Origin of the sequence: Acinetobacter sp. 5862 (genome assembly GCF_024494585.1) — a bacterium.
In the GTDB taxonomy this organism is placed as follows: domain Bacteria; phylum Pseudomonadota; class Gammaproteobacteria; order Pseudomonadales; family Moraxellaceae; genus Acinetobacter.
Map to the genome: position 1 here is coordinate 1 of NZ_JANHGP010000024.1, position 50,459 is coordinate 50,459.

Below are 50,459 nucleotides of genomic sequence, written 5' to 3' on the forward strand. Positions count from 1 at the left end.
CGCTCATAGCTCAGCTGGATAGAGCACTTGGCTACGAACTAAGGGGTCGGGAGTTCGAATCTCTCTGAGCGCACCAAGTAAAGATTTAAAGTAACACATGCCTAAATTGGCGATATAAGTAATGCGCTCATAGCTCAGCTGGATAGAGCACTTGGCTACGAACTAAGGGGTCGGGAGTTCGAATCTCTCTGAGCGCACCAACTTAATAGAAAAAACCGCTTAATTGCGGTTTTTTTGTGCCTGTAAGTTGGAGTAGTTAAACTATAAAATATCTATTTGATGTTCAAATTAAGGCTCTTCATTTTTTATTAACAATAAAATCAGTTGTTTATGTTGTTTTTAAATATAATAACTCTTGCGTTGTAAACTTGTAACGATCAATCTATCACCATTTGATTTCTATTTTATTAAAAAACACTTATCAATAGGGGAAAAATGCGTATAATGCGCTCCATCAAATATGCGCTCATAGCTCAGCTGGATAGAGCACTTGGCTACGAACTAAGGGGTCGGGAGTTCGAATCTCTCTGAGCGCACCAATTTGAATTTATCGAAAGATAAAGTGAAAAAAACCGCTTAAATGCGGTTTTTTTGTGCCTTACATTTTTGCTTTAATTTTCTGAACAAACACAGTATTACCACCAACTGCGGGGAGTACATCATGATAGGGTAAACTTCGCATAGCCCTTAATAAAAAGGGTGCTTTTTCATCAATTTTCATTGAACTGGTTATTTTAAATAAACTTCCGTGATTCAATTCTGTAGCAACCATTTTTCCTTTAATCAATCGTAAATCACCACCATTGGCATAAAAGTTATTTTCAACAGTATTTGGATAGTTGAAATGCAGCTTAAATGCAAAAGGAATATTAATCACACCTAAACCCACATTCACTTGAATATCCGCATCTTGACCCTGATTTTGGATTGGAGAGGTGATGATTTTCTTGATTTGTCTTGGAAATAATTCTTGATAGGCTAAAGGGTTTAACCATTTATTTAATTGCTGTGTTGGCTGTTGATAAAATTGATAGGTGGTGGTGAAGCGCATGGCTTCACGTCCATGGGTGTACATGATGCTGGTTGGAGCATGCAGAAAGCTAATGGGTTGCTGTGCATTTTGACTCAGTTGTGCAATCTTAGCCAATTGAGCTTCATTTAATTGAGGGCTTGCTATTTGTCCTGAATTTAAGGCAACGATATTCTGTTTAATAAAGCGTGTTCGAAGTGATTCTAGGATAAAAGCATTGGTTGAGCTCGGAATCCCTAATTTGACCTCTGGAATCGCATTCAGAATTTTTTTAAAAATAAAACCTTTAGGTTGATTTAAATCTCCCCACTGGGTGAGCGTAATTAAAGTTCGATGATCATCTAAGGCAAACCATTCAAACTTTCCTAAACCGTATGGAATAGGAGAATCAATCACTAAACTGGAAATACTGTTCGATTTAATCTGATGCTGTAAGGTAACGTCTTCATTAAAATTGAGCACTGGAATAGGCGTTGGAATGGAGACACGATATTTCATTTTTACAGTATTGCCAGATTGTTCTAGTATTTTGGCCGATTTAAGTGTTGGAAATAGACCGACATAGTGATTAAAGTCAGTCAGGGTCTTACTAACCTGTTGTACATTGGTAGGAACAATAAGTGCTGCGGATGTAAAACTGGCGTTTTGTTGTGAATTGGATTTGAGAGTGGGGAGGTTAGTTTTAGTTGTTGGATGCGCATAAATGAAAATATTATTTTGCGTGTAGCTTGCCAAAAGCTGGGGGTTATTTTGAAAAGGTTGTAAAGCGCTTGGGATATTGTCATTCCAAGTCAGCATTTGTGCAAAGCAAGTTTGCGTTATGCTAAAAACAAGAGTCGTTAATATAAATCCATTCAAATAAAACATCACATTCCTTTGATTTTTCTTAGTGATATAGTCAGTGGCATTCATCAGTAAATCATAGAGCCTTGCTATTAATAAAAGTTTTTTTGTTTAAAAAACAGTCGTATTGTGTAAAACTTTCTTGAGCATCGAAACCTTAGACAAAGCGTTATCTATGCAAGTAAATACTTATAGCGGTTAATGTTGATCAGTTAAGTGTAATTTGATTATTACTGAATTAGAAATTCCATCTCTTTGTTAAAAAGCAACTTAGAGTAGTGCTACGCCGTATTTGAATTTTGTATAAAATCGCTATAAATCTGATTTACGCTCAAGTCATTTATGTTCTAATAGATGAGTTTTTTCAAATCTTAGAAATCAAAAATGTCTGAACAACGTCCAACTGTATCTGTGCGCTATTATCTTAATTTAGAAGAATCACAAGATGGTTTTGCTCTTGTCACTTTTGGTAAAAAGACCTTTAGTCGTTTTCTAACACCTGTTATTAGTATTGCAATTATTGGTTGGGGAATCTATTTAGGTTTCTCAGACGTTGGTCGTTATTACGTTGCATTAGGTGCTTTTTTTCTGATTATGCAAGGATTGATGCGCTATTGGTTGTTACCGATGTTGTTTAAACGTCAATTTGTTCGCTACCAATTTGGAAAAAGTGAGCAGGGAATTGACCTCTATCAAGATCATTTTGAACTTTATTCAACAGGTAAAAAGCAAATAGCGCAGTATGCTGAGGTGCAATCTTTTGCAGTTGGAAAGCTCACGTATATGTTAGAGCTGAAGAATCATACCGTCATTATTGTTCCAAAGCGTTCATTCAATGATCCAGCAGATCAAACCAAATTTGAAAATAGTTTTAAAAAATAACTTCATTCGCGATTTAAGGAACAAGGAGCTTTTATGAGCACACGTCCGTCAAAAATTGTTTGTGTAGGCAGGAATTATGCTGAACATGCGAAAGAACTAGGTAATGCAATTCCTGATCGCCCAATTTTATTTATCAAACCACCAAGTAGTTTGAGTAGCTTAGCCCAAGGTGCCCGTTGGAATCAGGCTTTGGGTGAATGTCATTTTGAATGTGAAATTTGTTTGCAGATCGCACACCCATTGTCGCAGGAAACCAATCCAAGCAAAGCTTTAGAAGCGATTGGTGCTGTGACATTAGGATTGGATTTAACTTTACGTGATTTGCAGAATGACTTAAAAGCGAAAGGGCAGCCTTGGGAGCGAGCAAAAGCTTTTGACGGTGCATGTATCTTGGCAGACTGGGTTGAAGCGGATGAAATTGGCGATTTACAAGAGTTAGAGCTTGTTTTAATGATTAATGGCGTTGAACGCCAACATGGTTTTAGCCAAGACATGATTTTTGATATTGGTGCATTATTGGTTGAAATTAATCAGTCATTTAGTTTGGAAGCGGGTGATGTCATTATGACGGGTACGCCTGCTGGCGTCGGGGCATTACACCCAAATGATCAATTAACCATGAAACTAATAACCCAATCAGGAGAATATGATTGGGATACATTTGTTCAAGCATAATGATTAAAAACACGTGCTGTTAATAAATAGCGTCTACCTAATTTCGTATAAGCGAGATAGTAAAAGAAAGACCTCAGTTGAGGTCTTTTCTTTTACTTCTGTTCAAAGATCGTCGAAAGAGGAATCGAAAGTTTTGCAGCTAAATAATCATTACTCTCGATGAGGGCTGGGCCAAGTCGTTCCATCCATTCATCATCTTGATGGATATTGGCGACATCATGACGTAATGGCAGGGGATAAGGGAGTGCTGTAAAAAAGCTCCAGAAATCGACTTGCGCAAGATTTCTAGCCAATACATACTCATCGTTGTCTGTACGTTTGACTAAATTCTGTTTTTCTAACTGTAAGATATATGCAGGTAAACGTCCTAATTCACCACGTCCAATAATCCCGAGAAGTTCTTGTTCACTGACACTTTCTCCAATTTGTTGCTTTTTATAAAATAACTCCAATATGTCTAATAACATTAAGATAGGATGACGCTTTTGTTCTTTATCTGAATGAAAAGCAGTCAGTGCATAACTGATTTCTACGCCTAATAAGATAATGTTCCAAGACAAATAAATCCACAGAAGGAAGATTGGAACAGCAGCAAAAGCACCATACACAATTTCATAACTGGTGAAATTACTCATAATCCAGCCAAAGAAATTTTTTAAAATTTCAAATACTGTTGCGCTAAAACATGCAGCAATAACAGCGGAAAGAATAGGGACGCTACGATTAGGAATGGTCCAGTAAAGAATGAAAAAGCCAACAATTGTAAGTAGGAATGAAATAAGCCATAAAAGGAAGGAGCCATCTAATTGATAGCCCGCAAAATTATTGCTCAGAATATTCATTGAGGCGACAGTAGATGAAAGTACAAAAGCACTGCCTAGAATGATTGGACCTAAAGAGATTATTGTCCAATAACGCATAAAACCAACAAGACCTGTTCGAGTTTCTTTGACACGCCAAATACGATTAAAGACATTTTCGATTGAGGTGAGCATAAGTACGGTGGTCACAAACAGAAATAGCACCCCAATAATTGTGAGATTACTGGATTTATCTGTAAATGCGTTCAATGCTTTGTCAAAGGCAATGGTACTTTTTGGTAAAAAATTACTGTAAATCAATTGCTGTAGTTGTTGTCGAGCAGGCTCTAAAGCTTTAATTGAGGAGATAATGACTAAGAAAACGGTCAGCATCGGAACAACTGCAAACAAAGTAGTGTAGGTGAGCCCTCCAGCTTGTTCTCTACAGCGATCAGCTTCGAAACGCCGTAACACAAATACAATAAATTGAAACCATGTTTTTTCTAAAAAAGGCAGATTTTTTAGATAACGATTTAAGATCATGGGTTCTATCCTAGTTATTTTTAATAAAATCCTGTGTTAGCACAGCATTGACTACAGCTAAAAAGAGGAAAAATGTCGTATAGTGTTCTTTTTAACAAAATTTATTAAAGTGATGCAACCTTACGTTCTTGTTCTTTATTACAGTAAATATGGTTCAACTCGAGAAATGGCCCATCTAATTGCCGATGGAATTGAGTCTTCTGGTATCACAGCTCGTATTCGAACCGTTCCTAATCTCGCAACTGTTGTTACCCAAGCAGAACCGAGCATTCCTGCAGAGGGGGATGTTTATTGTACTTTAGATGATTTGACGTATTGCTCAGGTTTGGCACTTGGTTCACCTACTCGCTTTGGTAATATGGCGAGCGAGATGAAATACTTTTGGGATCAAACCACGAGTTTATGGTTGAATGGCGCTTTGCATAATAAACCAGCATGTGTTTTTACTTCCTCTGGCTCGATGCATGGTGGGCAGGAAAGTACTTTGCTTAGCATGTTGCCGCCATTATTTCATCATGGCATGGTGATACTGGGCTTACCCAACTCAATCCCTGCATTATCCAATACAAAAACAGGCGGTACACCTTATGGGGCAAGTCATGTCAGTGGCCCTCGTCATGATCAAAGTTTGAGTGCAGATGAAAAAGTATTATGCGAAGCGCAAGGTAAACGTTTAGGTGATGTCGTAAAAGCGTTGTTAGGAAAAGTTTAGATCTAAAAATGGGAGCATCTGCTCCCATTATTTTATTTTTTAATTTGCCAATCGTAGATTTTTTTCTGATAGGCATACCACATCATCCACAGTCCAATCAGTAACATTGGTACAGTGAGAATCTGACCTTTGGTCATCCAACCGAATAGAATAAAACCTTGATCTGCATCGGGCTGACGGAAGAACTCCATAAAGAAACGTGCAACTCCGTAGCCCATTAGGAATAATGCTGAAACCGCCATACGGGGACGTGGTTTAGCACTAAACCACCAAAGTATGATAAATAGAATCAGACCTTCACAGAGCGCTTGATAAATTTGCGACGGATGGCGAACTAAACCTAAAGGATCAGTTGGAAAAATCATACCAAATGGATAGCTAAGGTCTTGAACTTGACGACCATACAATTCACCACCAATAAAATTACCGATACGACCAAACATCAAACCTGTCGGTACACAGGGTGCAATAAAGTCCAAGGTTTGAAACCATGTTTTCTGATATTTCTTACACCAGAATAGCATGGCGATCATGACACCCAAGAAACCGCCGTGAAAGCTCATTCCACCTGTCCAGACTTGGAATAACCAAAGCGGGTTTTCTAAGAATTTGCCAAACTCATAAAACAAGACATAGCCAATACGACCACCAAGTACGACGCTTAGAGCGCCATAAAACACCAGATCGGAGACCATATCGGCAGTCCAACCATCACGTTGTTTAGCACGATAAGAGGCTAAGCCCCAAGCGCATAAAAATGCCAAGAGATACATCAATCCGTACCAGTGTACCTTGACTGGCCCTAAACTCAGTGCCACTGGATCAATATTTGGATAGGTCAGCATTGCTGTTCCTCAATTTAGAATTTGAAATTAAGTTTTGAGCAGATTGTAGCGGAATGATGTGAAAAATGTTGTACATTCAATGTGAAAGTCAACAGACGCTAAATGAGTGAAAACAGGATCAATGTGTATTGTCGCTTTTGCATGGTATGTTCTTGATGATATGCCCTTGTGTTTAATTTCAAATCGTGATGAATTTTATCATCGACCAAGTACTGTTTTACATCGATGGGATCACAGTTCGATAATTGCTGGGCAAGATTTACAGTCAGGTGGGGCATGGATGGGGGTCACTGAGTCTGGGCGTTGGGCAATCGTGACTAATTTTCGCAATGGACGAGATAAGAACCAATATTCAACTTCACGTGGACATTTAATCCAGTCTTTTTTAGAAAGTGATTTAGCCCCCTTTCGTTTTGCACAACAATTAGAACAGCAACAACAGGACTACGCTGGTTTTAATTTGTTTATCGGTGATCGAGAGCAAGCGGTTTATATGAGTAATCGGGGGGAAGCACCACAAGTCTTAGCGAATGGTGTTTATGTTGTTTCCAACGGTTTAATGTCAGAAGATTGGGAGAAAACCAAACATTTACGTAAACGCTATACGCAAGAATTTTTACCAATGTTGCAACAATCAACGATTACAGAATCTGATTTGCAATATTCAGTCTGGGATATTTTGGAAGATGAACGAAAAATTATTCCAGATTTGTTACCTGATACAGGGATTAGTGTGGAGATGGAAGCGTTGCTGTCCTCGACTTTTATCCAAAGCCCAATTTATGGCACACGCTGTTCAAACTTCTTAAGGCTTGATTCAAAACAATGGCATTGGCTAGAGAAAACACAGCAAGGTGAGCAGCAGGGGCGTATTATCGAAATGAAAGCAGATCTATGGAAATAAAAATACCGACAAGGCTGTCGGTATTTTTTATCAACCAAATTTATTTAGCAGAGGTTGTCTTTTCAACCGATGGCAAAACATCCGCCGTGATATAGCCCACGCATGCGCTAAAGCCATTGCTATAGTTTTTTAGCACTGCTGTTTTTACATCTGCTGGAATCTTTGAGCTGTCGCCTGGATGCTGGAAATTGCTCATGATATAAGTCCAGCCGTTGACCGAATCCACCGCATGTAAGCCTGTTGATTCAGCACCTGCTGGAGTAGAGAGGATACGATCTAAAGACTTAGTATCAACATTATATGCCCATAGGAAGTTATTGGTATGGTTACCACTGTCTTCACCAATGAATAATGTGCGTAAAGTTTCAGAGAATTTTAAATTGTCTGGGCTTGCAATATTATTTGGATCTGCCGTGTTACCTAAGCTATCCACAGTAATATCTTTACCCATAAGAACCATATGGCTTTGGTAAGGTGTCCATTCACTATTGATCACATTGTTAAGATGATCAACTTGGCTACCTTTGAGGTCATGTCCAAGGATACCACCTGCTTTTAGCGTGCTCTTAAACTTAACATTATGTGATTCAACCCAAGCTGCATTTCCACCAATCATTGATTCTTGAATATTGGCAAGTGCAGAGTAAGCAACTTTATCTTTAATATTTACGGTAGTACCTTCCATTTTTGTGAAAGCCATACTACCGCCTTTTAGGGCAGCATATCGATGTGTTTCTAGGAATGCAGCAGCAAGCTCAATCTCAGCTTTGCTAAAGCCATTGTTGGCTTCTTTCAGTTTAACCCACAGCGATTTTCCATCTAACACAATCTTGGTATAACCTGTTAAATCAGCTGGTGCTGTTTTCAAGCTTTCCATAATGTTTTCAGATTTGATTCCTCGAACATTCACGAGGTCTTCGATGGTCTTACTATCAGTATGACCTAACTTGATCCATTTGATTGCGGCGGTAGAGGTCTCATTCAATTCTGATGTGTATTTCGCAACATATAATGTTCCAGCAGATAAGTCTTTTTCTTTGTCTGCAATAAACATGAAGAAACCACCGTTAGTGTAATCGTCACCCATGATTACAGTGCGGTTATCTGGCATGACTTGAATCAGTTCATGTGAAATACGACCTAAGCAGTAGTGTTTAACTGCCTTAGCACGACCTTTACCATCAAGAATAATTTCTGGCAAATGACCATAGTTATAGGCATTTGCAGTATTTTCATTGCCATATAGATTTTTACTATATGCTTTGAGCATTGCCAGATCTGAACCGATTTGGTCAAATGCATCAGGCTCATATTCTTCACTGGAAAGGTGAGTATTCCACGGAGAAAGGCTAGCACCACAGGTGATCCATAGACCATGAACTTTAGACATATCGACATTGTGGTATTTCTTCAATGCCAGATGACCCGTCTTTTGATCCTGATCCAGCGTAAGCACCGCAATTGGTGATGGCAACTTGCCGTACATACTTTGATTTGCCAGATTTTTAGTCGTGTATTCAAATTGAACAACGTGGAATACAGGGTTAGCCACACCAGATACAGAAGCGCCATTGATGTGGATTAAAGATGAACCATCAGGAGAGTCAGAGAAAAACTGGCGTTCTTGACCGATTACAGAAGTATCTTTAATCGGTTGATTATTAATATCATAATAACTACCTGCAATGATTTTTCCACCATCAATGTTATCAACTTCCGCACCTGTACGGAAAAACTCCTGATAACCCAGTTTGTACTCGGTGGTTGTATTGTCATCCCACGTAATCGTCAAAGCAGATTTAACTGAAGTTGTAGCCATCTCTGGTACAGTTGAAGGTGCCGCCATAGGTGTAAATTTTGCATTTTTAAATTTTGCAGCAGGTACGGTTGGGGTAACGGTAGTATCGTTATTATCATTGCAACCTGCTAAAGCTGCTGCTGTGCCCATTGCCCCGAGTGGTAAAAACGGAACACCCGCGAACCACTTTAAAATATCACGACGACTTGGCTGATTTGTATTGGTTGTCATAATAAATCCATATCTTTAATAAATGGTAAATAAATCTAGATTGATTTTATGCTTGATAGATGACATTTTTTTGACACTTTTAAGGCAGTTTGAAGACAATTTAATTTTTATAAATCTATGAAAAATATAATTTTAAAATAAAAAAATCCCTGAGATTATTCAGGGATTCAACAGAGATATTATTATTCTGAAACTGCTTTACGCTTTTCTAATATTTTTCCAAAAAGTAAACCGATTTCAAAGAGCATCCACATCGGAACAGCCAGCATAATCATGGATAAAGCATCAGGTGGGGTAACAAACATCGCCACGAAAAAGCATCCAACAACAATAAAACGGCGTTTTTCAATGAGGCTTTGTGTACTCACGACACCAATCAAAATCAGCACTAGAGTAATAATTGGAATTTCAAAGGTAAAACCAAAAACCAAGAATAGTTTTAAGCAGAAGCTCAGATAACTATTAATATCTGTCATAGGTGCAACAGTTTCAGGAGACACACTAATAAAGAAATGCAAAATAGCAGGTAGGGTAATGAAATAGGCGAATGCGACACCTAAGTAGAATAAAAGAATGCTGCCAAATAGCAAAGGAATCGCTAAATGTTGTTCTTTTTCATATAGCGCAGGTTTTATAAATGACCAAATTTGATAAATGATATAGGGCATTGCCAGCATAAATGCAACGAATAAATTGAGTTTAAACGGTGCCATAAATGTCGCCGTGACATCTGTGGCGATCATGCTTGAAGTGGCTGGCAATTGCTGCCTTAGCGGTTCAGACAGCCATTGATAGGTCTGGTTTCTAAAGGGCAATAAACAGAAAAATAGAAAAATCGTCACGCCAACGATCTTAAACAGGTATTGGCGCAACACAATCAAATGTTGCATCACAGGCATTTGTTCAAGGCTTTCAGCACTGACTGAAGTTGATGGTAATTGGCTCATACGGCAATCTTTAATTCGTTATCAAACTGATTCAACGATGGGTATGCTTCCATACCAATCACAGATGATTTTTGGTATTGAACACAAAAAGGAATAATAGAACTTGAGTGATATGGCACATAGCGAATCGAATTTTGAGGTTTAGTTACTGATGGCGCAGTCTCTACCTCATGATTTTGAGTTTTTAATTCATCTAATTGTTTTTGTAGCCGACGTTCAAGCTCAGTAATCTTTTCAATTTCTTTTTGCATTTCTTCGCGGAACTCAGAAAGTTTTAGCTCACGATCAATCTCATTCTGAACGTTGTTGATAAACTTCTTGATTTTTCCATACCACTTCGCCACAAAACGCGCAGCTTCAGGGAGCTTTTCAGGACCGAGCACCAGCAATGCAATAACTGCAAAGCAAAAAATCTCAGTCATTCCCAAGTTCAGCATAATTCCGCTCGCTTAGCTTTTTACTGAGCTTTCAGCATTTTTAACTTGAGCATCAATGGTACGAGGCTCATTGAGTGGCGCAGTAACTTCATCTTCTTTAATAGACTTTTTGAAATCTTTAACAGCACCACCAACATCTTTGCCTAAATTTTTAAGCTTTGATGTACCGAATAGTAAAATCACCACAATTGCAAAAATAACGACGTGCCAAATTGATAAACCAGCCATAATTCTATTCCTATATAACTTTGGTTATATCTGAACAGTTTGGCATGACAAAGATGTGACACTTATATTGCAATTTTGCGACAAAACATTAAGAGATTAAGTATGTTGGTAGATAATTTTTTACTTTTTGGTTTGTAATCAATGTTTCGTTGAAGTGAGTTTTTACTCATTATTCAGTATTTTTATTCAATCTAGATTTAAATAATTTGCCCTAGGTTTTAGCTAGGGCAAATGATCTTTAAATCAAACTTGCTTTAAACAGCTGCATTGCTTGACCACGATGACTGATTTTATTTTTGTCAGCTTTGCTAAGTTCAGCACTTGAAAGATTGAGTTCTGGTAGCCAGAACAATGGATCATAGCCAAACCCATTCTCACCGCGCGCTGCTTCTAGGATTTCACCTTTCCAAATGCCTTGAAAGATTTGTGGCAATGGATCTTCGGCATGTGTGACCAGTGCTAATACGCAAACAAACATGCCCTCAATCACTTCGCCGTCTTTACGGAAAGGTGCGAGATCAGCCAATAATTTTTGGTTATTAGCTGCGTCATTACCATGTTCACCTGCATAGCGTGCAGAGTAGATGCCTGGTGCACCATCTAAGACTGGCACACATAAACCCGAGTCATCTGCAATAGCAGGTTTGCCTGAAAGTTTAGATGCATGGCGAGCTTTAATAATTGCATTTTCAACAAAGCTTAAACCATCTTCAATCGCATCTTCGATATTGAGTTTGCCTTGAGGAATGATTTCGACGGGTAGATTGAGTTGTTGAAATAGATGATCAAATTCAGCAATTTTACCTTTGTTATTGCTTGCAAGCACAAGGCTGCCTTGATTAAGCCATAATGGAGTAGACATATATATTTTAGATCAGCTCAGATTGAGTGGGATTTTAATATGTTATTTTAAGATAGAATAGAAAATTGTTTAAATAAGATAAATTAGTTCAAGTATTAAGATCGAATAATATTGGTAAGTGGTCACTATATTGAAGCCATTCATCTTTATCAAAAATTTTAAAATGTGAGTTTCTTCCAGAGAATAAACTAGTATGACTAAATAAATAATCGATATGATAATTTTTTTCTTGGTTTCGATTCATAAAAAAAGTTGAATTCTTTTCCTTGCCTTGTTCTTCATTTGTTAGTTCATGGTAAAGACTATGGATATTCATTGTTTTTAGCTGATTGACCACATCACTGTGATTCCACCAACGATCCCATACATCCCATTGAGCGTTGCTATTTAAATCTCCACAAATAATAGTTGCTTTTGTTGCAATAGCTGTATTATGTAATTGTAAATATTTCCATAGTTGTCCGATGTATTGGAATGTTGGAGAGTTAGCATATTTTGTCCAAACAGCTAACAATTGAAAGTCATCATTGATTTTAAGTGGTAAGAATAGTTCTAGGTTTGAATCTTCCCAATATAACTGTTCTAATTTAAATTGCTCTTTAGCAAAAACTCCTAATCCTTTGTTTTTATTATGGCCTTTCCATATTCGATTAGGTAGCCAACTATCATAAGTTCCTTGAGACTTTTCTTCACTTTCACATTCTTGAATTATGTATATGTCTGCATCAATCTCTTTTAATAATTCAATTTTCTTTCTGAAAGCACCATTACAGTTCCAAGTTAAAATTTTCAATTTTATTCCTTTATTAATAAAAAACCGACTCTCAACAGTCGGTTTTTTTAAATAAATCAGGTGATCTAAACTAGTTTACTGCGCTTGAATCCATTTATCAGCACGGTCTCGTGCGGTACGGATTTGCTCTTGAGTTAAGTTTGCAGCCAAAGCTGTTTTCTTACCTTCAGAAAGACTAATCACTTTAGTATCGAGCATGCCATCACGTGTTGAAAGCTCATACCACTGATACGCACCTACGTAGTTTTTCTTTTGCTCTTCCATCATGGCAAGATTGAAGCTTGCACGATTGTCGCCGTTACTTGCCGCTTTTTCGAAATATTTGCGAGCCAATACTTCATCTTTCTTTGTGCCAATGCCATCTGCATACATACGACCAACATTCAGTTGAGCCGCAGAGATACCTTGATCGGCAGCAGCCTTAAACAATGCAAAAGCTTGTTTCTCGTCTTTAGCGACATCTTTACCATATTGATAGCGAGTAGCTAGATAAAACTGCGCACCAGCTTGACCAGCTTTTGCAGCGCTTTGTAACTCACCAATACTCATCACAGAGTATCTAGCTGCTTGTGTTGCTACTGACTGTGGTTGAGCAACATAGTCTGCATGCGCTTGAAAGCTGACTATGCCAAATAAAAACGTGCTGATTAATGTCTTTTTCATAGAGCGCTCACTCGATAAATTGCGACTTCACCAAATAGGTTCGGCATATGCTTACTCAGCACACTACCTTGTTGGTCACCATTAACGGCAAGTCGATTAATAATTTTAATTCCGTTTTCTGCACATAAGGCTTCGAAATCACGGAAAGTACATAAATGAATATTTGGGGTGTTATACCACATATAGGGTAAAGCTTCAGAAACAGGCATTTTTCCTTTCAAAGCAAGAAAAGAACGAGTCTTCCAATACGCAAAGTTTGGAAAAGTAATAATTGCCTGTTTTCCGACACGCACCATATCACGAAGTAATACATCGGGCGCATCTACAGCTTGCAAAGCTTGTGCCATAACCACAGAGTCAAACGACTGGTCGGCAAAACGGCTTAAACCCAAGTTTAAATCCTGTTGGATAATATTTAACCCTCGACTGATGGCAATTGCAATCTTTTCTTGATCAATTTCTAAGCCATAAGCACGAATATTGTGCTGTTTGCTCATATGAGCCAACAGTTCGCCATCACCACAACCCAAGTCTAGTACGCTAGAATTAGGGCTAATCCATTTTTCGGCGAGTCGTTGATCTATACGCATTAGTGAAGCTCCTGCGGTGTCGATTGCAACTGTTGTTCTCCACCTAAAAATGCTCGAAGTGTTTTGACATAAAGCGGGATTGGGAATAAGAACGAGTCATGCCCTTGTTCAGCATCGATATCTAAATAGCTGACAGGTTTATGATTATCAATCAAAGCATCAACCAATTCTTGTGAGCGACTCGGGCTAAAACGCCAATCTGTAGTAAATGAAATCACCAAAAATTTGCATTTAGGCTTGCTCATTGCTTTAGTCAATGAATGTTCATACTCACGAGATGGATCAAAATAATCCAAGGCCTTGGTCATAATCAAGTAAGTATTTGCATCAAAATTGCGACTAAATTGTTCACCTTGATAACGTAAATAACTTTCAACTTGGAATTCGACATCAAAGCCGTACATAAATTTGCCTGATTTGAGATCACGACCAAATTTCTGTTTCATCGCCTCTTCGGAGAGATAGGTAATATGGCCAACCATACGCGCTAAAATTAAGCCACGTTTTGGATAGCTATCATGTTCCAAATAACGCCCATGATGGAAATCTGGATCAGAGAGAATCGATTGGCGAGCAACTTCGTTAAAGGCAATATTTTGTGCAGAAAGTTTAGGTGCACTGGCAATAATTGCACACTTTTGTAAGCGGTCAGGATAATCCAATGACCATTGTAGTGCTTGCATGCCACCTAAAGAACCACCAATCACGGCAAACCAAACATCAATTCCGAGGCGATCAGACAACATGGCTTGGGTCTTCACCCAGTCACGAACAGTGACTAATGGAAAATCTGGACCATAAGGACGATTTTCATTTTCAGGGTTTGGCGATGTTGGACCTGTTGAACCATTACAACCACCAATATTATTTAAAGAAACAATAAAAAAATGATTGGTATCAATCGCTTTGCCGGGACCAATACAGCTATCCCACCAACCTGCTTTTTTATCATCTGCATGATGATAACCCGCAGCATGATGATGCCCAGATAATGCATGGCAAATTAAGATTGCATTGGATTTATCTGCATTAAGTGTTCCATAGGTTTCAACCATCAAATCAAAACGTGGCAGGATACGCCCACATTCAAGCTCTAATGGTTGCTCAAATTGAAATTTTTGTGGTGTGACTAAACCCACTGAATCCGATGGAAAAGACACTGGAATGATTCGCCTTGTATAAATCTTTGATCAATAATAAAAGGATACCAATTCAGGTATCCTTTCAAAAGTCATTTTTTCTGATATTACAACTCAGCTTTGCTTAAACTGCCGCAGCAGCAACTTGCTCAGTTGTAAGTACGCCTTGTTCAATTAAACGATTGGTACATGCAATAATCGCTTCAATCGATGAGGTGACAATGTTGTCATGAATCCCTGCACCAAAAGCATTTTTACCTGTGCCTTTGACTTGAAGTTCAATCAAGGCAAGTGCTTTAGCATTTGCACCAGAACTGATACTACGTTCTTCATAATTTACAACATCAATTGGCAATTGTAACGCATCGAGCATCGCCGAAATTGGACCGTTACCTTCACCGCGTAAACGTTGTACTTCACCGTCAATTTCAATATCTAATTCAATGATTTGTGTGCCATTGATATCGGACAACTGATAATGTTTGGTTTGGTAATGGCTATTTTTCACATCAACATAGGTATTTTGGAATAAGGTCCAGATTTCATGTGCACTGATTTCTGTACCGTTTTCATCAGTATGTTGCTGTACGATTTGGCTGAACTCGATTTGTACTCGGCGTGGTAAAGCAACGTTGTAGTTCGATTCTAATAAGTATGCAATACCACCTTTACCAGATTGGCTGTTGACACGAATCACCGCATCATAATCACGACCTAAATCTTTAGGGTCGATTGGTAAGTACGGCATATCCCAGATCTCTTCGTTTTTCTGGAATTCGAAGCCTTTTTTAATCGCATCTTGGTGTGAACCAGAGAATGCGGTAAAGACTAAATCACCTGCATATGGATGACGTGGGTGCACAGGTAAACCTGTACATTCTTCAACAGTTGCAATGATTTCATTGATATTAGAGAAGTCTAAGTTTGGTGCAACACCTTGGGTATACATGTTCAAGGCAATCGCAGCAACATCGACGTTACCTGTACGTTCACCATTACCAAACACGCAACCTTCAACACGATCAGCACCCGCCATGATCGCCAATTCAGAAGCAGCGATACCACAACCACGGTCATTGTGACAGTGAACTGAGATAATCACGCCATCACGACGCGCCAAGTTACGGTGCATCCATTCGATTTGATCGGCATAGACATTGGGTGTTGAAACTTCAACCGTTGCAGGCAAGTTTAAGATCACTTTATTGGTTGGAGACGCTTCCCAAATTTCCGTGACCGCATCGCAGACATCTTTGGCAACTTCTAATTCTGTTGCAGAAAAACACTCTGGGCTGTACTGGAAAATCCAGTCTGTTGCAGGATATTGCGCTGCGTATTCTTTGACTTTATTTGCTGCATTAATGGCAAGTTGCTTTGCGCCGTTTGCATCTACATTCAACACTTTTTGACGGAATGTTGGTGAGTTTGAATTATAGATATGCACAATCGCACGTTTTGCACCAACCAAAGACTCAAAGGTACGCGCAATTAAATGATCTCGAGCTTGAACCAAAACTTCGATATACACATCTTCTGGAATCAAATCTTCTTCAATTAACTTGCGAGTAAAGTCAAAGTCAATTTGAGATGCTGAAGGGAAACCAATTTCAATATGCTTGAAGCCGATTTTAACCAACATGTGGAACATTTTTAATTTTTGCTCCATGTTCATTGGTTCAAAAATCGCTTGGTTACCATCACGAAGATCTGTGCTCATCCAAATCGGTGCTTGGTTAATTTCGTTATTTGGCCATTGACGATCTGGTAAATCCACTCGTTGATACATACGGCGGTATTTTTTGCTTGGGTCAGCCAACATCATGAGATAACTCCTTGTTGTAGCATGGTTGCTGCTTCAAAATAAATGCAACGTGCTACGAATATATATGGTGTCTATAAGAATCAATTTAAAGAGAATATGTATTGAGTACCTAAAATCTAGGTAAAAATTTATACGCGCGCGAGGCGCAGCATCAGGAGAGCAGTGAGTAGTTTTGTATCAGACGGATGGCTAAAATCATCACTCGTTTTCATCATCTACCGTTCAAAGCAAAAGTATTGGGTTTTGCAGTTATCTTAATCACCTAATTTGAATCAGTCTAGGTGAAAATACAAGCGACTGCAGTGGTCTATAATTTATTTTAATTCGAATGGATGGGAAATATTTTCCTATTTTTTGCATAAAAATAAATTTTAAAGAAAATATTTCCCATTAATATGCTTAAGGCTGATAAATATAGTCTTGATTAATGTCCTTTATGGTAGCGGTTCCCATGAGTGCCATCGTAATTTCAAATTCTTCCTTTAACATGCGGATGACATGAGCAACACCTAAAGAGCCTGCTGTTGCTAAACCATAAATATAAGGACGTCCAATCAATACGGCGTTTGCACCTAATGCAATTGCTTTAAAGACATCTGTACCACGTCGAATTCCACCATCTAATAATACAGGGTAATCAGGAGGAACAATTGCGCGAATTTTTTGTAATGCAATTAAGGGTGGAATAGTCGTATCTACAATGCGCCCACCATGATTAGAAACAATAATCCCAGACACACCATGATCGAGGGCTTTCTGAGCATCGGCAGGATGTAATATTCCTTTTAAGATTACAGGTAAATGTGTATTTGCAATCACCCAAGCAATATCCGCCCACTTAGGTGCAATTTGCATTAAGCCTTGAAATAGTTGGCTTTCGGATGGCGATACATCAGGAAAACTTAAATGGGTAGGGGTGTGTGGATGTTGCATTTCTTCTGGTAACTGAAAGAATAACTTACGTTCCCGATCTCGGATACCCACATGGGGAGCATCGACCGTAATCACAATTGCACGATAACCTGATTGTTCAGCTTGTTTGATCAAGGTTAATGATTTTTCTCTGCATCCCTGCCAATACAATTGAAACCATTTATACGGGTTTTCTAGTTTCAACTGTGCCATATGTGTATTTGTGAATGTACTTAATACCAAGTTACTTTGCATAAGTTCAGCTGCGAGAGCAGATGCAGCTTCTGCTTGAGGATGAAAAAGTGCTTGGTGGCCAATCGGTGCAAGAAAAATAGGATGCGGATATTCCATCCCAAATAAATGAAAACGAGTATTACCTTGTGTTAAGTCGTTTAGATGTCTAGGAATCAATTGAATATTTTGAAATTGTTGGCAATTATTTTGCACGCTAATTTCATGCATCGCTCCACCATTTAAGTATCCCCAAACATCTTCAGAAACATGTCGCTGAGCTTGTTGTTGATAGTCGTGAATGGTTTGAATATACGAAGGAATAGTATTCAAAGCGGGTGTAGGGATCTGGTCATGCATTATAAATCCCCCCATTGTCTTAATAAGTTATGATAATGGCTGGTTAAACTAACAACTTCTTCTGTATCGCCCAATTGTTGTCTGAGTTTGATAATAGTCATGTCTAAATTGAATAGCATCGTTCGCTGCCAGTCATCTTTAACCATGCTTTGAATCCATGTGAATGCTGCGATTCTACGTCCTTGTGTCACAGGTTCAACACGATGCAAACTTGTTGCTGGGTAAACAATTGCATCTCCTGCATCGAGTTTGACTTCATGGCTGCCATAAGTATCTTCGATAATCAGTTCCCCACCTTCATATTCATCAGGTTCAGATAAAAAGACGGTAATAGACACATCAGTACGAATCATTTGCCCTGTTTTTGCAGAATATTGAATCGAATTATCAACATGGTTGCCATAATTGCCTTGATTTTGATAGCAGTTGAACATTGGCAATAACGTATGTTTAGGGAGGGCAGCTGAACGCAAAAGCAGATTTTGTTGTAATGCATTCAAAACAGAATGGCTAACAGATTCATATACATTACTCTGTATATCGACTTGTAAATTATTTTTAATTTTTTGTGCTTGTGGACCTGCACTATGTGTACCGTCAATCCAAACTGATTGTTGTTGTATTTGTTCGCGTAGCTCAGCAACTTGATGCTTATTGAGTACTTGGGGGATATGCAACATCATATTTTGAATCTTCCAAAAAATACAACCTGTCAAAAATTATAGCTTTTTTGACAGGCTGTGTTCATTTATTCAATCATGATGAATTAAATAAAATGACTTAGAATTTGTAGTTAAAGGTTAATGCAGCAGAACGTGGCTGACCAAGTACGAAACGACTACCGCCATTATTTAAAGCACTAATGTAGTCTTTATCAGCTAAGTTATAGACATTTAGATTCACAGAAGCATTCTTGTTCAAGCTATACCCCGCCATTGCATCAAAGACAACATAAGATGGAACTTTAGGCATATTTGCTGGCGCTGTACTATCTGTGATCACACGTTTTTGTTCATCAACATAACGTGCGCCTAGGCCTAACTTAAAACCTGCAATATCATAGGTTGCCCATAATGAAGCAGTCCAATCTGGAGACCAACGTACCGAATCAGTGACAGTTTTTTCACCTGTCGTAGTATTGAAACTTTGTTGATTTTTTTGCTTAGTTTTCATATGAGCAACGCCCGCAGAAATATTCCAAGCATCTGTAATTTGACCAACAACTCCAAGTTCTACGCCTTGAACACGTGTTTTTCCTTTTTGCATAGACTCTTTCGTAATTGGATCTTGGGTAAACTGGTTTTCATTCTCAGTATGATAAATCGCACTAGTTAATGCTAATTTATTCTTTAATACATCCCATTTTCCGCCCACTTCATAGTGATTAGTTTTTTGTGGTTTAGCTGCTGAACTATTAGCTCCTGTGTCCGATAAGCTAAAGTTTGCACTTCCTGGCGGAGTCAATGATTTAGCGTAAGACACATAAAGGCTGCTATTTTTGGTTGGTTTGAATAAACTACCTAATTTCCAGCTCACCAAAGTATCGTGTGCTTTAAGATGAGTGGGAGTTTTAGTAATCGCAAGGGTGGTTGCATTCGTTGCAACAGCCAAAGCCTCATAATCGGTATGATAGTAATCAAGGCGTACGCCACCATTAAACTGTAAACGATTATCTAATAGTTTTACCGTATCAAATAAATAGGCTGCGGCTGTTTTGGTTTCACCATCACTATATGCACCTGTATAAACCAATTCAGGCATTACATCATCATGGTTAGGATTATAGAGATTCGCAGCAGGCGTTGTAGGAGCTTTTGTTCCTGGTTTTTGGGTAGATAAAGTACGAGAGATTTGTTGTTCCTGCAAAAATTCTAAGCCAGCAACTAAATCATGTTCAACAGCACCAGTTTTAAAATTAATATTCAAATTTGATGTATTCGCAAGGATTTTATTTTCTTGATCTACGCCTTGATGGGAACGAGAAATTGCCCATGTATCTCTATTATTAGGGTCAAATGACCCATAGTTAAATTTGTAACTATAGCTATTATCTGGATTAACGGTAACTGTAGCTGATGGAGCATTAATTGCATTAATTCCAGTTAATGCTCTTTTCATGCTGGTTTTACCTAATCTAGAGATATTGGTAAATTTGATATTTTCACTAAAATCACTTTCGATTTTAGCCGAAATCATATCCGAGCTAATATCTTCATAGTCATTTACGCTTCCATAAAAGTTACTACGATCAACTTCAGGCGCATTTTGTAAAGCTTTATTCACTTTTTGCATATCAGCAGAGTTATTAATAGCCTCACGGATTTGATCTCTTAACGCAAGATTTTTATCGTTTGCGTAGCTAGAGGTATATCCATAAAAGCCTTTCATACCTACAGTTGGAATACCACCATCAGGAATATTATTCTGACGAATATGTTGAGAATACAAATACAGACGAGTATCGCTGTCTAATCCGAATGCAATTGATGGCGCAATTGCCCAACCGTTATTTTCTATAACATCTCGACCTTCGACACCACCATCTTGCCCCATTACGTTTAAACGGATTGCGGTACTTTCGCTAATTGCCTGATTAATATCAGCCGTTAAACGCGCATTTTCTGCTGTGTTATAACGTGCAGAGACTTCACGGCTATTTTCAGTTTTAGGTAGTTTAGTGACTAAATTGATATAACCAGAAGCAGAGCCACGACCAGCTTCAGCACCTGAAGGACCTTTGACAACTTCAATTTGCTCTAAGTTAAATACATCACGACTTACAGCACCAAGATCACGAATTCCATCTACATAAGTCGAAGTTTGAGTCGAAAAACCACGCATTTGGAAAGTGTCGCCTGCACTGGTATTTCCATTTTCACCCATTTGTAGGGTAATCCCAGGAGTATTTCGCAAAGCCTCCACTAAAGAAGCAGCCCCTTGCTCTTGTAAAATTTCTTTTTTAATTACTTGAATCGTTTGAGGTGTGTCTACTAAAGGTTGTGTGTATTTTGGGGAACTAACGGTATTGGCTTTATAGATCTCTTGCGCTGTCACTTCAATGGTTGGAAGTTGAGTCACTTTTTCTTCTTTAGTTGCCGCATGACTGACTAAAGGTAGACTTGCTGCAAGTGCAACTAACGGTGTTGTAGCAATATGTTTACGGCTTTTGATTTTTGCCATGAGAGAACCCCCGAAATTAAACAGATGAATGACAGAGCTTTTGATCTTTTTAAACTTCCACAAAAATGTAGTAAAAGTGAGTAGATTGTTAAGCTATGTAACATTTTGTGAGAAGTCTAATGATAATTATTATTATTATCAATTGTGATTTTGGCTATATAATGAATTGTATAGGCTTAAGCTTATGATATTTATAATTTAATTTTATAATTGATATTATGCTTGTTTTTGATAATGAGAATCAGTATTAACGATTGATTTGTTTAATGCTATGTTTTTTATACTTAAATGATTATTTTAAAATTGTTAGTTTGATTTTTTAGGTTGAGAATTTAAATATTGTTTTTCTGGCAAATTAGGAAAAATAGGGAATTTTGATCATCTGATTTTGTATATCTAGAAAGTTGTCATATAATGTGGCACTTTTAAAAATGTTACTACTAACTATATATCGAGGAAGCCATGCAAGTAACGACTGAAGCGGTTTCGGGCGTTGCCCGTCGTTTAAATGTTTCTGTACCGACGAGCCGTGTTAACGAGCAATTTGAAGCTCGCTTAAAACGCACTGCCAAAACTGTGAAGATCAACGGCTTCCGTCCAGGTAAAGTGCCTTTAAATGTTGTTCGCCGTGAATATGGTGCGAGCATTTATCAAGAAGTTGTGAATGACATTATTCGTGACACAGTATTCGAAGCAATTCAACAAGAAAAAATCAATGCGGTCGGCATGCCGAATATTGAAAAAGTTGAAAACAAAGATGATGCTTTAGTTTTTGAAGCGACTGTAGAAGTTTATCCAGAAGTAGAAGTGAAAGCTTTTGCTGACTTAGAAGTTGAACGTAAATCATCAGAAATCAACGATGCTGATGTTGATGTAATGATTGAAAACTTGCAAAAACAACGTGCTTCTTGGACTGAAACTAAAGGCATGGCGAAAAAAGACATGCAAGTGACTTTTGATTTTGAAGGTACAGTTGATGGCGAGAAGTTTGAAGGTGGTGCTGCTGAAGACTTTAAACTTGTTCTTGGTTCTGGTCGTATGATTCCTGGTTTTGAAGATGGCATCATCGGAATGAAGAAAGGCGAAGAGAAAGTGATTGATGTTACTTTCCCTGAAGATTACCAAGCTGAAAACTTAGCGGGTAAAGCAGCTCAATTCAAAATCACTGTGAAGCTTGTTGAAAAACAAAAACTTCCAGAGATTGATGCTGAATTCTTAAAAATCTTTGGTTTAACTGAAGAAGAAGGCGTAGATAAGTTAAAAGCTGACGTTCGTAAAAATATGGAACGTGAAGTTCGCAATGGTCTTCGTAACCAAGTTAAACAAGCTACATTTGATGCACTTGTCGCTGCAAACGAAATTGAAGTTCCAGCTTCTATGGTTGCTCAAGAAATTGACCGTCAACGTCAACAAATGATTCAACAGTTCACGCAACAGTTTGGTGCTCAAGGTGCAGGTGCATTTGATAGCAGCATGCTTCCAGATGAGTTGTTCAAAGAACAAGCTGAAAAATCAGTGAAGCTTGGTGTATTGGTTAGCAAAGTATTAGCTGATGCTAAACTTGAAGTTGATCAAGCACGTGTTGAAGCTTACATCGATGACATGGCTTCTTCTTATGAAGATCCAACAGAAGTGGTTGAATATTTCAAAAATGACAAACAGCAACGTGCTCAAATCGAAGCAGTTGTGTTAGAAGACCAAGTTGTTGATCACATTTTAGCTGCTGCTAAAGTAAATGATGTTCCAGTAAGTTACGAAGACTTATTAAAAGAACAACAAGCTCGTCGTGGCTAATCTTTTAAAAGTTCAGAAGAAAGGCGCTTAATGCGCCTTTTTTTATCCGTGTTATGAAAGTGTTAATTTATCGAAAAATTGCCAGCTTTTAGTCTAAATAGTCGAATATTTAGGGTTGAACCTTTTGCAATTTCAGCGATTATCCCTCATATTGTTGGCATGATCGAGTCACAATAATTTAGGAATAAATAAACATATGTATGTTCCAACAATTGAAAATGCTTTAGTTCCTGTAGTCGTTGAGCAGTCATCACGTGGTGAGCGTTCATTTGATATTTTTTCACGTTTGTTACGTGAGCGTGTGATTTTTTTAACAGGTGAAGTTGAAGACAACATGGCGAACTTAATCGTGGCGCAGATGTTGTTTCTAGAAGCTGAGAATCCAGAGAAAGATATTCATCTTTATATTAACTCACCAGGCGGTTCCGTAACTGCGGGTATGGCGATTTATGACACCATGCAGTTCATCAAGCCAGATGTAGTGACTTACTGTATGGGACAGGCAGCGTCAATGGGTGCATTCCTGTTGAATGCGGGTGCCAAAGGCAAGCGTTATTGTCTTGAGAATGCCCGTGTCATGATTCACCAGCCGTTGGGTGGTTTCCGTGGTCAGGCTTCTGACATTGAAATTCATGCGCGTGAGATTCTCTTTATCAAGGAACGTTTAAACCGCTTGATGGCTGAGCATAGTGGCCAGAACTACGAAACAGTTGCGCGTGACACCGACCGTGACAACTTTATGACCGCACAGGCGGCAAAAGAATATGGTTTGGTTGATCAGGTGCTAAGCAAGCGCCCTTGATTTTTAAAAACTAGGTTTAAGATTTAAGTTGTGGAGTAAATATGTCCGAACATCCTCAAGGACAAAAGCATTGTTCATTTTGTGGCAAGACGCAATCTGAAGTTGGAAAATTGATTGCAGGTGAGGACGCATATATTTGTAATGAGTGTGTGGATGTCTGTTTGGATCTGGTTCAAACCAGTCAACAGGTTGAAGCGAGTGATTGGGCAAGCAAGGCTTTGCCAAAACCACATGAAATACGTGCCGCCCTTGATCAGTATGTCATTGGACAAGATATTGCGAAAAAAACCCTGTCTGTTGCTGTGTATAACCACTACAAACGGTTGAAAGTTGGGCAGTCGCATCACGCACCGCAAGATGTTGAAATTGCAAAAAGTAATATTTTACTGATTGGTCCAACAGGTTCAGGTAAGACCTTGCTTGCGCAAACACTTGCACGCTTATTGGATGTTCCTTTTGCCATGGCAGATGCAACGACACTCACAGAAGCGGGTTATGTGGGTGAAGATGTTGAAAATATCGTACAAAAGTTATTGCAGAAAGCGGACTACGATGTAGAAAAAGCGCAGAAAGGTATTATCTATATTGATGAGATTGATAAGATTACCCGTAAATCGGAGAATCCATCAATTACTCGTGACGTATCGGGTGAAGGTGTACAACAAGCATTATTGAAAATGATTGAAGGCACCGTTGCTTCTATTCCGCCACAAGGTGGTCGTAAGCATCCGCAACAAGAATTCATTCAAATTGATACCTCAAATATTTTATTTATTTGTGGTGGTGCATTCTCTGGTTTAGAGAAAATTGTACAACAACGTCAAGAGAAAGGCGGTATTGGATTCACGGCTGATGTGAAGAATAAGGACGACAGTAAAAAAGTCTCTGAGTTGTTCCGTCAAGTCGAAGCAACTGATTTAGTCAAATTTGGTTTGATTCCTGAGTTTATTGGTCGTTTGCCTGTGATTGCAACTTTAGAAGAACTGGATGAAGAAGCATTAATGCAAATTCTGACAGAGCCTAAAAATGCATTAACTCGCCAATATCAGTATCTTTTCACGATGGAAAATGTTGATCTTGTTTTTGATGAATCTGCATTGCGTGCTGTAGCGAAGAAAGCACTTGAACGAAATACGGGTGCGCGTGGCTTACGTTCAATTTTAGAAAACGTTTTGCTAGAAACCATGTATGACTTACCAAGTCGTAGTGATGTGGGGACGGTTATTGTGGATGAAGCTGTAATTAATGGTACAGCTAAGCCAACATTTAAAGCTGAACGTTTACCACAAGTGACAACACCTGAATTAGTTGAAAAGAAAGATTTGAAAGTTATTGATTCAAAATCTGCTTAATTCTCATTCATCTAAAAAGCATGAAAGCTTAGACTTTTCATGCTTTTTTTATTTGCAATTAATTAATGAGGTGTTAATCTTAAAAATTGGAAAATCCGCATAGTTTTGCGCTGTTAAAAATAAATCCAAGAAAACGCCTTGAGGGATATCATGCGTTATTTAATATTGTCATTATGTTGTGCAGGGGTATTGGCTGGTTGTCAAAGTCATAAGACAGTTGAAGAAAATACGACAACACTCACAGCAACTTTACCTCCAGTAGATACAACAAAAGAGCCAGGTCTGCTTGATCAGTATCATGTGGGAGGTTTTACTGTTGGTGGATGGGTCAATCAAAAATTAGGTCAATTTTACACACCGATCAAACCACAAAATGAACAAGCCGCGGTGGTTTATTTGTATCGTCCAGATACACGTTGGAATCGTCAAGAAATTGCAGCAGCAAACTTATTTATTAATGGGCATCGAATCCCAAGCCTATTGCATAATCACTATTATTGGGTGGAACTACCAGCAGGTACCTATCGTTTGAGTGTGAGCCGCCCATTGGCTGGTATGCATTTCCAAAAACCAAAGTATTTAGATTTCACGGTTGATGCATCACAAACTTATTTTATTAAATATGATGAAGAAAATAAGATTTCTCGCAGCGAACATACCGGACCATTTATGATCATGCCCGATAAAGTCGCACATCAGGAAATTGCCTTTACACGCCTAAAATCATCAAGCTATAACTTTGTGGCACAAGATGCCTCAGGTAAAGTTCGTTCAAAACCACAAGAATTGAAACCGCTGAAATATGATGAAAAATCTGAGGTCTTATTGGTTAAGCCATTTAAACTTTGGAATCCATTGACGTGGTAGTCAATATTGAGCAGCGTTTATTCATCTTGAATTAAGGGGTTGATGATGCTTAAAAGCTGCTCTTTGAGTTTTAAATTTTGCTCAGGATCATTTAAGGTCTTTTGATTTAAATTATTCATGTATTGAAACACATTGCTACTAATTGTTAAATTTTTTTGGTTGATTGATTTTCCTTCTGGCGTTCGCAAAAATTTTAAATAAGCTTGTACTTCCTCTTCACTCAGTGTTTCTGTATAAATTTGCTCAATTGCTTGTAATGTTTCAGGCCGCATAAACATTTTTGAACTTGTGTCTTTTAATAATTGACTGAGTTCTACAAGTGCTAGATGTTCTTGATTGGTTGTCAGTCTCTCTTTACCCAAAATTTTTAAAAGCATACTTTCGGCTTTAGAGTCTAATGCAGGCTGCATCTCATCTAGAGACGAATGTAAAAGGTTTTCTAAATCACTGAGTTTAATTAGTTCTTTTACAGATTTTTTTTGAGCAGGACTGGCAAATGTATTTTCTGTTGCCATTACACAGCAAAGACTCATTATTAGGATCGATATTGTTTTATTCATCTTGTTATCCTTATTGTTTTTTATAATTTAACAGATGCTTTAGGCAAAAAAATAGCCGAATACGATGATTCGGCTAAGATTATTGTATGAGTATTATTGAGCGGCAGCATCCACAACTGGAATTTTCCCAATTTTTGCTTGCCAGATTTTTGGCGCAGTCGCATGGATCGAAGTACCATTCACATCAACTGCAACAGAAACAGGCATATCTTCAACCACAAATTTGTAGATGGCTTCCATACCTAAGTCTGCAAAAGCAACCACTTCAGCCTCACGAACTGCTTTAGACACGAGGTAAGCAGCACCACCAACGGCCATTAAGTAAGTTGCTTGATTGTCTTTGATCGCTTCAATTGCAGCAGGACCACGATCCGCTTTACCAATCATACCGAACAAACCAGTCGCTTCTAACACTTGACGAGTGAACTTATCCATACGGGTTGCGGTTGTCGGGCCTGCAGGACCAACGACTTCATCGCCAACTGGATCGACTGGACCCACGTAGTAAATGAATTTACCTTTTAGATCGACTGGAAGTTCTTCACCGTTATTTAACATGTCAACCATGCGCTTATGTGCAGCATCACGACCTGTATAAATCGTACCATTGAGAAGTAATGTATCGCCTGGCTTCCAAGCATTCATTTCTTCTTGAGTAATGGTATCAAGGTTGACACGCTTCGATTGAGAAGAATCCCACGTTACAGCAGGGTAGTCTTCAAGTTTAGGTGCTTGGATATGTGCAACACCAGTACCATCCAACTGGAAGTGTGCGTGGCGTGTCGCAGCACAGTTTGGAATCATACCGACTGGCTTACCTGCTGCGTGGCATGGGTAATCTTTAATTTTAATATCAAGAACTGTGGTTAAACCACCAAGACCTTGTGCGCCAATACCCAATGCATTCACTTTCTCGAAGATCTCGATACGGAGTTCTTCCATCTTGCTTTGTGGGCCACGACGAAGTAATTCGTCCATGTTGATTTCTTCCATAAGTGCTTCTTTGGCAAGCATCATGGCTTTTTCAGCAGTACCACCGATACCAATACCGAGCATACCTGGTGGACACCAGCCTGCACCCATCGTTGGAACAGTTTTAAGTACCCAATCCACGATCGAATCAGATGGGTTTAACATCGCAAGTTTAGATTTATTTTCTGAACCGCCACCTTTGGCAGCAACTGTAATATCTACTTTGTTACCTGGAACGAGTTTGTAGTGAATCACGGCAGGGGTATTGTCTTTGGTATTTTTACGACCAAAAGCTGGGTCTGCTAAAACAGAAGCACGGAGTACGTTTGAGTTTTCTAGGTAACCTTGGCGTACACCTTCGTTTACAGCATCATCCAAGCTCATGGTTAAATCAAATTTAACATCTAAGCCGACTTCAAGGAAAACGTTGACAATCCCTGTATCCTGACAGATTGGTCGGTGACCTTCAGCACACATACGTGAGTTGATCAGGATTTGGGCAATAGCATCTTTTGCAGCTTTGTTTTCTTCACGATCATAAGCACGGCTCATCGCTTGGATGAAGTCTTGTGGGTGATAGTAAGAAATAAACTGCAGGGCATCCTTGATTGATGTAATCAAGTCATCTTGTTTGATGATCGTTGTCATATCAAATTTCTCTTGAGCGGGCGATTAGCTGGCGGGCTAAATTATATGACAAAAAGCAATGAATGTGGGAGTTTTAGCTTAGATTTGGCTAAAGGTCTAAATAGGCAGGAGACGTGTTGAAATTTTTAGTTTTGCTTATGTGTGGCTGGCCGCATGGAAAAACAAGTCTAATAAAAAACCATCTACTTTTTATCTGGTAGATGGTTTTTTATAATATCAAGATCGTGATTTAATCCTGTTGCGCTGCCTGAATCGCCGTTAAGGCAATAGTAAACACAATATCATCAACCAAAGCACCGCGAGACAAATCATTTACGGGCTTGTTTAAGCCTTGTAGCATTGGACCGACACTGACCACATTCGCTGCACGTTGTACTGCTTTATAGGTGGTGTTACCAGTATTGAGGTCAGGGAAAATAAATACATTGGCACGACCCGCAACTTTAGATTCAGGTGCTTTTTGACGTCCAACGCTTTCAACTGAAGCCGCATCGTATTGTAGAGGCCCATCAATCAGTAAATCAGGACGACGTTGTTGGGCGATCTTGGTCGCTTCAGCCACTTTTTCAACATCGGCACCTGCGCCTGACGTACCTGTTGAATAACTAATCATGGCAATACGCGGATCAAGACCAAAGGCTTTAGCAGAGTCTGCAGATTGAATCGCAATTTCAGCAAGCTGTTCCGCATTTGGATCTGGATTAATTGCACAATCGCCGTAGACATAAACTTCATCAGGCAACAACATAAAGAAGATTGATGAAACTAATGAGTAGTTCGGGGCTGTTTTAATCAATTGAAATGCAGGTCGAACGGTATTGGCAGTGGTATGAATTGCGCCAGATACTAAGCCATCGACTTGATCAAGTGCTAACATCATTGTACCAAGGACTACAGTATCTTGTAGCTGTGCTTTTGCTTGTAATGCATCTAGCTTACCTTTGCGTAATTCAACCATAGGTTCAATATATTGGTCACGAATACTATCGGGATCAATAATTTGCAGATCAGCTGGAAGCTGAATACCACGCGCTTTAGCAACTTCAGCAACAGCTTCAGGTTTCGCTAATAAAATACATTCAGCAATACCACGTGATTGGCAAATCGCTGCGGCTTGTACAGTACGAGGTTCATCACCTTCAGGTAGTACAATCCGTTTTTTCGCAGCAATCGATTTTTGTACCAGCTCGTAGCGGAATGCAGATGGAGATAACCGTGGATTCAGGTTGTTCTGAGTATGTTGATCGAGCCAACTATTATCAAGATGGCTTGAAACAAAACGCGTCACTTGTTCAGCACGCTCAATATCATCTACGGGAATTTCATTGCCAAAATGATATAGGCGTTGTGCTGTTTCTAATGTGTCTAGCGAAGTGTGTAAAATTGGTAGACCTTGTTTAATAGCACCTTGGCAGAATTCTAAAATATTCGCGGCTGGAGCGGCTTGTTCAGCTAAAACTAAACCCGCCAAAGGAATTCCATTACTGCTTGCAAGACTTGCTGCAAGTAGGGCATCTGTACGTTGAGATGCACTAATGATGAGTTCGCCAGCAACAAATTTATGTAATTCGGCTTCAATATCCGATGCGATTAAACTGGTATGTAAAATACGGCGTTGTTTTGCTTCACCCTCATTTAACCAAGTACCATTAACAACAGTGGCAATATCTAAGCTACGCGGTACGCTGAGAATATTACTGAATGGCACTAAACCAATAATAGGTAATTCACTTGTGCCAATAAAACGATTATAACGTTGTAATTGTATTGAAAATTCAGCAATTTGCTTATCTAAACGCAAACTTGGATCGAGTGTGACAGGAATTGCTGCTGTACCATCAGGGAGACCTTTGGTTCGCATAAATAAAACGCCTGTGGTGCGCGGTGATGCAGCACCTCCGAATTGACGCAAATGTGCATCGACTTTTTCGGCTGTTTTACGTGGGTCAGCTAAATCCGCTGTGCTGACCAAAACGACTTGGGCATCGAGTGCTTGTGCAAGTGCGGCATTAATTTCATTGGCAAAGTGATCTTGTCCATTTGGAACAAGTCCTTCTACAATAATCACATCATGATTGGCTGAGATTTTACGATGCAGTGCAACAGCTTCTTCGAGTAGCTCATCTGTTTCGCCTAAACCAAGAAGCTGGGTGAGCTTTTCATAAGCAATCGGTTCAACAGATTGATGTTGAAATAAATGACGATAAAGTGTTGCAGTACGATCAACGGTTGAATCTGCTAATTGAGAAAATGGTTTAAGAAAACCAGCATTAATCCCTTTACAGTCTAAAGCGTAGATCATTCCTAAACAGGCAGATGTAAGACCAACCCCTTCACCTGTTGGAATCAGTAAAATCGTATTCATAAGAACCTTAAAATTTATCTAAATTTTGTGAATTAAGCGAGCTGTTCAATGACTTGACGCGTTTCTTTCGCAATGCGTCCTTCTTCGTCTGTAGGTACAACCCAAATCTGTGGACCTGTGCCATTATCGATTCGACCTTCAGTGCCGCGTGCTAAGGCATTATTTTTTTCTGCACTAAATTGCAAACCAAAGTGTGGTAGATAAGCCAAGGTTTTTTCACGAACATAAGCTGAGTTTTCACCGATTCCACCCGTGAAAACTAAACCATCTAAACGCGGTAAACCACAGCTCAAAGCAGATAATGATTTTGCTAAACGATAGCAGAATACTTCAATCGCCAGTGTTGCTCCTTCATGACCATTACCCGAAGCTTCAACTAAAGTGCGCATGTCGTTTGACAGACCAGATAAGCCAAGCAAGCCACTTTCTTTATTCAACATACTGTCAATTTTCTGGATACTCCAGCCTAAATTACTTGCAAGGAATAAATGCAGGCTTGGGTCAACATCACCACTACGTGTACCCATCACTACACCTTCTAATGGAGTCATGCCCATAGAAGTATCAAGACTTTGACCATTCCAAACCGCACAAGTTGAACTACCATTGCCTAAGTGAGCACTGAGCCAGCCCCCTTGATTTTTTGCACCTGCGAGTTCACTTGCACGTTCAGTCACATAAGCGTGGCTTGTTCCATGAAAACCATAGCGACGGACATGGTGTTCAGTATATAAATTTTGTGGTAGAGCATAACGATACGCGTGTTCAGGCATGGTTTGATGGAATGCAGTGTCAAATACAGCAACCTGAGGCAATTCAGGGAACAAACGCATGGTTGCTTCAATCCCAATCAAATGTGCAGGATTGTGCAAAGGTGCAAGTGGTGTTGCAGCTTCGATGCGGCTTACAATTTCAGGTGTTAATAGTTCTGCTTTGGTTAAATTGCCACCATGAACAACACGATGACCGATCGCTTGTGGATTGTAGTTCGCTAAACGTGCAAGAAGAGTTTCAAGTGCTTTGGCGTGATCTGCATGTGGAATCGAAAGTTCAAGTGGTTCACCACCAATTGTAACGCCTTTGATCCGCGCTTCAGCAGAACCTAAGTTTTCTGCTAATCCATAAATACGATCTTCACGGCGTTCTGAGATAAGCGCGTATTTGATTGAAGATGAACCACAGTTAATTACAAGTACAGATTTAGCCACGTTTGAACACCTAACAAATTTTGAATTTTATGACGAACACTTTTGATCTTGCTGCAACGTGTCGAGCACAGCAATCACGTGCAATGTTTTAACATGGGTTGTCATATTGGCGAAGATAGACTTTAGCCTATACAACTGATTTATAATTGAATCTAATGATTATAGAGTGTAGATACAAACTTCTTAGGATGAATCTATTTGTTTTGATCAGGGTTTTTGTATGAAAATATGTAAAAACACGATAAAGATCAAATAAATGAGCTTTACCGTGCAGCGTTTTACTTGGATCTAAATGCCTTATTGGCGTATTTGACCATCACCAAATACGATCCATTTCTGAGAGGTTAGACCTTCCAGACCAACTGGACCACGTGCATGAATTTTGTCTGTTGAAATTCCTATTTCTGCACCTAGGCCATATTCAAAGCCATCAGCAAAGCGGGTTGAAGCATTGATCATTACTGAACTTGAATCAACTCGTGCGAGAAACTCACGTGCTAGACTAAAGTTTTCAGTAATAATCGCATCGGTATGATGAGAACCATATTTATTAATATGTTCGATTGCTTCATCCATACCTGTAACGACTTTGATTGCAAGAACAGGACCTAAATATTCAGTGTACCAATCTTCTTCGGTGGCTGTTTTAACAGACTCACCTAAGATACGTTGTGTTTCCGCACAACCTCTTAGTTCAACTTGTTTATCTGCATATAGTTCAGCAATACTTGGTAGGAAATCTTCTGCAATTTCTTCATCAACAAGTAATGTTTCCATCGCATTACATACGCCATAACGATGTGTTTTTGAGTTGAGCGCAATTGGTAATGCTTTTTGTAAATCTGCTTGTGCTTCAACAAAAACATGGCAATTGCCATCTAAATGCTTGATCACAGGAATACGTGCTTCATTCGTTACACGTTCAATCAAGCTTTTACCGCCACGAGGAACAATCACATCTACAAATTCAGTCATTGTGATTAAATGACCTACTGCTGCGCGGTCAGGTGTGTCAATCACTTGAACAGCATGTTCAGGTAAGCCTGCAATTTGTAAACCATGCTGAATTGCGATTGCAATTGCTTTATTCGATTCAATTGCTTCTGAACCACCGCGTAGAATAATGGCATTTCCTGACTTTAGTGCTAATGATGCGGCTTCAAGGGTAACATTCGGTCTCGATTCGTAGATCATGCCGATTACACCTAAAGGAACCCGCATTTTACCCAGTTGAATACCTGATGGACGGTAAGCTAAATCCGTAATTTCGCCGATTGGGTCAACAAGTGCAATAACATCTTTTAACCCTTGTAGCATGCCTTTAAAGCGAGCAGGAGTGAGTTCAAGACGATCAAGGAGGGCAGAATCTAATTGACGTTGGTGACCATTTTGCATATCAATTTGATTGGCTGCCAAAATTTGTGCTTGATTATTTTCTAAAGCAGTATAAATTGCAGACAGAGCATGGTTCTTTAGATGCGTTGATGCGCTCATTAAGATACGAGACGCTTTACGTGCCTGAGTACCAACCTGTTGCATATAGTTTTGAATAGAATCTTGCATAGCATTTTGACGATTGCATATATTTATAATGATAGTAACAGTCAAATGCTGAACAATGAATAGGCTGAACTGATAATTCAAAAAATTATAGATTGTAAATTTTGAGTAGCTCTTTTGATTTAAAATTGAATTTACAAGCTGATTACATATTTTGAAAAATATTATTGATCTAAACAAGATAAGTGGTTAAGGAAATGATTGCGTATAAATCATGCATTTGTATAGAATGAAAAATGTATAGGATAAATGTAATACAAATTTTATAAATTTGTTAACTTGTAACTAGAACTCACTAAAAATGAGACTAATTACAGCAAAAAAATAAACAAGGATGGAGGAAGGATATGAATTCCATAATCCAAATGGACTCGGATTTAAATCATACCTACACAGGGTTTGGTTTTTTCGACATATACAATAAAAACAGTTTTAAACAACCAGCGCGTACTACATGGATAGATGGTTGGAAAATTGAATATATGGCAATTGCAGATCCTAAGACGATCTACAACACGCCAATTGTAATTGTCGGGGGCGCATTTCAAAATTTTAACTCTTATAAGTATTGTGTTGAGCAACTCTTTGAGAGTGGTCCTGTCATATTGATTGATTTACCATCAATGGGCGCAAATCAGCAGATTCGAAATGTGGATACAGGCGAGTCAGCTGGAATTCTTGAATTACCAGATTTATCAAAAATGTTGGGTCAATGGCTTGATATTGTTGGGATTGATAAAGTTTCTGTCATGGGTATGTCGTTGGGTTCAGTTGTTGCATCTTCATTTGCACACCAACGTCCTGAACTGATTGATCGTATGGTCTTGATGGGTGTGATGCAAAAAACCCGTAAAAGCTGGCGTATGTTGCTCGAGGAATCTTTACACTTGATGCGTGAAGATCGTATGGAGGAGTTTGGGCAAGCAGTTATTTTGTATCTTGTGAATCATGCCAAGCTTGATAAAACGCGGATGTCTCCAACGGCAAAACGTTTATTTTTTAGACAGATGGCAGAGTTTACTGCAACTGAACGTGAGCGTTACGAGATTAATTGCAATCGACTACTCCGTTTAAGCAATGTACCTGTTGCGCAGTGTAAAACTCTCGTTGCAGCAGGGCAGTACGATAGCTTTACTTTGCCACATGAAAATGCTGACTTTGCTTTGCAATGTAATAATATGGAATTTGCATTAATTGCCAATGCAGACCATGTTCCACAATTACAACGCCGCAAAGAAACGATGACGCTTTTTACTACGTTTTTAAAGGGAGAATCCATCGACAATCTTGATGGTGTTATTCCAATGAACCGCGAACAAATGAAAAACATTGAGCGTCGTGGTGAAGAACGTATTCCTGTTTTAAAACCAGACACTAAATTATCACATCGACATTCAGATACCGAAGTAGCAGTAAAGATTGTAGATATTACCTTCTTTGGGGTGTATCTAAAACTTGATCATTTGGATCAGCTTGATTTTGTTAGCCAGCATCCACGAGATTTAGCCTTACATTTAGCTGATGAAGAAGGTGAGTTTAAAATAGAATGTTTAACATTTGAGGCAACTGAACAGGGTTTACGTATCTTGTTTAAACACGGTAGTTTCGACGTTGCGGATCGTTTATCTCGTTTTATTGAGCGTCAGAAACAAATTTAATTATTTTTTAATAGAATTTAAAAGAGAAGTGTTTTGAATTCACTTCTCTTTTTTTTTGATTTTTATTTATTGGTCGCTTGAATCATCCAAACAAGATCACCGAGATGCTGTTCCTTGTTTTCTAAATGTGTTTGTTCAAAGAATTCTTTAGGTTGAAGCACTTCAACTTCCTTAAAACCAGCTTCATGAAAAAAATTCTCTACCTCTGCTGGTGTCTTAAAGTGGAAGCTAAAAGCGCTGCGTGACATTAGTTTCAATAAACGACTACTATTCCAGATAATGGTTGCTAATTTATTTTGAGTGGGTTCTGGATAAAGATCGGTTAAATAATGAAGTTCTTTGAAGTCGCGGCCATAGATCGCAATTGCTTGAATAAGTTGCTGAAGTAACGGCTTTTCAAAGTAGTTAATTAAGCCTTCACTAATAATCACCAAAGGTCGTTTAGGGTCAAAGACTTTAAATACGTTTGCAAATGCTTCTGTAAATAAATCAACGGATAGGACATCATCAACATGTGGTTCAATTTGTTGTAATGCTGCTTGTTTTGTAGCGGCCATATCAGGTAAGTCAAGCTCACGATAGCAAATGTCTGGGTGATGCTGTCTAAACCACCAACCTCGTGGCGATAAGCCACATGCAATTTCAAGTACTTGTAGGTTTGGATATTGCTGAATCAATTGCTCTAAATGCGTATCAAGCATGGTATGGCGTTGTTTCAAGGTTGTTCGCATACTTCCACCAACATACTTTTCTGCCCAACTTTCAATCGGATGGACTAAGGCTGCTAGTGTTTTTCCTTTAGTTGTCGCTAATGCAGGATGGGAAATGCCCATCTGATACCAAATATAGCCGGTATAGTGTGCAGTAAAAGAAATATGGCGGTGTTTCGAAAGTTGTTGTGTCATCTGTCCTAGACTCAATTTTTTTCATTTTATTCTGTTCCCATGCACAACCCATTTGCGCGAGGAAATTGACCTATTCATTTTTAAATAGATCAATTGGAGATGGTGTGTTAAATCATCTTTTGCTTATTGGCAAGTTAAAACGAATTCTTAAAGTCTTCAATGACTTTTTTTGCGTTCTGCCAACTTTCATCTAAATTTAGTGTCGAACCTACTTGGATGTTTGGAATTTTACCGCGCATACGCTCTAGACGTTGTTGATTTGGTAAAGCCAATTTTTGAATGCCATCTAAAGCTGTACATGCTGCTGTTCGATCATTACACACTAATCCCATATCACAACCCGCATTTAATGCCGCTTGAATACGTGCATCAGCACCACCAGCAACACACGCAGCTTGCATACTCAGGTCATCAGAGAATAGGACGCCGTCAAATTTAAGTTGCTGACGTAAAATATTTTGTAGCCAGAACGGAGAGAAGCCTGCTGGGTTTGGATCGACTTGATCATAAATCACATGCGCTGGCATCAGTGCATCAAGTTGAGGCATTAATTTGATAAAGCTTTGCATATCTTTGTCGTAAATTTCTTGATATGAGCGACTATCAATCGCTGCAGCGACATGTGAATCAGCTTTTACGGAACCATGTCCAGGGAAATGTTTTCCAGTTGTTGCCATACCTGCTTGTTTCATTCCACGCATAAAGGCATTAGCCAGTGGAACGATGTCTTGCATATTTTTAGCAAAGCTTCGATCACCAATCACATCACTAATATCATTGAGATCTAAGACTGGAGCAAAACTAAAATCAATACCTACAGCGAGAACTTCAGTTGCCATTAACCAACCACACTGTTGGGCTAACTCAATTGCTTGTTCGGGATGATGTACATAATGTTCACCAAGTTGCCCCATTGCAGGTAACAAGGTGAAGCCTTGTCTTAAACGTTGAACACGCCCACCTTCTTGATCGACAGCAATCAGAATATCTGGACGGACTTGGCGCATATGATCAGTTAAAGCGCGAACTTGTTGAGGAGACTCAATATTTCGTGCAAATAAAATCATGCCACCGACTTGCGGAGCTTGTAATAGTTCAATATCTTCTTGAGTAAGTTCTGTGCCAGCAACGTCTAGCATCAATGCGCCGATCATATAGATTCCATTTGAATTTTGATGTAAAAAAGCGATAGCTAAATTGTGCAATGATTTGCTACATTTTGTCAGTACAGAATATGATAAAACTACATGATATTGATGATAAGTGCTTGTTGGTCATTTATTTATAATGATTAACCTGTACTACAGTTTGGTAAAAATATTGAATGAAATATGTTCATATTGATCGTACTAGCATGTAATAATTGCCATATCCAAGGAAGTACCAAAATTTTATGAAACTTCAAATGATAGCGTGTGCAGTTGCAATCGCGACTGGTGGTTTATTTTTTTCTCATACAATGAATGAGGCATTTGCGGCAACGGAAGCTCCTGTTGTTTCAACCGTGATCAAGCCATCACAAGAACAAGCATTGGTCGCACGTCAGTTGGCAACATTAGTTGATCGTCAGCATTATCTGAATATGCGTTTAGATGCTGCGACATCAAATCGTATTTTAGATATGTATTTGGACAGCTTAGATCCAGATCATTCATTATTTCTGAGCAGTGAAATTTCAGAATATAAAAATAAATATGGTTCAAATTTTGGTAGCTCATTAAAAGCAGGAAACCTAACTGGACCTTTTGCGATTCATGCCCAATATCGTGAACGCTTGAAACAATTCTACGAATTTATGTTGGCTGAATTGAAGAAGCCACAAGATTTACAGCAAAAGGGTGTTTACCTTGATATTGATCGCGAAAAAGCGCCTTATTTTCAGACGTCTGCCGAGCAACAAGCACATTGGCAGAGAATGTTGGTGTCTCAGCTAATTAATTTAACGATTAGCAAAGAAGAAGAGCAAGCGAAGCAAAAGGCTTTGAAAGCTGATCCATCGCTTGCAAATGGTCAGGATTTAACTGGTCCAGAAGATTTAACACCAGTACAAACGCTGACAAAACGTTATACGCGCCAGCTTGAACGTATTGGTCGTGTAAAGAGCGATGATGTTTTAGATAAAACATTAAATGCAATGTTGGCAACTTACGATCCACATAGTAATTATTACCCTCCTATTGATGCGATGGAGTTAAATCGCCAGACCACATTGCAACTTGAAGGCATTGGGGTATCTATTCGCCCAGAACGAGGCAATGAAGATTACACCAAGATTGAAACCATTGTTGAAGGTGGGCCAGCGAGTAAATCTGGTCAAATCAAATCAGGAGATCGAATCATTGGCGTTGCCCAAGACGGCGAAAAAATGATTGATGTCATTGGTTGGTCGAGTTCAGAAATTGTTGGATTGATTCGTGGTAAGCGTGGAACTAAAGTAACGGTTCGCTTACTCGGTGCGGGTGCTTCCATGAGCCAAGCACGTAATGTGAGTTTAGTCCGAGATGTGATTCAGGAAGAGGATGCGGGTGTTCGCTCACGTACAGTTGAAATTACACGTGATGGGAAAAAACATCTTTTCGGTGTGATTGAAATTCCATCTTTCTATTTTGATTATCGTTCACGTCGAGCTGGTACAGAATATCGTTCAGTTTCAGAAGATACAGCAAAAGCATTTGAATCGCTCAAAGCACAGAAAGTAGAAGGTGTTCTGGTTGATTTACGTAATGACCCAGGTGGTTCATTAGAAGAAGTTGCTCGTATGCTGGGTCAGGTGATTAAATCTGGTCCAGTTGTACAAATTCGGGATGGCAATGGCAATGTGAATGTCTTTGAAGACACTGATGGCGGAGAGCAAATTTATGCTGGGCCAATGGCAGTGCTTGTTAACTTAGCCTCTGCATCTGCGAGTGAGATTTATTCTGCGGCAATCCAAGATTATGAGCGCGGTATTATTATAGGTAGTACCACGACAGGAAAAGGCACCGCTCAGGTTCAGTTAGACTCCTTAGCACATGGTCAGGCAACGTTAACTCAACGCAAATTCTATCGTGTCACGGGTGGAAGTACGCAGAACAAAGGCGTGATTCCTGATATCAAACTTGTTGATATTTACAATGAAGAGTTTGGTGAGCGTAAAGCTAAAAATGCATTGAAATGGGATACCATTCCAACAGCTCCTTTCAAGCGCGAAGGTTCTGTGCAACCGTATATTGCTAAGCTTACCCAATCTTCTGAACAGCGGGTGAAAGCTGATTCACAATTTAATTATTTAGAAGCTCGAAAACTGATCGCACAAAAAAGTTCTGATCAGAAGAAAGTTGAGTTAGATATTGCTCAACGTCGAGCTGAGCTAATTGATTTAGAAAAGCAAACACTCAATGCTGAAAATCAGCGTCGTATAGCGACAGGTCAGGCACCTTACGCCAACTGGGAAAGCTATCAGGCTTCGATTGATGCATTAATTGAGTCACGTGCCAAAATGAAAGCTTATGCACGACCAGCATTGCCTGAAGAAGAAACCTTTATTACAGAAGCTGCAAATGTTTTGATTGACTACGCAAAGTTACAAAGCCATTAAACTACAGTTATAGCAATATAAAAAAGCCCTTAAATTGAGGGCTTTTTTATTGATTAGATTTTTAGTTATTCACACGAATCCAGATTTGACTACGACCCAATACTGATACGCCAACATAACCTCGTAAATGTAACCTTTGTCCATTGTTACTTAACTTTGCTGCGAGACTATACATACGACCAGTGTTTGGATCTAAAATTTTTCCATCTGCATAAGACAAATCCTTTTTATACTTCAGGTTAGTAATTACATTTAAGCCTAAGATGGGTTTGTTCGTGTAAGGAGCAGGGCAACCCGTACAGAATTCTTTTGGTGTATAACCTGTTCGCGGGGTAATTTTAATAACTTTACCAATATAAGTTCCATCAGCTTCTTTGATAATTTCAACCTGTCCTTTAGGCGCTCCTGTTACATCGTCAACGCTTTGCCAAGTACCTACGATATCTTGTGCAAAAGTCAGATGGCTAAGACTAAATAAGAAGAAAAACGTAATGAGTTTTGTGTACATGTCTAAGCTACTCAGCCACTATTATTGTCTCTCTATTATTTCGGATTTTTAATCCTAGATTCAATTATTCTTTTACAATTGTGTATTTTTTTAATAATTGAAATTTCAAGGAATTTTTTTAAAGTTTAATAAAAAAACACCCTTAATTCTGAAAGAAATAAAGGTGTTTTTATAGTGCTAAACCGTGATCAATTTGATCCAATATAGATGGTCGGCGTGATTATGTCGTTTTAAAATTTATTCATCGCGAAGCCAAATTTGATTACGACCTAATGCAGATACGCCAACATAGCCTCGCAAATGTAAGCGTTTGCCATTAGAACTTAATTTTGCTTTCATACTATAAACTTTGCCAGAATTTGGATCTAGAATACGACCATTAACATAGTTCAGCCCCTCACCTTGTTTTAGGCCTGTCATCACGTCTAAGCCTAAAATAGGTTTATTGGTATATGGTGCTGGGCAGTCTACACACGTTTCTTTTGGTGTGTAACCCGCACGTGGAGTAATCTTTACAATCTTACCCGCATAAGTACCGTTCGCTTCTTTACGAATTTCGACTAAAGCTTTTGGTGCACCAGTTTTGTCATCGATACTTTGCCACATACCTGTAATATCTTCTGCAAAGCTTAGACTACTCATTACAGATAAAATCAACGCACCGAATAATTGTTTTCCCATCATTAAAAATCCTTTTAACGTTTGAACTCCCATTATGTAGGATTTTTGACAACTAGTTCAATATAAATTGACATCTCTGTGACAAATTAAGAAAGAGACAAAATAAAAGTGGGTAGCCATATAGCAGTAAACACACCATTCACAGCCATACCAAAAGCGGCATAACGACCTGTAACAGGACCTCGCTGCCATGCTTGTGCTGTACCAATTGCATGAGCTGCCAAACCTAAAGCTAAGCCTGAAGCCCGTTCATCATGGATATGTTTTAAAATCCACGGAGAAAATGCGGCGCCAATGACTCCAGATAAAATCACAATCAGTGATACCATCATCAGAGGAGCGTGTAATAGTGTGGCAATATTCAGAGCAATTGGCGTCGTTACAGCTCGGGTTGCAAAAGCCATAATTGTTGGTTCTGACATGTGTAATAAATATGCAAGCCCCATCGGCAATGCAACTGCACTGATACTTGCAAAACACAAAATGCCAATCATCGATTTAATTGGTAAATCATCATAACGCATTGCAGCCAGTGGAATTGCCAAAGCGACAGTCACATAACCAAGCAAATGATTAAAGACACCATTCACATTATTCATGTACTGTTCATAAGGAATACCCAAAATTGCGAGTAGTCCGATCACAATAAACATCGCAAAAACAATTAATGGAATCTGTGGAATTTTTTTGTTTAAAGGTTTTGCGATGAGATAACTGATTAAGGTAATCACGAATCCATATATAACCATCAACATATTCATGAACTCCTATAACCAGCGTTTCGCCATTTTGGCGTAAATCCACAATGGCAATAAAGTACTCAAGGTTAAGACAAATAAAAAGATTGGAATTTCTTTGCCTAAATGTACCAACATGATCAAAGAGCCAGCACAGATTGGCAAAAAGGCAAAAGCACTTTCTTTCATGATTTTGTTGTTGGTATCGATAAGACGATTGGAGATTTTTCTAAATCTTCTCCAAATTAATAAAGTTGCAAGTAAGCTGATCAGTCCGACGAGATTACCTAATTCTGGGTGATGAAAGACCGTGGTAATAGCAACAGCACCTTCACGAAATACAATAATTAATAGAATCGTGCAAAACCAGGCTGTCCAATCAATTTCTTTCATCTTTTTTCTAACTCTCACTTATAAACGATTATTACATTGATGCTTACTTTTCAAATTCTTCCAAAGGCCTGTGAAATAAAGCTGCTTGGTTTCCAAGAATTTCATCTAATGGTAGATGTGCTTGTTTGATTAGTTGATGCAATTTTTGTGGAGCAATACAAACTGATAAATGCAAATCACCTTGCTCATCATATTGTTCAGTTTGAATGACATTGAGTGTATAAAGTTGTGTGCGTAGTTTACCGTAAGCAGGTTTGAGAACTAAGTCGAAATGTTGTAACTGTCCCATGAGGCATTGTTGAACAGCTTGGCTTAATAAATCTAATCCCTGCCCAGAATGCGCAGAAACATAAACGCGATCAGGTAAATCTGCTGCCTTATAAATAATTTTTGCCGTATCACCGCTGAGATCAATTTTATTGTAAACATGAAGAATCGGTGCATCGGCTCCAATTTCTTTCAGCACAGATTCCACTGCTTCGATTTGTTCAGGCATGTTAGGGCTACTGCTGTCAATTACATGCAAAAGTAAGGTCGCTTCTAGTGTTTCTTCTAAGGTCGCTTTGAAAGATTCAACCAAATCATGCTGTAAATTTCTTACAAATCCAACTGTATCTGCGAGTACGACAGTACCAATACCATCCCATTCTAGACGACGTAAGGTTGGATCGAGTGTTGCAAAAAGTTGGTCTGCTGCATAGACATCACTTTGGGCTAAAATATTAAACAGTGTCGATTTACCTGCATTGGTATAACCAACCAAAGAAATCGTTGGAATTGCTGCTTTTTGGCGTGCGGCACGACCTTGTAATCGCGTCTGTTGAACTTTGACCAATTTGTCTTTCAGTTGGGTAATACGTACTTTGATGAGTCGGCGATCAGTTTCAAGTTGTGATTCACCAGGACCACGTAGACCAATCCCACCTTTTTGTTGTTCTAAATTACCTGTGAAGCCTCGAATTAAGCGCGTTGATAAATGCTTAAGTTGGGCAAGTTCAACTTGTAATTTTCCTTCGTGTGTACGCGCTCGTAATGCGAAGATATCTAAAATAAGCCCTGTACGATCAATTACACGACATTTTAAGATTCTTTCTAAATTACGTTCTTGAGCTGGTGAAAGAGAGTGATCAAAGATAACTAATTCAGCTTCTAGCTGCTGAACTAATTCTGCGATTTCATCAACTTTACCTGAGCCAATAAAAAATTTAGGGTCTGGTTTATTTCTTTGTACAGAAATATGTTCAAGAATTTCAGCACCAGCGGATTGAGCGAGCAATCGAAACTCTTCAGCATCAAGGTCATCGAGTAACTGCACAGAAACACTGACTAAAATTGCTCGTTCACCACTTTGTTGCCGCTCAAAAAATTCCACGCTATTATCATATCCTGAGTATTGAAGCCTTATTCTAGAATAAACTTCAAGCAAAGGGCAAAGGCTTCATGGATTTATATGACATGATGATGAAGAAGTTTGATAAAACCAACGAGTGTGCCGATATATAAAATTGACCAGCCCAAAAACATTCTTAAAGCATAGCCATAAGGAATATTTACTTGATTATGAGATGTTGTGTGTTGAGGATTCATCATATGACCTCTTAATTTATTAATTCGATTTATTTATGATATTTAATTTAAAAAACCTTTTAAAATTGAAAATAATTATATTCACATTCGTTTTTTCTCATGGTGGTAACTTTTATAAAGAGATACGGGCATGATATAAGTGAGCTAGTTCAATGTAATGTGCATACATGCGTACGGTTTTAATGATTTATGACTCAAGAAGCAACAGCAGCAAATAACACACCATTAAATTTCATCTCTAAATTGAGCTTGTATAGTAAAAAATTAGCCTCAGGTCTAGAAACAATTGGTGAAGGTTTTTATCTCATTTATCGACACGGTTTATACAAAGATCCGAATAATCCAACGAATACGCGTTATGTTCAGTATTTTTGCCGCCGTTTATGCGAAGTTTTTAATATCGAAGTGCAGATTCATGGCACTATTCCACGAGAACCAGCGCTTTGGGTGAGTAATCATATTTCTTGGTTAGATGTTGCTGTACTTGGCTCTGGAGCACGTATTTTCTTCTTAGCAAAAGCAGAAGTCGAAAAATGGCCTATTTTGGGTAATCTCGCAAAAGGCGGTGGAACCTTATTTATTAAGCGTGGTTCTGGTGACTCAGTTCGAATAAAAGAACAAATTACAGAGTTTTTAAAACAAGATATTCCAGTTTTGTTCTTTCCAGAAGCCACAACCACAGATGGTCGTCAGGTCAAAAAAGTACATGGGCGTTTATTGGGTGCTGCGATTGACGCGCAACGTCCAGTTCAAATTTGTGTGATTTGCTATGTCAATCAGAAAGGTGAATTAGATCTAGTCGCACCATTTATTGGTGAAATGTCTTTTGCAGAACATGTGCAACGTGTTTTAGAAATGCCAAAAGTTACAGCACATTTATTGACCCTACCTGCAATTCCTGTAACAGGTCATACGGTAGATAGCTTAACTAAAGAAGTTGATCGTCAAATGCGAGCAGGGCTGCTTGAGTTACAAAGCAAAGTTTTAAATACTCAGCCATAACAATACTCGCTTTAAATTACATAAAGCCTTCAATCGGCAGCCATGAAATAATTTTCAGTCCTGCCTTTTGCCACCATTTCATTCGAGGTTCTTTGGTGTAGTTGACAGGACCTTGTGGTGTTTCACGTCGCCATGTAATTTTTTTATTGGCATCTAACACTAATTTATAGGCATATTTACTTAGATTTTGATCCATAGTCGCATGAACAGCTTGCGCTAAAGATGGGCTATCTAAAAGCACGCCAATTTCAGTGTTCAGATAAGCAGAGCGTGGATCAAAATTGAATGAACCAATAAAAACTTGCTTTTCATCTAGCGCCATCAGTTTGGCATGTAAACTGGAACGGCTTAGTCCTTTGATATTTACTTTTGCTTTCTTCGCGAGTTCTTCGGTATGTTTATCGAGATCATTTTTATTTAATGCGGGGAGAAACTCATATAGCTGTACACCATGCTCCAGTAAATCCTGACGATATTTCCCATAAAATGCATGAACAACAGCGACATCATTTGCCTCAAATGAGTTCGTGAGCACTCGTACCTCGATTCCATCTTTTGCAAGATCGTTGAGAATTTTAGCCCCCTTTTTTTCAGGGACAAAGTAAGCTGAGATGAGGTCAATATTTTTTTCAGGTTGTTCTAAACGATTAATCAATTGGAAATTAAGGTGTTCTTGTTTTTTGGCTTTTGATTTAATTTTGTCAGGAGAGTCTTTTACAACTTCAGCTTTTACCCAGTTTAAAGGAATATCCCGACTGATAATTGAATCAATTGCCTGTGAGTTGCCAGTCAAATCAAGATAATTCTGTACCGTTGCTCTATTATAATGCTCATCAAGTTGCTGTTTTAGGCTCTCATAGCTCAAGCGATGAGCATTTTGATTGACAATTTCCCTTACATCGTAAGCGTAACTATGATTCCAGTATTCGTCAAAAGATTGTGAAATGTCATTGACCGCTTTGCCAACCAACATCACATCGACATCAGAAAACTGATAGTTATCACTCACGTTGTAGTATTGATTCGTCATATTACGTCCACCAATCAAGGCAACTTGTTGGTCTGCAATAAAACTTTTGTTATGCATTCTGCGGTTGATACGTTTTAAATCTAAAACCATATCAAGCGCACGGTATTTGCGAAAACGATAGGGATTGAATAATTTAACTGCAATATTTGGATGCTGTGCCAGAGCTAAGAAGATTCCTTCAGTTTTCTTTGCATTGTTATCATCAATAAGTAATCGAACTTTGACACCACGATCTGCTGCGCGAATCAGCGCATGCAAAGCAAGAGCACCTACTTTGTCATTGTCCCAAATATAATATTGCAAATCTAAGGTTTTCTCGGCCTTATCAATTAAACGTAGTCGTGCTGCTAACGCTTCTAGGGGTTCAAATAAAACGTGATAACCCGTCAATCCAGGATTTTGTTGTTCTAAAGGCTGAATGATCTGAGCCAAAGTTGTCTGATTTATTTCTAATTGTTGAATGTTAGATTGTTGTATTGGCTCTATTTTATGTTTAGGTAGTGTGCTGCATCCTGTGATTGTGATCGCAATACTGCAATAAATCGCAAGCATACTTTTATTGTAAGTAGTTGTACTTATTTTTGTATGTTTACGATTTAGATGAGAAAATTGCGTCATAATCTTTACTGATTAAAAGTTGGACTTGAGTATAGCATTTCATCAAAAATTATAAATATGAGATGCGATGTATGCCCTAATGTCAGATTAATGAGAGTGGTAATGTCGAATTCGGACACAGTTATATTAATTTTCTATATTATTTTTATTGTTCTAGCCTTGTGGGCATTCGCTCAGGCATGGACTCATCAAGCAAGAACTGAAACGATTCATCCTTTTAAAGCTTTTGTACATCTAGCTACATTTTATCTTTCTTATTTGTTAGTTCCTCTCTGGTTTTTTAGCTTGTATGCAGGTTGGTCTGAGTTTTACAGTTTACATGAAAGTATTTTTGTTTTCCTTTTAACGAGCATATTGATTTATGCACGATTTATTGAACCACATATGGTTCATGTTAAACATCATCAATACCGTTTAAATCCGGATCGTGATTTTATTCAACCAGTTAAAGTGGCCTTGATTGCAGATATGCATGTGGGATTGTTTTCTGGTCATGAACGTCAATTAAAAAGCATTGTTAAAAAGTTAAATGAAGCTAAACCAGATATTGTAGTGGTTGCAGGTGATTGGACTTATGAACCTGAGAATCGCTTAATTCAGGAACTCTCAGTACTAAAACAAATTCATGCCCCTGTATATTCTGTCCCCGGTAACCATGATGAGCAGTATCCTGGTCCACCTATACAGACATTATTAAAAGATGCATTAGAGCAGAATAATGTGATTGATATAGAAGGGCAGATTATCGATTTTGATGAGTTTCGCTTAATTGGAATTGGTGATTTATGGGCGGGTAAAGCAAATATGCGATTTATGCCAGACTTACCACAAGATAAACCATGGCTCATTTTATCTCATAACCCTGATACAGTAGATATGGTGCCAGCATTACCTACACGACCATTAATGCTGGCTGGTCATACACATGGAGGGCAAATAGAACTTCCTTGGATTACAACGTATATTATGAAAAAAGTGTCTATTTTAGGACACAAAAAAGGTTTTTATACACATGAACATGCTGATGTATTTGTAACAGTTGGAACTGGAATGGTTGGCGTTCCATTTCGCTTTCGAGTTCCACCGACGATTGATATTATTGAACTCATATAAATTAAAAAAGCCAACTTTAAATAGTTGGCTTTTTTAAAAAATTACAACCTAAGGAATAATAATAATCGTAACTCGGCGGTTATTCGCGCGGTTCTCGTCAGACGTATTTGGTACGAAAGGTTGGCTTGCACCACGACCAATCACAGTGACATTATTGGGTTTGAAACCCTGATGAATGAAAATCGAAGAAACGCTTTGAGCACGTTCTTCAGACAATTTCTGGTTATATTCAGGATTACCAATATCATCAGTGTGACCCACAACTTTTAATTTTTGCAGATCATACTTGTTCAATTGATTGGCAAGACGAACGATTTCTCTTTGATTTTCAGGTTTAATATCTGCTTTATTAAAGTCGAAAAGTAAACGTTCAGGCAGACCAAGACTCCAACCTTCTTCTGTTAAAACGAAACCTTCTTTTTTTAGCATTTTGACTTGACGGTATTTCAAAGGACCAAAACTTAAACAGCCAGCCAATATTAGGCAAAGTAATGCTACAAAGGAGATCTTGAAAGTGTGAGTGCGCATAACATGTCCTAAATTTCTGGTTTATAAAGAAACCAATGTGGATTTAAATTTTTAGCTTTATACATTGCTTGATCTGCTTGCATGACTAAATCATCTGGATTGTCTGCAAACTGTGAAAAAGCAATCCCTAAACTAAAGCTAAAATGGATAAGTTGACCGTTAAAATCCAAAGGCTCATCACAACTTGCTAGTAAACCTTCAGCGATTGTTTGTAAATGATCAGAATGATGGATGGTATGCAAAATGATTGCGAATTCATCACCACCCAAACGGGCAATAAAGTCTTCTTGTCTGACAGACTGCATTAATCGATTTGCCATTTCTCTTAATACCGCATCCCCAGCAAGATGACCATAATGATCATTAATTGCTTTAAACTTATTATTATCTATGAAAATTAGTGCTGAATTGTGACGAAATTGCTTATTTTTAAAAATATTGAGCAATTCTTCATAAAAATAGTGTCGATTAGGTAAACCTGTGAGCTGATCATGGTGAGCTTGAAATGAAAGTTGGAGATTTTCTTTCTGTAAATGAGTATGCCAAACTTGTATTTCTTCTAAGAGCTCATTAAATACCGTATTCAGATTTTGAAACTCTTTAATATGGTTATTGGGGAAGCGTAAGTTGTAAGCTTTCTGATCACTCACTAATTGAGCAATATGGGTTAATGGTTTGATCGCTTGCATGATTTGGCGATAGGTAAGATTAACCGACCATAACAGTGCAATCACAATAAAAAACATTGATATGGCTAGGCCAATAATGATGGTTTTTAAGAAATGTAAAATATTTTCTGAGCTGCCATATAAAACTAATTCGCCGACTTGTTTCTTATGATGAATAACCGTCAGTTTGATTGGATCATGTAGAAACCATTTATCTAATACGCTTTGTAAAAATGATGTGTGGTCGATTTGCTTGTTACTTTCTGCTAATAATTTATGCTCTGGAACATAAACATGAATACTACGAATCGCATGTTCTGTTGTGTAGTCCGCTAAAATTTGATCAATTGCTCCTTTGTCCTTGAAGACAACAGCGGGCTGGATTCGTTCAAGTAGCGTTTGACTTAATAGTTGTAAATTTTGTTTGGCGTGCGTTTCCATTGTGAATATGGAAATTGTTGCAAAAGTACAAGAGCAAATTAAAAAAGTAATTGCAAAAATCGTAAATTGAGATTTACGGAATAAAGCATGTAGCGAAGTAGATTGATATAAATTCGAAATCACTTTAATTACTCCGTATTCCTCGCCAAGATTAAGACTCGGGGGTCGATATGAACTTTGGAGTAACTCAAAGCATCTAGATTTATTTTAAATCTAGAAGAAGTCTTTTTGTTGTATAAACAGAAAATACTGCCAATTTCACATGCTGGATTATTAATGCTTAATGACAGTAATGAACGCGATGGATAAGCTTGAATCAAGTTTTGTTGTTGTTGCGGTGTTGTTGTTGAGAAATACACAACATGACATTCTGTTTTTTGAAAATCTTTTGAATTAACAGCTCGTACCTGATAATCATACCCAAGTTGTTTAATATTGGATTGAAATTGCCTCGAAGCCTCAGCATTATCTATTACACAAATAATTGGGTGAGATGTATTCGACCACTTGCTATAACTCAATATGGTTAATGCTAATTCATAAAAATTATGATTTGAAATGGCGTAACAAATCTGACTCGTAGCGATCAAGGCTAAAAGCAACAGTAATTGTACTTTTTTACTAATAAACCGTATTTTCAATCAAAAATGCCAAAAAATTTGAAGCAAGAGATACATTCTACTTAACTTAATTGTTTAAAAAAAGTTCTTATCGATAAAGAAAATAGACAAAAAGCAACTGAGTTGGTTTAAAAAACGTCCACTTAAATAAAAAGATTAGGAAAGGGGGTTGTGTTGGGAGAGGAATGGTGTAGAATGCACATCCATTGGCGGTGATGCAGATAAAAACTTGTTGAGAAACAAGGATTTGGCTAGATTGGTTAGGTTCTTGGATTGATTGGTGGGTTTTAAAAATATCGAAATTACCTGTTGACTTTAAAGAAATTTAGAGTAATATAGCCGACCTAGCTTGATGATGACGAATCATCGAGAAGATCATTAAGAGAATAGAAGAACAACTTGTGTGGATTTTTACTGGTTGATCGATCGAAAATATTTCATTGATTGAATGGTAGAAATTTCTCGAAGTTTATTTGAGCGAATTTTTAGTCAGAAAATTGATGAGCCAGATTTAGTACTTTTAGTAAAGTACAAATGATTTTAACTGAAGAGTTTGATCATGGCTCAGATTGAACGCTGGCGGCAGGCTTAACACATGCAAGTCGAGCGGAGATGAGGTGCTTGCACCTTATCTTAGCGGCGGACGGGTGAGTAATGCTTAGGAATCTGCCATTTAGTGGGGGACAACATTCCGAAAGGAATGCTAATACCGCATACGTCCTACGGGAGAAAGCAGGGGATCTTCGGACCTTGCGCTAAATGATGAGCCTAAGTCGGATTAGCTAGTTGGTGGGGTAAAGGCCTACCAAGGCGACGATCTGTAGCGGGTCTGAGAGGA

The 50,459-nt window shown here is 38.5% G+C and carries 44 protein-coding genes, 2 tRNA genes and 1 rRNA gene; 15 read left to right on the forward strand and 32 right to left on the reverse strand.

What is annotated here, in order from left to right; all coding sequences use genetic code 11:
* The first annotated feature begins 123 nt into the window (after positions 1-123).
* Together NO346_RS04440 and NO346_RS04445 are read left to right on the forward strand one after the other, a co-directional pair.
* Positions 124-200 (forward strand) — tRNA-Arg (locus NO346_RS04440).
* A gap of 262 nt (positions 201-462) precedes the next feature.
* Positions 463-539 (forward strand) — tRNA-Arg (locus NO346_RS04445).
* Positions 540-598: 59 nt separating this feature from the next.
* On the opposite strand, the gene NO346_RS04450 is transcribed toward NO346_RS04445, so the two are convergent.
* Positions 599-1,897, reverse strand: a complete 1,299-nt coding sequence (locus NO346_RS04450) for a hypothetical protein (protein ID WP_087547772.1) — start codon at positions 1,895-1,897, stop codon at positions 599-601.
* Positions 1,898-2,257: 360 nt separating this feature from the next.
* Here NO346_RS04450 and NO346_RS04455 point away from each other — a divergent pair, with 360 nt between their 5' ends.
* Both NO346_RS04455 and NO346_RS04460 read left to right on the forward strand, forming a co-directional pair.
* A complete protein-coding gene (locus tag NO346_RS04455; protein WP_005156231.1) occupies positions 2,258-2,755 on the forward strand; it encodes a YcxB family protein in 498 nt (165 codons plus the stop codon).
* Positions 2,756-2,788: 33 nt separating this feature from the next.
* Entirely contained in the window at positions 2,789-3,430 is a 642-nt protein-coding gene (locus NO346_RS04460) for a fumarylacetoacetate hydrolase family protein (RefSeq protein ID WP_256414400.1), read from the forward strand.
* A 92-nt stretch (positions 3,431-3,522) separates the two neighbouring features.
* Here NO346_RS04460 and NO346_RS04465 read toward each other — a convergent pair whose 3' ends face one another.
* Positions 3,523-4,773, reverse strand: a complete 1,251-nt coding sequence (locus NO346_RS04465) for a YihY family inner membrane protein (protein ID WP_087547726.1) — start codon at positions 4,771-4,773, stop codon at positions 3,523-3,525.
* 112 nt (positions 4,774-4,885) lie between these two features.
* Here NO346_RS04465 and wrbA point away from each other — a divergent pair, with 112 nt between their 5' ends.
* A complete protein-coding gene (gene wrbA / locus NO346_RS04470; RefSeq protein ID WP_256414424.1) occupies positions 4,886-5,485 on the forward strand; it encodes an NAD(P)H:quinone oxidoreductase in 600 nt (199 codons plus the stop codon).
* Positions 5,486-5,517: 32 nt separating this feature from the next.
* Here the strand turns inward: wrbA and lgt are convergent, their stop codons facing one another.
* Positions 5,518-6,330 (reverse strand): prolipoprotein diacylglyceryl transferase, encoded by an 813-nt coding sequence (gene lgt / locus NO346_RS04475; RefSeq protein ID WP_256414401.1) that lies wholly within the window; start codon positions 6,328-6,330, stop codon positions 5,518-5,520.
* A 121-nt stretch (positions 6,331-6,451) separates the two neighbouring features.
* Here lgt and NO346_RS04480 point away from each other — a divergent pair, with 121 nt between their 5' ends.
* On the forward strand, positions 6,452-7,234 hold the full coding sequence (locus tag NO346_RS04480) for an NRDE family protein (RefSeq protein ID WP_087547725.1): 783 nt from the start codon (positions 6,452-6,454) through the stop codon (positions 7,232-7,234).
* A gap of 40 nt (positions 7,235-7,274) precedes the next feature.
* Here NO346_RS04480 and NO346_RS04485 read toward each other — a convergent pair whose 3' ends face one another.
* The 13 genes from NO346_RS04485 to NO346_RS04545 form a co-directional block, all read right to left on the reverse strand.
* Positions 7,275-9,263 (reverse strand): PhoX family phosphatase, encoded by a 1,989-nt coding sequence (locus tag NO346_RS04485; protein WP_256414402.1) that lies wholly within the window; start codon positions 9,261-9,263, stop codon positions 7,275-7,277.
* A gap of 182 nt (positions 9,264-9,445) precedes the next feature.
* A complete protein-coding gene (tatC, locus tag NO346_RS04490; protein WP_256414403.1) occupies positions 9,446-10,210 on the reverse strand; it encodes a twin-arginine translocase subunit TatC in 765 nt (254 codons plus the stop codon).
* Positions 10,207-10,647 carry a Sec-independent protein translocase protein TatB gene (gene tatB, locus NO346_RS04495; RefSeq protein ID WP_151974927.1) on the reverse strand — a complete coding sequence of 147 codons (441 nt, stop codon included), beginning with the start codon at positions 10,645-10,647 and terminating at the stop codon, positions 10,207-10,209. Before tatB ends, tatC begins: the two co-directional genes overlap by 4 nt.
* A gap of 12 nt (positions 10,648-10,659) precedes the next feature.
* Positions 10,660-10,875 carry a twin-arginine translocase TatA/TatE family subunit gene (gene tatA / locus NO346_RS04500; protein WP_087536479.1) on the reverse strand — a complete coding sequence of 72 codons (216 nt, stop codon included), beginning with the start codon at positions 10,873-10,875 and terminating at the stop codon, positions 10,660-10,662.
* Between the two features lie 238 nt (positions 10,876-11,113).
* Complete coding sequence (gene rdgB, locus NO346_RS04505) at positions 11,114-11,737, reverse strand: RdgB/HAM1 family non-canonical purine NTP pyrophosphatase (protein ID WP_256414404.1); 624 nt, start codon at positions 11,735-11,737, stop codon at positions 11,114-11,116.
* 88 nt (positions 11,738-11,825) lie between these two features.
* A complete protein-coding gene (locus NO346_RS04510) occupies positions 11,826-12,530 on the reverse strand; it encodes an endonuclease/exonuclease/phosphatase family protein (protein ID WP_039908540.1) in 705 nt (234 codons plus the stop codon).
* Between the two features lie 75 nt (positions 12,531-12,605).
* Positions 12,606-13,193, reverse strand: coding sequence for a tetratricopeptide repeat protein (locus tag NO346_RS04515; RefSeq protein WP_004951899.1), 588 nt, complete (start codon positions 13,191-13,193; stop codon positions 12,606-12,608).
* Positions 13,190-13,783 carry a methionine biosynthesis protein MetW gene (gene metW, locus NO346_RS04520; protein WP_004909236.1) on the reverse strand — a complete coding sequence of 198 codons (594 nt, stop codon included), beginning with the start codon at positions 13,781-13,783 and terminating at the stop codon, positions 13,190-13,192. Before metW ends, NO346_RS04515 begins: the two co-directional genes overlap by 4 nt.
* Entirely contained in the window at positions 13,783-14,943 is a 1,161-nt protein-coding gene (locus tag NO346_RS04525; protein WP_256414405.1) for a homoserine O-acetyltransferase, read from the reverse strand. Before NO346_RS04525 ends, metW begins: the two co-directional genes overlap by 1 nt.
* A 103-nt stretch (positions 14,944-15,046) precedes the next feature.
* On the reverse strand, positions 15,047-16,744 hold the full coding sequence (gene leuA / locus NO346_RS04530) for a 2-isopropylmalate synthase (protein WP_256414406.1): 1,698 nt from the start codon (positions 16,742-16,744) through the stop codon (positions 15,047-15,049).
* Positions 16,745-17,143: 399 nt separating this feature from the next.
* Entirely contained in the window at positions 17,144-18,247 is a 1,104-nt protein-coding gene (locus NO346_RS04535) for an alpha-hydroxy acid oxidase (protein WP_256414407.1), read from the reverse strand.
* Positions 18,247-18,930 (reverse strand): Fe2+-dependent dioxygenase, encoded by a 684-nt coding sequence (locus NO346_RS04540; protein WP_005156185.1) that lies wholly within the window; start codon positions 18,928-18,930, stop codon positions 18,247-18,249. Before NO346_RS04540 ends, NO346_RS04535 begins: the two co-directional genes overlap by 1 nt.
* Before the next feature lie 97 nt (positions 18,931-19,027).
* A complete protein-coding gene (locus tag NO346_RS04545; protein WP_256414408.1) occupies positions 19,028-21,427 on the reverse strand; it encodes a catecholate siderophore receptor Fiu in 2,400 nt (799 codons plus the stop codon).
* Positions 21,428-21,889: 462 nt separating this feature from the next.
* On the opposite strand from NO346_RS04545, the gene tig reads away from it, so the two are divergent.
* The 4 genes from tig to NO346_RS04565 all read left to right on the forward strand — a co-directional run bounded on the left by tig (position 21,890) and on the right by NO346_RS04565 (position 26,242).
* Positions 21,890-23,221, forward strand: a complete 1,332-nt coding sequence (gene tig / locus NO346_RS04550) for a trigger factor (protein WP_256414409.1) — start codon at positions 21,890-21,892, stop codon at positions 23,219-23,221.
* Positions 23,222-23,417: 196 nt separating this feature from the next.
* Entirely contained in the window at positions 23,418-24,023 is a 606-nt protein-coding gene (clpP, locus tag NO346_RS04555; protein WP_256414411.1) for an ATP-dependent Clp endopeptidase proteolytic subunit ClpP, read from the forward strand.
* 41 nt (positions 24,024-24,064) lie between these two features.
* Positions 24,065-25,375: an ATP-dependent Clp protease ATP-binding subunit ClpX gene (gene clpX, locus NO346_RS04560; RefSeq protein WP_256414412.1), complete on the forward strand. Its 1,311-nt coding sequence runs from the start codon at positions 24,065-24,067 to the stop codon at positions 25,373-25,375.
* Positions 25,376-25,525: 150 nt separating this feature from the next.
* The gene (locus NO346_RS04565; RefSeq protein ID WP_256414413.1) at positions 25,526-26,242 is read left to right on the forward strand and encodes a DUF2846 domain-containing protein; all 717 of its coding nucleotides are present in this window, start codon (positions 25,526-25,528) and stop codon (positions 26,240-26,242) included.
* A gap of 17 nt (positions 26,243-26,259) precedes the next feature.
* Here the strand turns inward: NO346_RS04565 and NO346_RS04570 are convergent, their stop codons facing one another.
* From NO346_RS04570 to NO346_RS04590, 5 genes are all read right to left on the reverse strand, one after another.
* A complete protein-coding gene (locus NO346_RS04570) occupies positions 26,260-26,802 on the reverse strand; it encodes a DUF2059 domain-containing protein (protein ID WP_256414414.1) in 543 nt (180 codons plus the stop codon).
* Between the two features lie 93 nt (positions 26,803-26,895).
* The gene (locus NO346_RS04575) at positions 26,896-28,422 is read right to left on the reverse strand and encodes a fumarate hydratase (RefSeq protein ID WP_005219720.1); all 1,527 of its coding nucleotides are present in this window, start codon (positions 28,420-28,422) and stop codon (positions 26,896-26,898) included.
* Positions 28,423-28,651: 229 nt separating this feature from the next.
* Positions 28,652-30,787, reverse strand: a complete 2,136-nt coding sequence (gene pta, locus NO346_RS04580; RefSeq protein ID WP_256414415.1) for a phosphate acetyltransferase — start codon at positions 30,785-30,787, stop codon at positions 28,652-28,654.
* 32 nt (positions 30,788-30,819) lie between these two features.
* Positions 30,820-31,995, reverse strand: a complete 1,176-nt coding sequence (locus tag NO346_RS04585) for an acetate/propionate family kinase (protein ID WP_087536489.1) — start codon at positions 31,993-31,995, stop codon at positions 30,820-30,822.
* 297 nt (positions 31,996-32,292) lie between these two features.
* Entirely contained in the window at positions 32,293-33,558 is a 1,266-nt protein-coding gene (locus NO346_RS04590) for a glutamate-5-semialdehyde dehydrogenase (protein ID WP_256414416.1), read from the reverse strand.
* 344 nt (positions 33,559-33,902) lie between these two features.
* Here NO346_RS04590 and NO346_RS04595 point away from each other — a divergent pair, with 344 nt between their 5' ends.
* Complete coding sequence (locus tag NO346_RS04595; RefSeq protein ID WP_005156164.1) at positions 33,903-35,213, forward strand: alpha/beta fold hydrolase; 1,311 nt, start codon at positions 33,903-33,905, stop codon at positions 35,211-35,213.
* A gap of 62 nt (positions 35,214-35,275) precedes the next feature.
* On the opposite strand, the gene NO346_RS04600 is transcribed toward NO346_RS04595, so the two are convergent.
* Both NO346_RS04600 and nagZ read right to left on the reverse strand, forming a co-directional pair.
* Positions 35,276-36,118 carry a class I SAM-dependent methyltransferase gene (locus NO346_RS04600; RefSeq protein WP_256414417.1) on the reverse strand — a complete coding sequence of 281 codons (843 nt, stop codon included), beginning with the start codon at positions 36,116-36,118 and terminating at the stop codon, positions 35,276-35,278.
* Positions 36,119-36,252: 134 nt separating this feature from the next.
* On the reverse strand, positions 36,253-37,272 hold the full coding sequence (nagZ, locus tag NO346_RS04605) for a beta-N-acetylhexosaminidase (RefSeq protein ID WP_256414418.1): 1,020 nt from the start codon (positions 37,270-37,272) through the stop codon (positions 36,253-36,255).
* Positions 37,273-37,511: 239 nt separating this feature from the next.
* On the opposite strand from nagZ, the gene NO346_RS04610 reads away from it, so the two are divergent.
* Positions 37,512-39,695, forward strand: coding sequence for a carboxy terminal-processing peptidase (locus tag NO346_RS04610; protein WP_256414419.1), 2,184 nt, complete (start codon positions 37,512-37,514; stop codon positions 39,693-39,695).
* A gap of 61 nt (positions 39,696-39,756) precedes the next feature.
* Here the strand turns inward: NO346_RS04610 and NO346_RS04615 are convergent, their stop codons facing one another.
* The 5 genes from NO346_RS04615 to hflX all read right to left on the reverse strand — a co-directional run bounded on the left by NO346_RS04615 (position 39,757) and on the right by hflX (position 43,386).
* Positions 39,757-40,203: a DUF2147 domain-containing protein gene (locus NO346_RS04615; protein ID WP_256414420.1), complete on the reverse strand. Its 447-nt coding sequence runs from the start codon at positions 40,201-40,203 to the stop codon at positions 39,757-39,759.
* A gap of 237 nt (positions 40,204-40,440) precedes the next feature.
* Positions 40,441-40,884, reverse strand: coding sequence for a DUF2147 domain-containing protein (locus NO346_RS04620; protein ID WP_162620852.1), 444 nt, complete (start codon positions 40,882-40,884; stop codon positions 40,441-40,443).
* An 86-nt stretch (positions 40,885-40,970) separates the two neighbouring features.
* Positions 40,971-41,639 (reverse strand): LrgB family protein, encoded by a 669-nt coding sequence (locus tag NO346_RS04625; protein ID WP_005156147.1) that lies wholly within the window; start codon positions 41,637-41,639, stop codon positions 40,971-40,973.
* A 12-nt stretch (positions 41,640-41,651) separates the two neighbouring features.
* A complete protein-coding gene (locus tag NO346_RS04630; protein ID WP_004660470.1) occupies positions 41,652-42,014 on the reverse strand; it encodes a hypothetical protein in 363 nt (120 codons plus the stop codon).
* A 43-nt stretch (positions 42,015-42,057) separates the two neighbouring features.
* The gene (gene hflX / locus NO346_RS04635) at positions 42,058-43,386 is read right to left on the reverse strand and encodes a ribosome rescue GTPase HflX (RefSeq protein WP_208727996.1); all 1,329 of its coding nucleotides are present in this window, start codon (positions 43,384-43,386) and stop codon (positions 42,058-42,060) included.
* A 404-nt stretch (positions 43,387-43,790) separates the two neighbouring features.
* On the opposite strand from hflX, the gene NO346_RS04640 reads away from it, so the two are divergent.
* A complete protein-coding gene (locus tag NO346_RS04640) occupies positions 43,791-44,603 on the forward strand; it encodes a 1-acyl-sn-glycerol-3-phosphate acyltransferase (protein ID WP_256414421.1) in 813 nt (270 codons plus the stop codon).
* Between the two features lie 16 nt (positions 44,604-44,619).
* Here NO346_RS04640 and NO346_RS04645 read toward each other — a convergent pair whose 3' ends face one another.
* Positions 44,620-46,185, reverse strand: coding sequence for a phosphatidylserine/phosphatidylglycerophosphate/cardiolipin synthase family protein (locus NO346_RS04645; RefSeq protein ID WP_371924506.1), 1,566 nt, complete (start codon positions 46,183-46,185; stop codon positions 44,620-44,622).
* A gap of 168 nt (positions 46,186-46,353) precedes the next feature.
* Here NO346_RS04645 and NO346_RS04650 point away from each other — a divergent pair, with 168 nt between their 5' ends.
* Complete coding sequence (locus NO346_RS04650) at positions 46,354-47,364, forward strand: metallophosphoesterase (protein ID WP_087548091.1); 1,011 nt, start codon at positions 46,354-46,356, stop codon at positions 47,362-47,364.
* 48 nt (positions 47,365-47,412) lie between these two features.
* Here the strand turns inward: NO346_RS04650 and NO346_RS04655 are convergent, their stop codons facing one another.
* The 3 genes from NO346_RS04655 to NO346_RS04665 are packed head-to-tail and all read right to left on the reverse strand — an operon-like array spanning position 47,413 to position 49,603.
* Positions 47,413-47,892 carry an OmpA family protein gene (locus NO346_RS04655; protein WP_005156135.1) on the reverse strand — a complete coding sequence of 160 codons (480 nt, stop codon included), beginning with the start codon at positions 47,890-47,892 and terminating at the stop codon, positions 47,413-47,415.
* Positions 47,893-47,900: 8 nt separating this feature from the next.
* Positions 47,901-49,124: a diguanylate cyclase domain-containing protein gene (locus NO346_RS04660; protein WP_256414423.1), complete on the reverse strand. Its 1,224-nt coding sequence runs from the start codon at positions 49,122-49,124 to the stop codon at positions 47,901-47,903.
* Between the two features lie 5 nt (positions 49,125-49,129).
* Positions 49,130-49,603: a YfiR family protein gene (locus NO346_RS04665; protein ID WP_256414425.1), complete on the reverse strand. Its 474-nt coding sequence runs from the start codon at positions 49,601-49,603 to the stop codon at positions 49,130-49,132.
* A 559-nt stretch (positions 49,604-50,162) separates the two neighbouring features.
* Between NO346_RS04665 and NO346_RS04670 the strand changes: the two genes are divergently transcribed.
* Positions 50,163-50,459 (forward strand): 16S ribosomal RNA (locus tag NO346_RS04670); the annotation flags it as partial.

Excerpts from the sequence above, each read along its gene's own strand:
- tig (WP_256414409.1), top strand. The coding sequence starts at position 21,890 with ATGCAAGTAACGACTGAAGCGGTTTCGGGCGTTGCCCGTCGTTTAAAT.
- NO346_RS04595 (WP_005156164.1), top strand. The coding sequence starts at position 33,903 with ATGAATTCCATAATCCAAATGGACTCGGATTTAAATCATACCTACACA.
- NO346_RS04480 (WP_087547725.1), top strand. The coding sequence starts at position 6,452 with ATGTGTATTGTCGCTTTTGCATGGTATGTTCTTGATGATATGCCCTTG.
- NO346_RS04645 (WP_371924506.1), bottom strand. The coding sequence starts at position 46,185 with ATGCTTGCGATTTATTGCAGTATTGCGATCACAATCACAGGATGCAGC.
- NO346_RS04575 (WP_005219720.1), bottom strand. The coding sequence starts at position 28,422 with ATGACAACGATCATCAAACAAGATGACTTGATTACATCAATCAAGGAT.
- NO346_RS04460 (WP_256414400.1), top strand. The coding sequence starts at position 2,789 with ATGAGCACACGTCCGTCAAAAATTGTTTGTGTAGGCAGGAATTATGCT.
- NO346_RS04640 (WP_256414421.1), top strand. The coding sequence starts at position 43,791 with ATGACTCAAGAAGCAACAGCAGCAAATAACACACCATTAAATTTCATC.
- NO346_RS04485 (WP_256414402.1), bottom strand. The coding sequence starts at position 9,263 with ATGACAACCAATACAAATCAGCCAAGTCGTCGTGATATTTTAAAGTGG.
- NO346_RS04570 (WP_256414414.1), bottom strand. The coding sequence starts at position 26,802 with ATGAATAAAACAATATCGATCCTAATAATGAGTCTTTGCTGTGTAATG.
- NO346_RS04625 (WP_005156147.1), bottom strand. The coding sequence starts at position 41,639 with ATGTTGATGGTTATATATGGATTCGTGATTACCTTAATCAGTTATCTC.
- NO346_RS04450 (WP_087547772.1), bottom strand. The coding sequence starts at position 1,897 with ATGTTTTATTTGAATGGATTTATATTAACGACTCTTGTTTTTAGCATA.
- tatA (WP_087536479.1), bottom strand. The coding sequence starts at position 10,875 with ATGGCTGGTTTATCAATTTGGCACGTCGTTATTTTTGCAATTGTGGTG.
- NO346_RS04540 (WP_005156185.1), bottom strand. The coding sequence starts at position 18,930 with ATGATGTTGCATATCCCCCAAGTACTCAATAAGCATCAAGTTGCTGAG.
- NO346_RS04650 (WP_087548091.1), top strand. The coding sequence starts at position 46,354 with ATGTCGAATTCGGACACAGTTATATTAATTTTCTATATTATTTTTATT.
- NO346_RS04465 (WP_087547726.1), bottom strand. The coding sequence starts at position 4,773 with ATGATCTTAAATCGTTATCTAAAAAATCTGCCTTTTTTAGAAAAAACA.
- NO346_RS04600 (WP_256414417.1), bottom strand. The coding sequence starts at position 36,118 with ATGACACAACAACTTTCGAAACACCGCCATATTTCTTTTACTGCACAC.
- NO346_RS04610 (WP_256414419.1), top strand. The coding sequence starts at position 37,512 with ATGAAACTTCAAATGATAGCGTGTGCAGTTGCAATCGCGACTGGTGGT.
- NO346_RS04535 (WP_256414407.1), bottom strand. The coding sequence starts at position 18,247 with ATGCATGACCAGATCCCTACACCCGCTTTGAATACTATTCCTTCGTAT.
- clpP (WP_256414411.1), top strand. The coding sequence starts at position 23,418 with ATGTATGTTCCAACAATTGAAAATGCTTTAGTTCCTGTAGTCGTTGAG.
- NO346_RS04630 (WP_004660470.1), bottom strand. The coding sequence starts at position 42,014 with ATGAAAGAAATTGATTGGACAGCCTGGTTTTGCACGATTCTATTAATT.
- NO346_RS04565 (WP_256414413.1), top strand. The coding sequence starts at position 25,526 with ATGCGTTATTTAATATTGTCATTATGTTGTGCAGGGGTATTGGCTGGT.
- NO346_RS04590 (WP_256414416.1), bottom strand. The coding sequence starts at position 33,558 with ATGCAAGATTCTATTCAAAACTATATGCAACAGGTTGGTACTCAGGCA.
- NO346_RS04615 (WP_256414420.1), bottom strand. The coding sequence starts at position 40,203 with ATGTACACAAAACTCATTACGTTTTTCTTCTTATTTAGTCTTAGCCAT.
- NO346_RS04655 (WP_005156135.1), bottom strand. The coding sequence starts at position 47,892 with ATGCGCACTCACACTTTCAAGATCTCCTTTGTAGCATTACTTTGCCTA.
- pta (WP_256414415.1), bottom strand. The coding sequence starts at position 30,787 with ATGAATACGATTTTACTGATTCCAACAGGTGAAGGGGTTGGTCTTACA.
- tatB (WP_151974927.1), bottom strand. The coding sequence starts at position 10,647 with ATGCTGAACTTGGGAATGACTGAGATTTTTTGCTTTGCAGTTATTGCA.
- metW (WP_004909236.1), bottom strand. The coding sequence starts at position 13,783 with ATGCGTATAGATCAACGACTCGCCGAAAAATGGATTAGCCCTAATTCT.
- NO346_RS04620 (WP_162620852.1), bottom strand. The coding sequence starts at position 40,884 with ATGGGAAAACAATTATTCGGTGCGTTGATTTTATCTGTAATGAGTAGT.
- NO346_RS04515 (WP_004951899.1), bottom strand. The coding sequence starts at position 13,193 with ATGAAAAAGACATTAATCAGCACGTTTTTATTTGGCATAGTCAGCTTT.
- rdgB (WP_256414404.1), bottom strand. The coding sequence starts at position 11,737 with ATGTCTACTCCATTATGGCTTAATCAAGGCAGCCTTGTGCTTGCAAGC.
- leuA (WP_256414406.1), bottom strand. The coding sequence starts at position 16,744 with ATGATGTTGGCTGACCCAAGCAAAAAATACCGCCGTATGTATCAACGA.
- lgt (WP_256414401.1), bottom strand. The coding sequence starts at position 6,330 with ATGCTGACCTATCCAAATATTGATCCAGTGGCACTGAGTTTAGGGCCA.
- clpX (WP_256414412.1), top strand. The coding sequence starts at position 24,065 with ATGTCCGAACATCCTCAAGGACAAAAGCATTGTTCATTTTGTGGCAAG.
- wrbA (WP_256414424.1), top strand. The coding sequence starts at position 4,886 with ATGCAACCTTACGTTCTTGTTCTTTATTACAGTAAATATGGTTCAACT.
- nagZ (WP_256414418.1), bottom strand. The coding sequence starts at position 37,272 with ATGATCGGCGCATTGATGCTAGACGTTGCTGGCACAGAACTTACTCAA.
- tatC (WP_256414403.1), bottom strand. The coding sequence starts at position 10,210 with ATGAGCCAATTACCATCAACTTCAGTCAGTGCTGAAAGCCTTGAACAA.
- NO346_RS04545 (WP_256414408.1), bottom strand. The coding sequence starts at position 21,427 with ATGGCAAAAATCAAAAGCCGTAAACATATTGCTACAACACCGTTAGTT.
- NO346_RS04455 (WP_005156231.1), top strand. The coding sequence starts at position 2,258 with ATGTCTGAACAACGTCCAACTGTATCTGTGCGCTATTATCTTAATTTA.